Source organism: Microlunatus sp. M237, assembly GCF_056896895.1.
Map to the genome: position 1 here is coordinate 624,207 of NZ_JBXHBL010000002.1, position 55,350 is coordinate 679,556.

Consider the following 55,350-nt stretch of genomic DNA (forward strand, 5'->3'; position numbering starts at 1 on the left):
TGAGGCGGCCAGCGAACACATGAACCTTGTGCAGTGCCTTCTCGCTGTTTAACCGAAGGGCCTCCGGCTCCGACGTCGCGCTGCCAACTTGGTCCCCGCCCTCGGGCTGCGCGACGTTGTCCGCCGCCTTGATTGGCGCGGCCGAGTTGCGTAAGAGTGCTGCCGCTGCTTGAGAGTTTGGATCACCGATACCGAGCATGGCGTCGATGAATTCAAGCATGAGATGTAGGCGGTCGACCGCGGAAGGACTACCTCTCTCGGATAGATACCGAACGATGATCAAGAAGTCGGGCAGGTCGTCAAGTTCCCAATGGACTGTGTTCAGCACACCGCCAGCAATGTTCAACAGCGGCGGCGTCAGTTTGTTGCGGTGACGCTCGTGAGCGGACAAGGGGCTGTTTCCCCGTTGCCGACGTCGTTGGTTCCGGTTCTTCTTCGACACTGCGCGGTCCTGGTGTGAGTTGGGTTGCAAAGCATCGCAGAGGCAGCGGCCATGCCCTAGCTGGCGTGGTGAGGTAGCAACCAGCGTCCCAAACTGAACGCCTTGGCACGGTGGCACGACCCGTAGTCGCAGGTCCGGCTTCGTCTCCCGACAGCACTCCAGCGAGGCAGTTGCCGGATCTGGCTCTTCTGGATCAAGGGGGCCGCTACGCGTGTCCTCGCTTCGCTGCGGGCCGCTGCGAGGCCTACGGCCGGCTCCTCTGTTCTACATCCGGCTCATATCCGCTCTCGCGCTGATCAGCCTGCGCGATCAAGTCCTCCCAGGGCCAACGCACCGTTGAATACCGGCGGTACAACAAAAGCTGACGATCTACTACTCGCACTTTCTCGTCCGCGTACGATAGGACGAGACCCCGCCCATCATCATCTACCTGGAGGGACTCGAACTTCTCAAGCACGGAGCGGAGGTTCCCCTTTTGTATCCGTGACTGCCGGCCATGGGCGATTCGGTAGATAGTATCGATGTGAATTCCGGACAGCAGCTCCGCATCAGTTCCATCGAACACGACCGCCATCGTGTGCCCGTAGATCCCTGTCGAATTCGGATAGGTGCGAATCCCACCAGCCACCTTCTGCGCGAAGGTCTGGTAGGTAGTATTGAGTTCCTCCGCATAGAACAGCGCGGCATCGATAGCATGCTTTGGATCGTTTACTACCTGCAGCTCATCACGCCGCTCTTCAATGCCCGCCCGGTCCAAAGCATCGAGTGTCAAGCGTTGCAGAATTCCTGAGTTGCCATAACTGTCGCCCACCAACTGGCGCGAAACTGGCGCGTCGAACCGTACATTGAGCGCCTTTCCACCTTTATCCAATACTTTGAGAAGGTCGCCTTCAGACCAAACAATGGACTCCTCGCGTACGCGCCCAGTGAGGTCATGATTCAGGTTCAAGAATAGATTCGACTCGCTCCAAACGCCGACAATGACGACGAATAGTCCAAAGTCCCACAATGCCTTAAGGTCAAACGCGAAGAACCGCCGCTGATCAGGGGATAGATAATGAAAATCCTCGATCACTAGACGACGACCAGACTCGATCACTAATTCAGCAATGAACCGGAGATCTTCAATCGGCTGCGTCATCGCCTGAGTAGTTGCCGCACCACCTGCCGAAATTCCGATACCCAGCTTCACTTTGACCTTGCCGATGAGACCAACTCCGACCTCAGTCTCTCCCTCAACTGACCCCGTGAAGCTCACCGAGCTTTCTCTCGATACCTCAAGCCTGACGCCCAGTTCGGCCAGCGCCTCTCGGTAAATATCCAGCACCTTCTTGCCGAGGCGGCATTGAATTACGAGGGCGTCGGGAAGCACGGACTGCCGCAGCCACGTCTTACCAGCCTTCGAGACGCCCTTGATGGCGACATGCGTAGGTCGTCTCAAGTGCTTGGTGACATCGCCATCAAGGTCACCCCGGTCGACGTACGAGTGGACCAGAACGCGATTGGACACGCCAAAGACCTCGTCGGTTCGCAATGCAGCCACGGCAAGATCCTAGCCGCTCATGTTCGCCTGAACCGGGAATACGCATCAGCGACCCCTCCCGGAGGAGGCGCGAACGGGAAGCACTCCGGCGAGGCCGTTAGGCCACAGCCTCTCGACCGACGCCGGGATCCCTCTACCGGTCCTCGGACTCGATCAACCGTAAGTGATGCCTTTATGAAGCAGGACTAAGGCATCCGGGAGACCAGGTTCAGTGAGCGCGGTGATAGTCGAACCGAAGTAATTCATATCAGAAGGCCAGTTGATGGGGTCGATGGAAAGCTGTTGCTGACGACGCCGGAGGTTCTCGGAGGTCGGCGGGCAGGACTGATCGCTGCTTGCTTTCGTCAGGCCATGAAGGAGCGAAGCGCAAGTCTGCGACTAGCCGAGCAATTCGGCCGGAGTTGGATCCAACGAGGCGGAGCATCAGTCTATGCCCCGCATAACCGCAAGGTCCTCGAAGTCGTCCGGCGATCAGCCCGTGCCGAAGGCCTCCCCTGCAGGACGAGCGTCGATAGACAACCCCGTGATCGCAGACCCACCATTGCCTGTCCCTCCGCGCCCCGCCAGGCCAGCGGTCACCTGGCATACCTCCTCTGGCTATGCTCAGCCGGCATGAAGATCATCGGGTACCGGATCGTTCCGACGGCGTTGGACTGGGGGCGCCGGATCGGTGACGTCAACGGCGTAATGCCGGGGAACGAGACCCCGTCCAGTGTGGTGCTCGTCGAGACCGATTCCGACCTCACCGGCGTCGCCATCGGAGACGGGAGCATGATCGATCGGGTCTTTCCGGCGGTCGAGGGCGAGGACCCACGGTCGGTCAGCGCCTTGTATGACCGGATGCTGGCCTGGACGTTCAAGGCGGGCCATGCCGGCTCGGTCCACGGGGCCATCGGAGCGATCGACCTCGCCTTGTGGGACATCAAGGCTAAGGCGGCCGGCGAGCCGCTGTGGCGACTGCTGGGCGGCCGCAATCGCGCTGTCCCGGGGTACGCCTCCGGGCTGGACGCCGGGCTGGACGACGACGAGCTCCACACGCTGTATTCATCGTTCGCGCAGGCCGGCTTCACCGGCGCCAAGCTCAAGGGCGGACGCAACGTCGCCGACGACCTGCGGCGGCTGGAGGTGGTGCGAGATGCCCTGGGCACCGACCATCCCGTTCTCGCGCTCGACGCCAACGAGAGCTGGAATCCCAAGCAGGCCGTGCGCTACGTGGCCGCGCTCGAGCAGCGCATCGACCTGGCGTGGGTGGAGGAGCCGCTCCGACGATGGGACGCCGACGGACTGGCAACGGTGTCGCGGCAGGTCCGCGCCGCGGTCGCTACCGGAGAGAACCTCACTGGCGTCGACCAATACCTGCCGCTGATCAGCGCCCGCGCCGTCGACGTGGTGCAGGCCGGCGGGGGCTGGGGCATCAGCCACTTCCTTCGGGTCGCCGCCCTGGCGGCCGGGCACAACCTGCCGGTCAGCCCGGTCGGCTTCTTCGGCCACCTGGCCCCGGCCGCAGCCGCGGTGCCCAACCACGCGCTCACCGAGGTTCAGGGGTTCACCCTGCCGGCCGGGGTCAGCGCGGACTGGGACATTGACGACGGCCGCATCATCCTGGGCACCGCGCCGGGCAACGGCCTCACCCTGGACGAGTCCGCCGTACGCCTCCCGGCCACAGTCGAGTCGTTGCCAGTGGAAGGCCCGCACGTACGCCCCGCCGACGCCGGCCTGCGGATGACCCTGCACGGCTGACGCGACATCGAGCCAGGCCACCACTCGCAGCCGAGGATCTGCCCCGACTTCGGTTGCTCGTTCGGGCAGGGGTCTGTCTGACTCGGTCACTAGGCAGACGATTTGCTGTCGACGTTCGTGGACATCGTGTGCAGGACGCCGGGCAGCTGCTTCAGCATCGCGGCGGGCAGGTCGCGGACCGTCTCCTCCGCCAGGGTGACCCATAGCTCCCGGATCTGGTCGGCCAGCGCCTTGCCGCTGTCGGTCAGCGCTACGACGGTGGCGCGCTTGTCGACCGGATCGGGGGTCCGCCGGATGTGGCCGGATGCCTCCAGCTTGCGAGTCATCAGCGTGACGCTGGGTGGCTCGCAGCCCAGCGCCCCGCTCAGCTGAGCCTGGATCAGCGGGCCGTTCCGGTCGAGTTCCAGCAGTACGGCCTCTTGACCGGGGTGCAGGCCGAGCGGTGCCAACAGCTGCGCCGCCCGGGCACGGTGGCGCAGGCTCAGCAGGCGGATCCCCTGGTTGAGGGCGTCGGCGTACTCGGGATCCATAACTCTCCTTGACAGCAAGACTCGTTATGCGCATAACATTGTCTCGATCATTATGCGCATAACTAATACTACATAATCAAGGAGTCACATGACGGTGAAGGTCGCAGTCTTCTACTACAGCTCGACGGGCACGGTGCACGCGCTCGCGAAGGCCGTCGCCGAGGGCGCCACCTCGGCCGGGGCGGAGGTGCGACTGCGCCGGGCCGCCGAGCTGGCCCCCGCCGAGACCATCGATCAGAACCCGCTGTGGCGTCAGCATCTCGACATCACCAGCTCGGTGCCGGTGGCCCAGCTCGACGACCTGGCCTGGGCCGACGCGTACGCGTTCGGCACGCCGACCCGGTTCGGGACGCCGGCCGCGCAGCTCAAGCAATTCATCGATCAGGCCGGCGGCCTGTGGCGCGACGGTGTGCTGGCCGACAAGCCGGTGACGGCGTTCACCTCGGCCTACAACCGACACGGCGGCAGCGAGGCCACAATCCTCGCCCTGGGCAACGTCTCCTATCACTGGGGCGCGGTGATCGTGCCGCCCGGCTTCACCGACGCCACGGTCTACGCCGCCGGTGGCAACCCCTACGGCACCGTCGCGACCGGGGGTAGCGGCGCCGACGCGGCGGCCCTCGATGCTGGCCGCTACCAGGGCCAGCGGCTGGCCGACTTCGCCGTCCGGCTGAAGGGCGCTCGCCTCGTCGCGGGCGCTGCCCAGAGTACCTGAGGCGCAGTCCGATGAAGCGGAGGAAGTCATGACCACCACCCGTGCTGACAACCAGGCGGTCAAGGCATACAGCGGCCCGGCCTGGCTGGTTCTCGCGCTGGCCTGCGCCTGCCAGTTCATGGTCATTCTCGACGTGTCGATCGTCAACGTCGCATTGCCCCAGGTGCAGCGGGATCTCGGGTTCACGGACGCGGGACTGGCCTGGGTGGTGAACGGCTACGTCCTGACGTTCGCCGGTTTCATGCTCCTGGGCGGCCGGGCGGCCGACCTGTTGGGTCACCGCCGGATGCTGGTGTCCGGGCTCACCCTGTTCTCGCTGGCCAGCCTGGGTGCGGGCCTGGCGACCAGCGCGGAGCTGCTGGTCGCCGCCCGCGCTGCGCAGGGCCTGGGTGGCGCGATGCTGGCCCCGGCCACCCTGGCCTTGATCAACACCTGCTTCCCGGAGGGGGCGCAGCGTGCCCGGGCGTTCGGAGCGTGGTCCGCTTCCGGTGGTGTCGGCGGCATGGTCGGTGCGGTGGCTGGCGGCCTGCTGACGACCGGGCTGTCCTGGCGGTGGGTGTTCTTGATCAACGTGCCGATCGGGGCGTTGCTGGTCGCTGTGGCGATGACGTCGCTGACCGCGCGGCCCAGCCGCCGCGAACCGCTGGATCTGGCCGGTGCCATCACCGGTACGGCCGGGCTGGCGGCGCTGATCTACGCAGTGATGCAAACCGCCGACCAGGCGTGGGGATCCGCGGGGGTGCTCGTCCCGGTCGGGGGCGGTGTCGTCTTGCTGTTGATCTTCCTGGTGGTGGAGATGCGGTTCGCCGCGGCGCCGATCATGCCGCTGCGGCTGTTCAGCAATCGCAGCGTGGCGGTCAGCAATGCGATGCTCTTCCTGTTCGGTGGCATCGCCATCGCGATGTGGTTCTTCACCTCGCTCTTGATGCAGAACGTGCTCGGCTATCGCGCGCTCGACGCCGGGCTGGGACAGACACCGGCAGCGGTCATGTTCGTCGGGGTGGCGCGGTTCGCCGCCGGCTGGCTGCCGAAGACCGGCGTACGTCTGCTGGTGCTCGCCGGGTGCGGGTGCTTCGTCACGGGGTTCGCCTGGCTCTCACAGGCAGGCGTCGGCAGCCACTACGTGACAAGCATCCTGGGCCCGACGCTGCTCGTGGCGATCGGCATCGGCCTGGTCTTCCCGACGCTGATGGCGTCGGCGACCGCCGACGTCGAGCCGCGCGACGCCGGCATCGTCGGTGGTCTGGCCAACACCGCCAGCCAGGTCGGCGGTTCGGTGGCGCTGGCGGTGTTCGCCACTGCGGGCGCAGCTCGCGCGGCCGCGCACACCCATGGGAATCCCTCCCCCGACGCTCTGGCCTCCGGGTACGAGCTGGTCTTCGCACTGGCCGTCGGAGTCGCCCTGGCGATCGCCGTGATCAGCGTGCTGCTGCCCAAGTCGCAGCGGAGTTGACCCGCAACAACAGGATTGGCGATACGGTCCCGTCTATGGACATGCTGAGTGGCGCAGAGATCGCCGCGGCCGATCTCACCGACTGGCGCAAGCTCGCGCAGGGACTGCATGCGCGCTACTTGATCAATGACTTCAGCACCGGCGCCCGGTTCGTCACCGCGGTGGGCGAGGCTGGCGACGCACTCGGACACCACCCGCGGGTGGCGCTCGGCCAGGGGTACGTCGACTTCAAGCTCGTCAGCGACGACGCCATCTATCGCGAGGGCGACGGCACCGAACACGTCGTCGAATGGGTGACCCAGACCGACCTCGACCTCGCGCGACGAATCACCGAGATCGCCGCCGACCACCAGCTCAGCCCGGACCCGGCCTCGGTCAGCGACTTCGAGCTCGGCCTCGACACAGCCCACTCCGCGACCATCGCCCCGGTCTGGGCAGCCCTGCTCACCGGCAGCGCCGAGTCCCAGGGCCGCGGCTCGCCCAGCGACGAGATCCGCGACGCTTCAGGACGCATACCGAACCTGTGGTTCGGCGACGCCAACGAGGATGAGCCGTCGGGTCAACGGATCCATCTCGAGGTCTATGTGGGACCCGACGTGGTCGAGCAGCGGATCGCCGCCGTCATCGCCGCGGGTGGCACCGTCGTCGATGACAGCGACTCGCCCGCGCTCACCGTGATCGCCGACCAGGACGGCAACAAAGGGATTCTGTGCGCCGACACCTCCGCGGTGAAGAACGACTGAACTCACCCTGCGGATGACCCTGCACGGCTGACGCGACGTCGCACCCGGGGGGCTCATCCTGATCGGCGCGCGGGGGCGACTGGTAGCCTCCAGACGGATCCGCCCCGGGTCACGGCGTGGACTGTTGTTGGGACGCACACAGATGCCAAAGATCGGCGCACTGACTGAGCTGGCTCGCATGATCGCCGCCGGTGGCATCTCACGAGACCCGCTGGATCGGGCGCCGACTCTCGACGATGTCCGCTCCCTTGCCAAGCGTCGACTCCCGAAGATGGCGTTCGACTTCGTCGACGGGGGTGCCGGTGCGGAGGTCACGCTCCGCGCGAACGCCGCCGACCTCGCTCAGATCACGCTTCGTCCTCGCTCGCTCGTCGACGTATCCGAGCAGTCCTTAGCGATTGAGCTCTTAGGGCAGCAGCTGAAGCTGCCGGTGGTCCTGGCGCCATGCGGGCTCGTCCGGGTCATCGGCGGGGACGGCGAGCTGTCCGCCGTACGCGCCGCGGGAAAGGCAGGAGTGACCTACACGATCAGCAGCGCTTCGAGCTGGTCGATCGAGGAGATAGCGGACCAGGCCTCCGGGCCGCTGTGGTTCCAGCTCTATCTGTGGCGCGACCGCGATGTCACCCGCACCTTGGTGCAACGTGCACAGCAGGTCGGTTGCACTGCACTTGTCGTCACCGTCGACGTCGTGGTCAACGGCAAGCGCCCGCGTGATCACCGCAACGGCATGTCCATCCCGCCCCGGGTGACGGCAAGGAATGCGGCCGGAGTCATTCGCCACCCCGCCTGGTTCGCCAGCTTGCTTCGCGGCCCACCGATAGGCTTCCGCAATTTGCAGGGCCTTGCTGAGGGTTCGAGCGCCATGTCACACCAGGATTTCGTCAACACACAGTTGGCCAATCTGAGCGCCACCTGGGAGGACATCGCGTGGCTTCGGCGGGAATGGCGCGGTCCCATCTTCATCAAAGGGATCACCACACCCGATGACGCGCTCATGGCGATACGCAGCGGCGCGGACGGGATCTTCGTCAGCAACCACGGAGGTCGCCAGCTCGACGGTCTGCCCAGCTCGATCAGTACGCTCCCGGCCGTTGTCGACGCGGTCGCGGGCCGACTCGCGATCATCATCGACGGCGGCATCCGCTCGGGTGCCGATGTCGTCAAGGCGGTGGCCATCGGCGCCGATGCGGCCGCCATCGGGCGAAGTTGGGTCTTCGGCGCGGCGGCGGCCGGCGAGCGTGGAGTCGAGCACGTCCTGAACCTGTTCCAGGCCGAGATCCGCGAATGTCTGATGCTGCTGGGTTGCCCGGACGTCACCCGGCTCGATCGGTCGTACGTGAACTATCCGGCGCCGTGGAATGCACTCGGATCGGATGGTCCTTAAGCCCCGGCTCTGAATGCCGACACTGCGTCGCGAGTCGTCGTCTGGATGCGATAGAGGCTGGTGGACGCAGCGACATAGAGGGTCGTTCCGTGCTCACCACCGAAACAGAGGTTGCCCACCTTCTCCGGAACCGGGATCCGCAGGGCCAGCTCGCCCTGACTGGTGAACACCTGCACCGAGTCGAGACTCGAGGTCCAGATATTGCCGTTCACGTCGACGCGGAATCCGTCTGGCAGTCCGGGATCCACCTGGGCGAACAGGCGCCCGTTCTTGGCATGGCGGCCCTCGAACACATCGTAGGCGTGGATCGAGTGCCCGCCGGGACGGGCCGGGTTGGGCTCACCGGGGGGATCGATCGAGGAGTCGGCGACATACAGCGTCCGCTCATCAGGAGAGAACGCGAGACCGTTCGGTTGCTCGATGTCGATCACCACCGGGTCGACCCGGCCGGTCGTCGGGTCGAAGCGGAACACGTACTGGTCCCCGTACTCCAGCTCTCCGGCGTGGCCTTCACCGGGGCGCTGAATGCCGTAGGCGGGATCGCTGAACCAGATGGTGCCGTCCGACTTGACCACGACGTCGTTCGGGGAGTTGAGGCGGGCACCGTTCCACGAGTCCAGCAGCACGCTCACCCGGCCTGCCACATCCCGCTCCAGGGCGCGCGCACCGTGGGAGCACTGGATCACCGACCCATCCAGATCCAGGGTCCGCCCATTGGCGTAGTTGGCGTTCTCGCGATACACCGTCAGCTCGCCGGTCCGCTCACTGAACTCGACGATGCGGTTGGCCGGTATGTCGCTGTAACGAACTGCTTGTCGCTCAGGGATCCATAGCGGGCCCTCGGCCCAGATTGTCCCGCTCGCGACCTTCTCCAGACAAGCGCCGGGAGCCAGCAGTGGAGACGACATCATCTTCCCTTCTCAGCCGTGGGTGTACGGACGGTTCAGCTGACAGTCCGGGTTGAGCTCCACTCCGAATCCCGGTCGGTCCGGCACCGTCATGCGACCGTTGACGGGCACCGGCTCATTGAGGAGCAGAGGGGAGAACATTGGCACGATCGAGGTGGCATCCGGGTGCATCATCAAGAACTCCGAAAACGGGCTGTTATGTCGGGTGATCACGAAGTGGTAGGAGTAGACGCTTGATCCGTGCGGGATGACCAGGGTGGAGTTGGCGTCAGCCAGCGCCGAGATCTTGATCAGTTCGGTGATTCCGCCGCACCAGCCCACATCGGGCTGCCAGATGTCGGCGCACTCCATCTCCAACAACATGCGAAAGCCCCAGCGGGTCGCTTCGTGCTCCCCTGTGGAGACCGCCACGCGACCAGACAGCCGGCGACGAAGCTCCCGGTATCCCCAGTAGTCGTCAGCGGGAAGGGCCTCCTCGATCCAACGGAGCTTCACGTCGCGGCACGCGTCGACCAGCTCAGCCGCGTTGAGCTGATCCAAGGACATCCAGCAGTCGAGCGACAAGAAGAAGTCATCCCCGACGGTGGAGCGGAACTGCTCCAGCTCCTCGACCTGGGCTCGTCGGGCTTCGATCCCGTCCGCCGGAGCCCAGGTCAGCGGCACCTTGCCGCCGATGAAGCCCATCTCCTTGGCAAGGTCTGGTCGGGGACCAGTGGCGTAGAACGTGAGCTGGTCACGGACCGCGCCTCCGAGGAGGGCATAGACCGGCTCTTGGCGCAGGCGGCCAAGCAGGTCATACAGGGCGAGATCAACCCCGCTGATGGCGTTGAGCGCCAGTCCTCGCCGCCCGTAGTAGATGGTTGAGGAGAACATCTGGTCCCAGATGCGCTCGAGGGCATCAACCGGGGAACCCTCGACGAAGCGGGCGAGATGGTTCTCGATGATCCAAGCCGCCGGCTCGCCACCGGTGGTGACGGCAAAGCCCACCACTCCGTTGGATGCCTCCACCTCCACCACTACGGTCCCCAGCACGTTCAGCCCGAACAGGCGGCGATGCGCACGGTATTCGGGATAGCGCGACATCGGGGTCGCGATCGGACCATCGATCCAGTGGTCATCGGGTTGGTCGTGATAGTCCGCACCCCCGCCACGCATCGTGTACGCGCGGATGTGGCGGACGGTCGGAACGCCTCTCATCGCCTGGTTCCTTCCAGTTGTTGATCAAGGCTTTCGGACGAGGGAGCGCCCCAAACGCCTCGGGTGCGCCATCCAGGTCGACACGATAGTGGACGAGGGCAGCAGTGCGTCACCTTGGTCGGCCAGCCGCAGCCTGATGATCACCTGTCCGACGCAGCCTTCCGGGCGACGTCCCGCTGGCAAGCTTGATGTAGCGACTGAGATGGCTGGCTGAGTGGAAACCGCATCGCGCGGCTATGGCTGACACCGGCAGGTCAGAGGTCTTCAGGAGCGCCACCGCATGCCGCAGCCGGACCTGCTGGAGCGCTGCCTGGGGAGAGAGCTGCCGCAGCGTGGCGAAGTGCTGACGAAGACCAGATGGCGACACCCCCACCTGCTGCGCCACCTGGGCGATGGTAAGCCGGGCGGAGTAGCTCTCCTCGAAAATGCGCTCGGCGGCCTGCACGACCCTGTCGGCCGAGCTGGGTGGCTTGCCTGAGTCATGTCGGCGCAGTGTCACGTCGAGAATGCCCAGCCAAGCCGCGACCATGGCGGGACTGTGCTGATCAGCGGAGGATGACTCCCGCAGAATCGCCTCAATGAACCGACCCACGTCGTGTGCCGCGTCGGCGTGGCACGTCGGCGGCCAAGGCTGGTCATCAGGACCGTCCACCAGCAGGTAGTAGTTGGAATAGCCACTCCTCGCTCGTTCCTCGTGCAGCGCGTTCGGACGAAGCACCAGCACGGACCCTGGGGTGACGGCGTAGGTGACGCCGTCGACGATGGAGTCGATCGTGCCGCTCCGGTAGTAAGTGATCTTCCAGCCGGCATGTCGGTGCGGCGGTGCGTGCTGACCACGGCGCGCTGACCACGACCCCACTGACATGAACTCCAGTGGGGATCGGGTCGGCGCTGGATGCACGTTCACGCGGCCAACTGTACGGGTGCAGATAGACATCCAGCTTGAACCACTGGCGATCTGTGCATCTTTGTCAGCGATGGCTGCATTGCCCGACGCGTTCCGCACGATCATGCTTTGTACGTCAGGCCGGACACCCCGAACGATGGAGGAACAGACCGTGCACCATGTGACAGAGCTTGCCGACTGGCTGACCGAACTGAACGTCACGCCGGAGTCGCTGAGCGCGGACCAACGTGACCAACTGGATCGAGACGGGTTCCTCCCGCTGGTCCGGCACATGCCCGACGAACTACTCGAAGCGCTTCGAACCCGAACCGATGAGCTCCTCGTCCAGGAGGGTCCCAGCGCCGGCCACGAGACCCCTCAGAGCGGCGGCGTCGCCGCTTTGGCGAACCTGCTCAACAAGGGGCAGGTCTTCCATCGATGCATGACCGACCCAGCGGTGCTCGCGGCAGCCTGCCAAGTCCTCGGGCCCGACTTCAGGGTCAACTCACTGAACTACCGGGCATCCCTGCCAGGACAGGGACTCCAGGGCCTGCACGCTGACTGGAGTGGAACAGTGCCGGCCGGCGATTTCCACATCCTGAACTCGATGTGGTGCCTCGACGACTTCACCGAGGACAACGGCGCGACACGGGCAGTTCCTGGCTCCCACAACTGGGAGCGGACTCCGGCCGACGACTTGGGCGACCCCACCCTCGATCATCCCGACCAGATCCTGCTCACCGCGCCGGCGGGTTCGGTGATCATCTTCAACGCACACCTGTGGCACGGGGGCACGAGAAACAGGACGGATCAACGCCGCCGGGGCATGACGATGTCGTTCGCACGCCGGAGCGAGCCGCAGCAGCTCGATCAGGCAGCCCACATCCTCAAGGCGGTGTACGACCAGCTATCACCGGCCGAGCGGTATCTGCTCGACGTCTAGCGGCTCGCGAGAAAAGCCTGAACCGCCAGCTCCGTGCAGCAAGACAGTCCGGGATACGGTGAGACATGGCTATCGAGTCGCCGTATCGGATCGTGCCGCTCAGCGCCGCGACCTGGCCCGCCTTCGATGCGATGGTGCTGCGGCACAACGGGATCTTCGGTGGGTGCTGGTGTCTCTACTTCCACCCCGACTGCGCCGAGCGGGGGCAGAGCTTCGAGGGCAACCGCGCCGTGAAGAAGAGGCTGGTCGAGACCGGGCAGGCTCATGCCGCGCTGGTGATGGACGGCGACGAGGCGATCGCGTGGGCTGAGTACGGCACCCCGGCCGAGCTGCCGAACCTCCATCATCGCAAGCAATACGACGCCACCAAGACCGCGGACCCCGACTATCGGATCACCTGCGTCTTCGTCGACAATCGCCATCGGCGACAGGGCATGACGGAGCTGGCGATCACCGGAGCGCTGGAGCTGATCGCCCAGGCCGGCGGCGGAGTGGTCGAGAGCTATCCCCACGACCTGACCAACCAGACCAAGAAGATGTCGTCGTCGTTCCTCTACAACGGCACCCGCCGGCTCTACGAGCGGCTCGGCTTCACCTACGACCGGCCCAAAGGGCTGAAGAACTGCGTCATGGTGAAGACGGTCGAGCCTGCATCATCGTGAGGACGTCCCAACCAATCAGCGGGCCGCGTGGCCCTCTCGAGCCGGCGTGACGTCGTGCGCCGGACTAGGGCGCGGCCATGCCGACAGGCACCCGGCTGCCAACACGGCGACCACAGCGAGCTGGATGAGCGCGCCAGCGACGTCGGCCTGCGGCAGCAGCGCACCCGTCGCATTCCCGGCGAAATGGAGGAGGATCGCAGCCCACACACCTCCGGACAGTCGCTCCGAGACGAACAGATACACCACCGACAGCGGCAGCATCGTCAGCAGATAGACGCCGGCACGGGGCGTGAAGAGCCCCATCGCGTGCTGACCGGTTCCGTCAAGCAGGAACAGCGGGACATGCCACAGCATCCACGCGCTCCCCAGCACGGCAGCGGTGGCGAGCACGCCCAGGCGCCGGCGCAGCCGCGGCTGGACGTAGCCGCGCCAACCGAACTCTTCGGCGAGCGGGCCGGTGACGAGGAAGACGACAATGAAGAGGAGCGGACCGCCGACGCTTGCGACGGTGTCCGCCGCGGTCGAGCCGAAACCGTCGCCTCCGGGCAGGATCAGTGCGCTAACGACGGCGGGGAGCGCCCCGAGGACCAGGGCCGCGGGAACCCACACCCACGGCTGCCGTATCCGCTGCCGCGGCACTTCGCCGCGTCGGAGCACGACCACCGCCACCAGCGCGGCCAACGACGGTCCGCAGGCGCCAAGTGAATACAGCCACATCCCGGGCGGCTTGGTCACATCATCGCCGGCGAACGCTGCTGCGGCCCAGAAGCCACCGCTGATGGCTACGCAGACCACCACGAAGAGGAGCAGCTGCCCGCGGAGCGTCGCCACGGGCGGTCTACCCAGGGTCTTGGTGGTCGTCATGGCGGGAGCATAGGGCCCGAAAGCGCCGCGCACAGGTCCATTTTCGGCAGGCAGGAAGTCGAGCACCGTTAGGGCGAACGACGTGCGCAGCAGGAAGGGCCGTCCTCGCTAGACGGTGGTGTAGCCGCCGTCGACGAGGTAATACGCGCCGGTGATGAAGGATGCCTCCTCCGACAGCAGGAAGCTCACCAGGTGTGCGACCTCCTCGGCTCGACCGAGGCGGCCGAGCGGATGCCGCTGGATCAGCGCGGCATGAAACTCCTCGGGCAGGCCCGCGAGCAGGGGTGTGTCGATATACCCAGGACCCACACAGTTGATCCGCAGGCCCTCGGGGCCGTACTCCGCTGCAGCATTGCGCGTGATGCCCACGACGCCGTGCTTGGCCGCGGTGTACGCGCCGTTGCCGATCGCGGCGACCATGCCGTGGATGGAAGCCATGTTGACGATGGCGCAGCGCTCCGGTCCCGCCGACAGCATCGCGGGAATCTGATAGCGCATCCCATAGAGCACACCGTTGAGATTGATGTCGATGACGCGATCCCAGGCCTCGAGGTCTGTCTCGCCGACGGGCGCCGGCGGTCCCCCAATGCCCGCGTTGTTCACCGCCAGATGCAGGCCCCCGTAGGTATCGACGGCATGGCGCACGACCTTCTCCGAATCCGATGCCTGCGCTGTGTCCTGCCGGAAGGCCGACGCCGTGCCGCCTGCACTCGTGATCTCCTGCGTCACGCGCTCGGCACCATCGAGGTTGATATCGCTGACGACCACCCTCGCACCCTTGGCCGCCAGCTCCTTGCTGATCGCCTCGCCCAGACCGGAGCCCCCGCCGGTGACGATCGCTACCCTGCCGTCAAAGTCCGCCATTAGATTGCCTCTCGGTACGTCCGTTGCTGAGGCATCTCAGTCTTGCGTACTCGACCCGGCAGCGGAAGGCATGAAGAAAGGCGTTAGTTCAACCGTCTCGATTTTTGTACTCTCTTGATCTCCGGTTTGCCACCCAGCCGGTGATGTCAGCGACTATGAGTCGCAGCCGTACCCGTCACCATCACGGTCGAGGTCGTATGGATCAGAACCGGTCACGCTAACGGGCCCGTCGACGTACTCCGGGCCGTTGCCGGACCCACCGGAGCAGTCGTAGTCAGACGCCGGGGGCAGGCATGGGTCGTAGCCGGGCGTACAGCCGCTGCCGGAGCTCTCCTCTTCTTCCCTTTGCTCCGCAGCCTTCTCCTCGGCGGCCTTCTCGCGAGCGGCCTGCTCCCTGGCCGCCTTAGCGTCGGCCGCCTTCCTCTTGGCCGCCTTGGCCTTCGCCGCTTTCACCTTTTCTGCCCTGGCCTTGGCCGCTTGCTCCTTGGCCGCACGCTCCTTGGCCGCTTGCTCCTTGGCCGCACGCTCCTTGGCCAATTTGTCTCGCGCCGCTTTCTCCCGCGCCGCTTTCTCCTGAGCTGCCTTCGCCTTGGCCGCTTGCGTCGCGGACGCTTCGGCGCTCGCGGAGGGGTCTGCGCTCGGCGCTGCTGGCGCGGCAACTGAGGACTCCACTGACGGAGCGGGTCCGGCCGTGGTCGACCCACCGTCCAGCGCGACCAGCACCACGCCCAGTCCGAACAGAGCGACGAGCAGCGCGAGCGGTGTGACGAGCAGGAGAGTGGCGAGCTTGTGCCGCTCGAACCAGCTGCGTGGAGGATCTTCCTCGCGCCAGAACTGCCAGCCACGCGGGACCGGGCCCCATTCCGGATTCGGCTCCCATCCCTCGGGTGGGGTCCAGCCGTGTGGGGTGGAGGGCCAGTTCGGCGGCGGGACAAAGCGCTTAGTCACTGGAGGCTCCCCGAGGTGCTGACGAAGGGCTGATCTGCGAACCAGACCGCCTCCGCCGAACACTAGGGAACCGACAGTGTGACAATGTCCTGCGCTAGACACCGTTATCCAACCGAAGCCGATGCCGGATCAGCTGCTCACCACGCTGAGGACCGTAAGGAAAACAAAACCGCCCGACCTCATCGAGGTCAGGCGGGAAAGATAGGTGCGGGCGAGAGTGCTCGGGGGTTCACCCCCGCCCGCATGTGAATAACATAGCCTCGCTTGATCGATGATGGGAAGCCCTGAGCGCGTCCTATTTAGGACATGACCGCTTCTTGACACCTCCAAGACAACCTCCCGACTCACCCCGTAAGGTTCCCGTTAGCGATACGCCCTAGGGCGTGTTGGGGGGTCGCTACGATCGGGGGATCGCGGCCTTTTGCTAAGCGGGGATCTCGGGCGGGGGCCGTTCGAGATCCCCCGCAGCGCATGAGGCCCCAGAAGGACGAGACATGGCACCAGCACCAGCCAGCGTCGAGGACTACATCCGGGCATGCCCGGAGACGGTCCAGAACATCCTCACTGAGCTGCGCAACCGGCTGCATGCCGTGTTGCCCGACGCCGGCGAGAAGATCAGTTATGCCATCCCGACCCTGACGGTCGCGGGTCGGCCAGTCATCCACTTCGCCGCCTGGAAGAACCACATCTCGCTCTATCCGGTGCCCGAGGGCGACGACGACCTCAGTCGCGACCTCGCCCCGTACGTCACCGGCAAGGGCACCGCCAAGTTTCCCCTCCGCGCTCCGATCCCGTTCGACCTGATCGAACGCGTGGCGATCCGCCTGGCCGCTGACCGCGCCGCTCCCCCATCCGCTTGACTAGCCTTCGCAACCGTCTGCGAAGGAGCACCGCATGCCCATCGACCCCTACGTCTTCGAACGCCTGGCGCTGATCGAGGGCGCGACGTCCCACGCCGAGGTGGACGCCGATCCGGTTCAGGCGGCGAACTACGCCGAATACACCCGCGACCCGGCGCCGTACGAGATCCCCGAGCTGGAGATCACCGACCGCACCATCGACGGCCCGCACGGACCCATCCCGATCCGGGTCTACCGGCTCGCGTGCTCGACCGCCGAACCGCGCGCCGGCCTGCTCTGGGCCCACGGCGGGGGCTTCCGGGGCGGCACGCTGGACTGGCCCGAGGGCCACGTGGTCAGCGCTGAGCTCGCCGCGCGGGCCAACGCGGTCGTCGTCTCGGTCGACTACCGGCTGGCCAACGAGGGCATCCACTATCCGATCCCCCTCGACGACGTGGTCACCGCCTGGACCTGGTTCTGCTCCGCCACCGCCGAGCTCGGCACCGATCCGGATCGGCTCGCGCTCGGCGGCGCCAGCGCGGGCGGCAACCTGGCCCTGGCCACCACCCTGCGGGCCCGAGACGAGCAGCTCGGCCTCCCCGCCGCGACCCTGCTCGCCTATCCGGTGGTGCACTTCCCCGTCCCGCCGTTGGATGACGAGGTCCACGCCGAGATGCGCCAGGTGCCGCCGATGCTGCGGTTCTTCCCGCAGACCAATGAGGACATGTTCGGCAACTACGTCGGCCGGATCACCGATCTGCCCGGCTACGTCACGCCGGGCCACCTCGACCTGGCCGGCGCGCCACCGACCCATATCGTGATCAGCGAGTATGACGACCTCCGCCCGTCGGCCGAGCTGCTGGCCCGTCAGCTGGCCAGCCAGTACGTCCCGGTCACCAGCTATCTCGCCGCCGGGATGCTGCACGGCCACCTCAACCGCACCCCGGCCCTGGAGCAGACCGACCGCTCGCTCGACTACTTCGCCGCGGTGCTGATGGACCTCAAGCCCGCCCCGTGGGCGAAGGACTGATCATGGCCAGCTACACAGTGAACGCGGCGGCGGTCGACAAGGCCCGCAGCCTGATCGAGTCCCGGCAATACGTCCTGGACAGCGACTGGGGTGAGGTGCAACCCCGCGCCGACGGCGACAACGCCTTTCTCGACACGCATTCCTGGGACGAGTACGCCGCCTGGCACCTCGGCCTGACCACCGGCGCCAACGACCACACCAAGGCGCGTTACGCATTCGGCTACGGCGACTACCGCCGGGTCCACCGCAGCGGCCTGATCGCCTGTCTCTACCGATCCGCGGAATGGCGGCACAAGGCGGTCGAGCAGGCGGCGTACGAGCTGCTGCAGGCACTCGACGCCCGCGCCGGCATCCGCTGAGACCGCTTAGGATCAGGGGACGATCTCCTGCTCCTTCCCCGGTGCTGGAACCAGCTCTCGTGAACAGGACCACCCCGATGCCCGACGACGCAAGCCTGCCCGTGATCGCCGACACCGCCCGCCGCCGGGCCATGGTCGACAACGCCATCTACGTCGACGGCCGCCGCACCACCAGCCCGGACAACCTGGAGGACACCTACGAACTGCTGCGCGACCAGCAGGGCACCGCGTGGATCGGGCTGTATCGCCCCGACGAGGACGAGATCAACTCGGTCGCCGGCGAGTTCGGGCTGCACCAGCTCGCGGTGGACGACGCCATCGCCGCCCACCAGCGACCCAAGCTGGAACGCTACGAGGGCATCCTGTTCGTGGTGCTGCGACCCGCGCGCTACATCGACGAGGACGAGCGGGTCGAGTTCGGCGAGCTGCACGTCTTCGTCGGCAAGAACTTCGTCATCACCATCCGCCACGCCGAGTCGCCCGACCTGGCCAAGGTGCGCCGTCGCCTCGAGGCCACCCCGGCGCTGCTCTGCCTGGGCCCGGAAGCCATCCTCTACGCGATCCTCGACCAGGTCGTCGACGAGTACGGCCCCGTCGCCAACGGGCTGGAGAACGATATCGACGAGATCGAGGACCAGCTGTTCAGCGGCGATCCCTCGGTGTCGCGCCGGATCTATGAGCTGCTGCGTGAGGTGATCCAGTTCCAGCGGACCACCCGACCGCTGGTGGGCATGCTGGCCGGTCTCGAGGGCGGCTTCGCCAAGTATGAGGTGGACGACGAGCTGCAGCGCAACCTGCGCGACGTGCAGGACCACGTGCTCCGGATCGTCGACCGGGCCGACGCCTTCCGCGCCCTGCTGCAGAACGCGCTGACCGTGCACGCCACCCTGGTCGGACAGCAGCAGAACGAGGAGATGCGGCGCCTCACCCAGACCAGCCTGACCCAGGGCGAGGAGGTCAAGCGGATCTCCGCCTGGGCGGCGATCCTGTTTGCCCCGACCCTGGTGGGCGGCGTGTACGGGATGAACTTCGACCACATGCCCGAGCTGCACTGGAGGTACGGCTACCCGCTCGCCCTGCTGGCCATGCTGGGCACCGGCCTGGTCCTCTATCTCGTCTTCCGCCGTCGACGTTGGATCTAGGCCGTCTCATCTCGACGGGTCCCGGAGTCAGCCGATCGTCCCGGTGATGTCGATCACCACATGCACGCTCTGGTTGGAATACACCTTGATCTGGCGCCCACTGGAGATCCCGACCAAGATCATGTTCGCTATGGCGCTCCCTGCGTTGTAGTTCAGGGTGCTCGCTGTCGGCGCGGCCGCACTGCCCGGATAGACCCGAAGGAAGCCACCCGCAGCAGCCGAGGTCGCCGTCACGTTCAGCACCACGCCCGACGTGCCGGGCGGCACCCAGGCCGACGACAACGTGATGGTCCGGGTGCTGTTCGCGGCCAGCTTGCCGCCGGAGACGCGTGAGTCGTACGCCCTGACCGGTGCCGGGAGGAGACCCAACGCACCGGCTCCTTGACTGAACCCGACCCGAGCGCCGTTGACCTGGACGGTGCCGCTCCCGGTGGTGTCGAGACCGAGGCTGATCTTGGTGCCGAGCGGGTACGGTCCGTACGACGCCGAGGGCACGACGGAGCGGCGCGTGGCCATCCCACCGGAGGAGATCGCGGTGTCGGCGAGGGTGTTGAACAAGGTGCCGGTGCCCGCCGCCCACAGCCGACCCAGCGCGGACACGGGGCTACCGCTGCTGTTGTAGACATACCACTCGATGTCGCGGACCAGGGCGCCCGCCGGGATGTCGACGGTGGCCCACAGGTAGGGCGACGATCCGCTCGAGTAGGCGCCGTACCCCCCGTACACCCGGCTGGCCGTGCCGCCTTCGGGCTGGAAGTCCAGCCACGAGAGATGCCGGTAGGTGTAGCCCGAGATGGCCGGTGAGGCTGAGGTGGCGGTCACCGGGCTGGCGTTCTGCTCGACGACCGCCTGCCCCGACCCGGCCTTCTCGTCGATCTTCGGCTCGGCGGGCTCGGCGTGGGCAGGCAGCCCGCCGGCCGCAGCCGAGGCGATCAGCGCCGCGGCACCCGCCCCCAGCATCAGCCCTCGTCGCGGCACGCTCGGGCCGGACCCGGCCCCGTTCTCACTCGTACGCTCGCTATTGGTCATGACTACCCCCGGGTCACCGACGTACCCGTCGAGAGGGTGCAGGTGACCAGGTGCCCCTACGGGATCACAGTGGGCTCCGGTCCCGGTGCTACGGATGCCCCCGGACACGGGTGTCTACTGCCTCGAACCCTAGAGCAGGTCGGTCGGGAAAGCGCCGGCCACGGCCCATTGTTCTAGCTACGTCCGGGGCGCCGGCCACGCCGGTGCTATCGCCGCCCGGCCGGCGGGTCGCCGGAGCTCTCAGGCGGCGTCCCGGGCTGCGACGAACGCCTCGATGGCCCGGTCCAGATCGGCCCGGCTGTGCGCCGCCGACATCTGGGTCCGGATCCGGGCCTTGCCGCGAGGCACCACCGGGAAGGAGAACGCCCGGACGTAGATGCCGTCGGCCAGCAGACGGTCGGCCATGGCACCGGCCTTGACCGCGTCGCCGATCATCACCGGGACGATGGGGTGGTCGGAAGCGGGGATGTCGAAGCCGTGCCGATTCATCTCGGCCCGGAAATACGCCGTGTTCTCCCGCAGCTGGGCCAGCAGGTCGGTGGAGCCACGCAGCAACTCGAAGGTGGCGATCGCCGCCGCGGCGATCGAGGGCGCCAGCGAGTTGGAGAACAGGTACGGCCGGGACCGCTGTCGCAGCATTTCCACGATCTCTGCCCGGGCTGCGGTGTAGCCGCCGGAGGCTCCACCCAGAGCCTTGCCCAGCGTGCCGGTGACGATGTCGACCCGGTCCTGCACCCCGAACAGCTCCGGCGTGCCGGCGCCGGTCTCCCCCACGAAGCCGACGGCGTGCGAGTCGTCCACCATGACCAGGGCGTCGTAGCGCTCGGCCAGGGCGACGATCTCGTCCAGCGGGGCCACATAGCCGTCCATCGAGAAGACGCCGTCGGTGGCGATCATCCGGAACCGGGCGTCGGACGCGGCCTGCAGCTGGGCCTCGAGGTCGGCCATGTCGCGGTTGCGATAGCGGAACCGGCGGGCCTTGCACAGCCGGACGCCGTCGATGATGCTGGCGTGGTTGAGCTCATCGGAGATGATCGCGTCCTCCGGACCCAGCAGGGTCTCGAAGAGCCCCGCGTTGGCGTCGAAGCAGGAGCCGTAGAGGATCGTGTCCTCGGTGTGCAGGAAGTCCGAGATCTGGCTCTCCAGCTCCTTGTGGATCTCCGCAGTCCCGCAGATGAACCGCACCGAGGCCATCCCGAAGCCCCACCGGTCCAGCGCGTCCTGCGCGGCCTTGATCATCACCGGGTGGTCGGCCAGCCCGAGATAGTTGTTGGCGCACAGGTTGAGCACCGTCTCGTCGCCGACGCCGATCTGCGCCGACTGCGGGGTGGTGATCACCGACTCCGACTTGTAGAGCCCTTCCGCCTTCAGCTGGCTGAGCTCGGCGCTCAGCTGGTCCTTCATCGTGGTGTACATATCCAGTGCCCTCCGGCGTCTTTCGTCAGTCGTCCCAGGTCATGATCACCTTGCCGCTGTGCCCACTACGGGTGGCGGCGAAGGCCGAGGCGTGCTCGGAATAGTGGAAGCGGTGGGTGATCACGCCAGAGATGTCCAGACCGCTCTGCAGCAGCACCGACATGGCATACCAGGTCTCGAACATCTCCCGGCCGTAGATGCCCTTGATCGTGATCATCTTCAGCACCACGCTGGCGAAGTCGATGCTGATCTCGCTGGACGGCAGCCCGAGCATCGCGATCCGTCCGCCATGGGTGAGCTGGGCGATCATGTCCCGCAGGGCGGCCGGGCTGCCCGACATCTCAAGCCCGACGTCGAACCCCTCCCGCATCCCCAGCTCGCGTTGCGCATCAGCCAATGACTCCGAGCTGATGTCGACGGCGCGCGTCACCCCGAGCGACTCGGCCAGCGCCAGCCGGTCACGGCTCACGTCGGTGATCACCACGTGCCGCGCGCCGGCGTGCTTGGCGACCATCGCGGCCATGATCCCGATCGGGCCGGCGCCGGTCACCAGCACGTCATCGCCGAGCGCGGGAAACGCCAGCGCGGTGTGCACGGCATTTCCGAACGGGTCGAAGATCGCTGCCACATCAACCGAGATCGGCTCGCGGTGCACCCAGACGTTGCCGGCCGGAATCGCTATGTATTCAGCGAAAGCGCCGTCCAGGTGGACCCCGATCCCCTGGGTGTGGATGCACAGGTGACGACGTCCGGCGCGGCAGTTGCGACACCGGCCGCAGGTCAGATGCCCTTCGCCGCTGACCAGGTCACCGACGGCCACATCGGTCACCGTCTCGCCGACGGCCACCACCTCGCCGGCGAACTCGTGTCCCACCGTGATCGGCGCAGCGACATTCTTCTGGGCCCACGCATCCCAGGCCTCGATGTGCAGATCGGTGCCGCAGATTCCGGTCGCCTTCACCTTGACCAACACGTCCGCCGGACCCATCCGGGGCACTGGTACCTCGACCAGCTCCAAGCCCGGACGTGCCTCTGCCTTCACCAGCGCCATCACGGCCACCACCCTAAACGGTGTTAGGCGTCCTCCTCGCCAAGCGGGCACACTGGACAGGTGAGCATCAGTGTGTTCGACCTGTTCAGCATCGGAATCGGGCCGTCCAGCTCGCACACCGTCGGACCGATGCGGGCAGCTGCCCGGTTCGCCGCGGACGTCGCCACCTCGGGCGAATTGGACCGGGTGACCCGCGTCCAGTCCGAGCTGTTCGGCTCACTCGGCGCCACCGGGCACGGACACGGCAGCTATCACGCCGTGCTCTGGGGCCTGGAGGGCGGCGACCCGGAGACCGTCGACACCCGCACCGCCCCGCAGCGAGCCGCCGAGATCTGCGCTACCGGCCGGCTGCTGCTCGCCGGCATCCATCCGGTGGCGTTCGACCGCGACGCCGACCTGGTGCTGCACCGCCGGAGGTCGCTGCACTTCCACCCCAACGGCATGACCTTCACCGCGTACGCCGGCCAGACCGCGGTGCCGGAGCGCACCTACTACTCCATCGGCGGCGGGTTCGTCCTCGACGACGACGGCAGTGGCCGCCCGCTGCTGCGACCCGACCCCACGCCCGTGCCGTACCCCTTCCGCACCGGCGACGAGCTGCTCGAGCACTGCACCGCCACCGGCCTCCCGATCAGCCAGGTGATGCTGGCCAACGAGTCCGCCCGCCGGCCCGAGGCGGAGGTCCGCGCCGGGCTGCTCCGCATCTGGTCGGTGATGGCGGAGTGCGTGACCAACGGCTGCCGCACCACCGGCGTGCTACCCGGCGGGCTGAAGGTCCGCCGCCGCGCCGCCGAGCTGAACGCCAGGCTGCTGACCGACGCCGGCCGCTTCCGCAACGAGATCGACCCGCTGGCCGCGATGGACTGGGTCACCCTGTGGGCGCTGGCGGTCAACGAGGAGAACGCCTCCGGCGGCAGGGTCGTCACCGCCCCGACCAACGGCGCCGCGGGCATCATCCCGGCCGTGCTGCACTACGCGGTCCGCTTCGTCCCCGGCACCGACGATGACGCGATCGTGCGGTTCCTGCTGGTGGCCGGTGCGCTGGGCGCCATCTATCAACAGACCGCTTCCATCTCCGGCGCCGAGGTCGGCTGCCAGGGCGAGGTCGGCACCGCCTGCTCGATGGCCGCCGGTGCCCTGGCGGAGATCTTCGGCGGCACCCCGGAGCAGGTCGAGAACGCCGCCGAGATCGGGATGGAGCACCACCTCGGGCTGACCTGCGACCCGGTCGGCGGGCTGGTCCAGATCCCCTGCATCGAACGGAACGCCGTCGGGTCGGTCAAGGCGATCACCGCTGCCCGGCTGGCCCTGTATGGCGACGGACGGCACACCGTCAGCCTGGACAAGGTGATCAAGACGATGATGGAGACCGGGGCCGACATGAAGGTGAAATACAAGGAGACCTCCCGCGGCGGCCTCGCCGTCAACATCGTCGAGTGCTGAACCACGGCTGAATCCGAGACCCGTAACGTGTTCGTAGGGTGGCTGGTGTAGGAATCCGGTCATGAGACGGACCGTCACCGCGCACCTCGACATCGCCCTCACCGGCCCAGCCAAGCTCGTCTACGCCGTCACAGCGGCGACCGGAGCGCCACTGGCGAGCGAGTCGCTCGAGGTGCTCGTCGACGGCACCCCGCAGCAGCCCACCGAGCTGCTGGACGCGCACGGCACCCGGCTGCACCAGCTCGTGGTCGACGGCGGGCCGGTGGTCCTCGACTACCGCGCCGAGGTCGACGGCCAGGCGCCGCCGGCGCCGCTCAGCGATCTCGACATGATCACCTACCTCCGACCCAGCCGCTACTGCGAGTCCGACACGCTCGGCCCGACTGCGAGCAGCGAGTTCTCGGGGTTGGCGGGACAGGCGCTGCTGCACGCGGTCAGCGAGTGGGTCGAGGCCAAGCTGGTCTACGTCACCGGATCCAGCCTGCCGACGGACGGCGCGGTACGTACGCTGCTGGCCCGCCAGGGCGTCTGCCGCGACTTCGCCCACCTGGCCATCGCCTTGCTGCGGGCCCTCAACGTCCCCGCCCGGATGGCCGCGGTGTACGCCCCCGGCCTCAGCCCGATGGAGTTCCACGCCGTGGCCGAGGCCTTCGTCGACGGCTCCTGGTATGTCGTGGACGCCACCCGGCTGGCGCCCCGGCAGAGCCTGCTGCGGGTGGCCACCGGCCGCGACGCCGCCGATACCGCGTTCTTGACCAACTTCTGGGCCAGCGCCCAGCTCCGCGAGCTCGAGGTCACCGCCACGGTGGACGACTTCAGTTTCGACGACGGCAGCCAGCTGGTGCAGCTGCGCTGACGCCGCGCTCTCGGCCGGCCCGGCACCGGCCGACGACTCTCAGTGAACTCTTTGGCCCAGACGTTCTGTCTGTCGCAGATCGTGGCTCTATAGTGTGGGTGCACGGTCCCCGAACAAGGAAGTCAGCGACCGAAGCCTGGTTGAGCTGACACTTCGTTCCCGGGCTGTGTATTCCATCGGGACTCCCGATGGACTGTTTTCCACTACGGATCGTCGGGCACGTACCTGCCCGTGGAAAGGATGTGTGGCATGGCCACCGTTTCATTCAACGACGCAACTCGCGTCTACCCGGGTGCAGATCACCCCTCCGTTGACAAGCTGAGCCTGGACATCGCCGACGGCGAGTTCATGGTTCTCGTCGGCCCCTCCGGCTGCGGCAAGTCGACCTCCCTGCGGATGCTGGCCGGCCTCGAAGAGGTCAACCAGGGCACCATCCACATCGGCGACCGCGACGTCACCGACCTGCCACCCAAGGACCGTGACATCGCCATGGTCTTCCAGAACTACGCGCTGTATCCCCACATGACCGTGGGCGACAACATGGGCTTCGCGCTGAAGATGGCGAACGTGCCCAAGGCCGAGCGTCAGCAGCGAGTGATGGAGGCCGCCAAGCTCCTCGGCCTGGAGGACTTCCTCAACCGCAAGCCGAAGGCGCTCTCCGGTGGTCAGCGTCAGCGCGTCGCCATGGGCCGCGCCATCGTCCGTCAGCCGCAGGTCTTCTTGATGGACGAGCCGCTGTCGAACCTCGACGCCAAGCTCCGCGTCTCCACCCGCACCCAGATCGCCGCGCTGCAGACCCGGCTCGGTGTCACCACCGTCTACGTGACCCACGACCAGGTCGAGGCCATGACGATGGGTGACCGGGTTGCGGTCATGAAGGACGGCGTGCTGATGCAGGTCGACAGCCCGCTGGGTCTCTACGACAACCCGAAGAACCTGTTCGTCGCCGGCTTCATCGGTTCGCCGGCCATGAACCTGATCGAGGGCACCGTCGTCGACGGTGGCATCCAGGTCGGCGACTACACCGTGCCGGTCCCCCGCGAGTGGCTGACCAAGGCCGCCGGCGAGGACAAGCTCACCCTCGGCATCCGGCCGGAGAACTTCGCGATCGCGGACAACGGCGAGGGCATCGGCCTCGACGTGGCCGTGGTCGAGGAGCTCGGCGCCGACGCCTACCTCTACGGCACCCTGGCGGGCCTGGGCGAGGACGAGCGTCTCAACGCGCAGCAGATCGTGGCTCGTATCTCGTCGCGTCGTCCTCCGAGCCGCGGCACCACCGTGCGCCTGACCGGCGACCCGGAGCACTTCCACCTGTTCTCGACCAAGACCGGCGACCGTCTCTCCTGAGCCGCGACCCGGCCCGGGGCAACCCGGGACCCTGACCGACCAGCAGGCCCCCGCTTCCGAGCGGGGGCCTGTTGCGTTGTGGGCTCAGAGCAGGTCGAGCAAGAACCGCGGCCCGACCACAGCGGCGCCAACCGCACCGACCCGGCTTCTCAGCTCATGGTCCGCGGTCACCACCACCACCGACCGGGGACCGGGCGTACGCTCCGCCGCCAGCGCGACGATGGTGTCGTCGCCCGACCCGGGCGCCGCGACGACCTCGACAGCGGGCACCCCGGACACGTCGCGGGCCGCCCCTTCGGTCACCAGCACGACACTCGGGAACCGCCGGGCCAGACCGGTCCCGGTCGGGTCCACCGGACCGAGGCCCGGCACCGGGATACCCGCCTCGACCATCGCCGCCAGCTCGTCGCGCAGCCGACGTACGGCACCTGAGCGGTCACGCCACCACCCGTCGGGTCGGCTGCCGATGGTGTTGGCCGCGTCCACCACCAGCACCGGAGCCGGACCCACCCGCCGCAGCGCCGGCCAGCTGGCGGCGAAGCCCGGATGCAGCGGCAGCTCCGCCAGCCGATCAGGAGCCACCCAGCGCACCGCGTCGCTCTCGGTCCCGCGGGGCGCCGGCTGCAGCCCGGTCAGAGCGGAGGCGACCACGGTGGAATAGGACCAGCCGCCGTGGTCGTCGAGATAGGTCCCCTCCACCCGGACCTGGTCGGGCTCGAGGGTGGACTCCTCGCCGGCTTCTCGCAGGGCGGCGGTCACCGCGCTCTCGGACTGCTCCCGGGCTCCGCCGAGCACCCCCCAGGTGCCGCCGTGGTGACTCCAGTGCACCCGCAGCTGCAGCAGGACATCGGCATCGATCGCCGCGCTCGAGCGGAGCAGCAGACCTGCCGCGCCGTACAGACCCCAGTGGCGATGGCCGAGACCGCAGGTGGTCCAACCGTCGCCACTCCTCATCACCCGCTCGATGCTATGCCTCGGCGCGCTAGCGTAGGGCGGCCAGTTCACGAAGGAGACCGCAGACCGTGCCGATGGAGCACCTGATCCGACCCACCACCCTTGACGACGCCGAGGCGTACGTCCGTTGCCACGTGGAGTGTCTGGCGGAGACGTACGCCGAGATCATGCCGCCGGAGTTCGCCGACCAGCACCGCGCCAATGTCGAGGCGACCATCCGCTCGACCCGCGAGGCCTGGCTCGCCGCGGAGCGGGAGCAGCCGCGCCGGACCCGCACCTGGGTGGCGGTGGACACGAGCGGTGAGGTGGTCGGCGTGGCCCGGTCCGGGCCGGGTCCGCAGCCCTGGGAGCTCGAGATGGGGGCGCCGCCGACCGCGATGACGTTTCAGCTGCACCACATCTACACCCGGGCGCGCACCCACGGCAGCGGACTCGGCCAGCGGCTGCTGGACGCCGCGCTGGAGGGTCGCGACGCCTATCTGTGGATCCTGCACGGCAACGACCGGGCGGCGCGGTTCTACGCCCGTAACGGCTTCATGGCCGACGGCGGACAGCTGAACTGCGGCCCCAGCTGGTTCTTCCGACCGATGTCCCGGCTGGCCCGGGTGACTGCGGCGGCGTGACGCGAGCGGTCAGGCTCAGGCCGACACCGATCCCAGCACGCCGTCCAGCACCTCGATCAGCCGCTGCCGCAACGGCGCGGCCCGGACGCTGAACTCCTTCTGCGCCGCCGCGTACGCCGCTCGGCCCTCCGGCGTCTCGATCGGCACCGGCTCGAAACCGAGGGCGGTCAGGTCGTACGGGCTGGCGCGCATGTCCAGCTCACGGATCTCCCGGGCCAGCGCGAACGTGTCGGCGACCAGGTCCGAGGGCACCAGCGGGGACAGCTTGTAGGCCCACTTGTAGAGGTCCATGTTGGCGTGCAGGCAGCCGGGCTGCTCCAGCTCCGCCTGGTCGGCCCGCGACGGCTGCAGCAGGTTGAGCTGGCGGGCCGGTGGGGTGAAGAAGCGGAAGGCGTCGAAGTGGCCACAGCGGACGCCCCGCTCCTCCACCACCGCAGCCACCCGCTCCGGCGCAAACCGCAGCGGCCAGTCCGGGTGCCGTCGCTCGGTCTCCTGCTGGCGATAGACCATGGCCCACTCGTGCAGCCCGAAGCAGCCGAAGAACCCCGGCCGGTCCGCGGTGCGGGTCAGCAGCTCGTGCACCCAGCGGATCGTCGCGCCGCGGACCGCGCACACCGCCGCCACGTCGACGGTCACGCCCTCCTCGGTACGGACGTAGTCCCGCCACTCCAGCCACTCGGCGGCGCCCTCTCCCTGCAGCACCACCCCGGCCCCGGGATGCCAGCGGCGCAGCTGGTAGGGCCGCTGGTTGTAGTACTCGAAGAGGAAGTCCTCCACCGGGTGCTCGATGCCACGACTGCGGCGCGCCCGATGGGAGGCCAGCCAGCCGTCGACCCGGGTGGTGTGGATATCGCGGAGCTCGGTCCAGGTCGGCTCGTCGAGGAGACGGGCCCGACCCGCGACCGGGAGGCTAAGGGCGCCGGCAGTCACCGGCCCACCCTAGACCGCCGACAGCGTGGCCAGGTCCTCGGCGGAGAGCTCCACCGCACCGGCGGCCATGTTCTGCTTCAGGTGCGCCAAGGACGAGGTGCCCGGGATCAGCAGCACGTTGTCGGCCCGGGCCAGCAGCCAGGCCAGGCCCACCTGGGCCGGGGTGCAGCCGAGCCGCTGGGCCACGGACAGCACGGGACCCTGCTCATTCACCCGTGGCATGCCGGGGAAGGCTGATCCGAGCGGGAAGAACGGCACGTAGGCGACCCCCGCCTCGGTGCACCGGTCGAGCACCGCGGCGTCGCCCTGGGCGACCAGGCTGAACGCGTTCTGAACGCAGACGAGGTCGGCCACGTCGATCGCGGTCTCCACCTGCTCCAGCGTCGCGTTGGAGATCCCGACGCCGGCGATCTTGCCCTCTTCCCGCAGCGCCACCAGCTCGGCCAGCTGGTCGGCGAGCTGGTCGGCCAGTGATGCCGCCTCGGTGGCCGCTGAGGGGTCGCCGGCGTCCGGCAGCCGCAGGTTGACAGCGCCGAGCTGCTCGACGTCGAGGGCGCGAAGGTTGTCCTCCACCCCCGCCCGCAGGTCTTCGGGGCGCAGCGCCGTCACCCAGCCGCCGGCGTCGTCGCGCACCGCCCCGACCTTGGAGACCAGCACCAGGTCGTCCGGATAGGGGTGCAGTGCGGCGCGGATCAGCTCGTTGGCCACGTCGGGGCCGTAGTACTGCGCGGTGTCGATGTGGTTGGCCCCCAGCTCGACGGCTCGGCGGAGCACGGCGAGTGCCTCGTCGCGGTCCCGCGGCGGGCCCATCACGCCCGGACCACACAGCTGCATGGCGCCGAACCCGACCCGAGAGACGGGGCGGCCGGCCAGAGAGAACTCAGACGTTGCCATGTGTTGACGCTACTCCCCATCCCGGACCGACATGACAAACTGGATCGGTGCCCAGGTTCTTGTCAGCGAAGCCGGATTCCCGACTGATCACCCTGCCCTGGGGGACCCCGCTGGAGGACTGGCCGGAGTCGACCCTGGTCGCGCTGCCCCGCGGTATCTCGCGGCACGTGGTGCGCTTCGTCCGGGTCGGCTCCGACATCTACGCGGTGAAGGAGGTGCTCGAGCATCTCGCCCTGCACGAATACCGGCTGCTGCGGGATCTCGCTCGACTGGACGTCCCCTCGGTCGACCCCGTCGGTGTGGTCACCAACCGGGTCGACGCCAACGGCGAGCCGCTGGACCCCGCGCTGCTGACCAAGCACCTGCAGTTCTCACTGCCCTATCGCTCGCTGTTCAGCCGGGGCGTACGCCAAGACACCGTCAACCGGCTGGTCGACGCCATGGTGGTGCTGCTCGCCCGGCTGCACCTGACCGGGTTCCTGTGGGGTGACGTGTCGCTGTCCAACACCTTGTTCCGGCGCGACGCCGGCGCGTTCGCGGCGTATCTGGTGGACGCCGAGACCGGCGAGCTGCATGACGAGCTGACCACCGGGCAGCGTGAGCACGACCTGACCATCGCCCGCACCAACCTCTTCGGCGAGTTCTCCGACCTGGAGGCGGGCGGTCTGCTGGACGAGGCGCTGGACCCACTCATCCTGGTGGAGACGATCGAGAACCGCTACCGCGAGCTCTGGTCGGAGCTGACCGGGGTGGAGGAGTTCGACGGCAGCGAGATGCACCGGATCGAGAGCCGCGTCCGCCGGTTGAACGCCCTCGGCTTCGACGTGGCCGAACTCGACATCACCACCGACTTCGCCGGCTCGACCATCCGCATCCAGCCCAAGGTCGTCGACGCCGGTCACCACTCCCGCCGGCTGATCCGGCTGACCGGGCTGGACACCGAGGAGAATCAGGCACGCCGGCTGCTGAACGACCTGGACAGCTTCCGCGCCCGGACCGACCAGCAGAACGCCGACGAGTCGATCGTGGCCCACCAGTGGCTGACGACGCAGTTCGAGCCGGTCATCAACGCCGTACCGCCGGATCTGAGCGCCAAGCGGGAGCCGGCCGAGCTCTATCACGAGGTGCTGGAGCACCGCTGGTTCATGTCGGAGCGGGCCGGCTCCGAGGTGCCGATGCTGGAGGCCGCCGACGGCTATATGAAGACGGTGCTCAAGCAGCTGCCCGACGAGGCGGTCACGGTCACCGGGATGGAAGGCCCCAACCGGCTGTCCAACCCCTACGACCCGTCCCAGGGCTATGCCGACGACGCCGACGACAAGCCGTACGACCCGTGGGAGGACGGCGAGTCCGACGCCGACGATGCGCCGTCATCGGCCTATCTCGACATCGACGCGCTCCGCCGGGCCAAGTCCGCCCAGAGCAGCTAGACAGCTCCGGCTGCGGGTCCGGCTTGGGTCCGGCTGTGGGCCCGGTCGTGCCGGGCACCTCAGCGCGGGGGCATCCGCAGCGCGCCGTCGAGGCGGACCACCTCGCCGTTGAGCAAGGGGTTGGCGATCAGCTGGTCGACCAGCAGGGCGTACTCCGCCGGTCGGCCCAGCCGGGCGGGGTGCGGCACCAACGCCTCGAGGCTGCTCCGGGTGTCGCCGGGCAGGCCGGCCATCATCGGCGTCTCCATCACGCCCGGGGCGATGGTCATCACCCGGATCGCGTGCCCGGCGAGGTCGCGGGCCGCGGTCAGGGTCAGCGCCACGATCCCACCCTTGCTCGCGGCGTACGCGGCCTGGCCGACCTGGCCGTCGTACGCAGCCACGCTGGCCGTCATCACCACCAGACCACGGTCGCCGTCCAGCGGTTCGTTGCCGGCCATTGCCTCGGCGGCCAGCCGGAGCACGTTGAAGGTGCCCACCAGGTTGATGTCGACCACCGCCTGGAAAGCCGCCAGGTCGAGGACGCCGCGCCGGCCGAGGATCCGGCCCGGCGTCGCCACCCCGGCGCAGCTCACCACCACCCGGAGGGTCCCGCGCCTGGTGGCCAGCGCCACCGCCGCGCTGACCTGGTCGGGGTCACGGACGTCGGCGGGTGCGAACGCCACCCGGTCCCCTCGCTCGGCGGCGCGGGCCGCACCGGCCGAGCCGGGCAGGTCGACGATGACCACCTGCGCCCCGGCGGCCAGGGCAGCGTCGACGGTGGCGGCGCCGAGCCCGGAGGCTCCGCCGGTGACCAGGACGACGTCGGACGCGGACAGCTGCACGGTTCTCCTTCAGGGGGTGCGGAGCAGCTGGCGGGCGATCACCAGCCGCTGGATCTGGTTGGTGCCCTCGAAGATCTGGGTCACCTTGGCCTCGCGCAGATAGCGCTCGGCCGGGAAGTCGGTGGTGTAGCCGTAGCCGCCGAGCACCTGCACCGCGTCGGTGGTCACCTTCATGGCAGCGTCGGTGGCCACCAGCTTGGCCACGGCCGCGTCGCGGGTGAACGGTCGGCCGGCGTCGCGTCGTCGGGCCGCCATCAGATAGCTGGCCCGGGCACTGTCCACCGCGGCCGCCATCTCGGCCAGCAGGAACTGCAGCCCCTGGAACTCGGCCAGGGTCCGCCCGAACTGGGTCCGTTGCCCGGCGTAGGCCACGGCGCAGTCCAGCGCCGCCTGGGCCAGCCCGGTGGCGCAGGCGGCGATTCCCAGCCGACCCGCGTCGAGCGCCGACAGGGCGATCGTCATCCCGTCGCCCTCGGCCCCGATGCGTCGCTCCGCAGTGACGGCGGCGGCGTCGAGATAGAGCGCCGTGGTGACCGAGGCGGTCATTCCCATCTTCTTCTCCGGCGCTCCGAAGGAGAGCCCGGGGGCGTCACCGGGCAGGACGAACGCGGAGATGCCCTCGGTCCGGGCGTCACTGGTCCGGGCGAAGATCGTGTAGAAGTCCGCGTGCGAGCCGTGGGTGGTCCAGGCCTTGGCGCCGGACAGCAGATAGCCCTCGTCGGTGGGAGTGGCCCTCGTGGTGATACCGGTGATGTCCGAGCCCGCTTGGGCCTCGGAGAGAGCGAAGGCGCCGAGGGTGTCACCGTCGACCATCCCCGGCAGCAGCGCCGCGCGTTGCTCGGCGGTGCCGAACCTCGCCAGCACCGTGCAGCTCATCACGTGCACCGAGAGTCCGACGCCGACGCTCATCCAGGCGGTCGCGACCTCCTCGAGCGCCTGCAGGTAGACCTCGTACGGCTGGCCGAGACCGCCGTACTGCTCCGGGAACGACATCCCCATCAGGCCGGCCTCGCCGAGCAGGGCGTAGACGTCGCGGGGGAAGGTGCCGGACTCTTCGGTGGCCGCGGCGCGCGGCAGCAGCTCCGACTGGGCGATCTCCCGAACGAGGGCAACGAGCTCGGCGGCCTCCGCGCTCGGCAGCAGTCGGTCGACGGCCATCGGTCCCCCTCGTCGGGTTCGGCGCCTTTGCCGCAGGAAAGCGGTACGGATCAGAGTACGCTAGTACCGCCATGGTAGTCGCTGCTCCCGACCGTTCGTTGACCCGACGCCAGTCCGACCTGCTGGACGAGCTGGTGGACCTTGTGCTGGCACAGGGATTCAGCCACCTCACCCTCGACGACCTGGCCGGCAGCCTCGGCTGTTCGAAGCGCACCTTGTATGCGTTGGCCGACAGCAAGGAGCAGCTGGCCACCGCGGCGGTCCAGCACTTCTTCCGCCGGGCCACCGCGCAGGTGGAGGCAGCGATCGGTCGCACCCGCTCGCCGGCACGGCGGGTGACCCGCTATCTCGAGGCAGTTGCTGAGGCCTTGCGACCGGCGTCGCGCGAGTTCCACCGCGACGTGGCGGCCTTCGCCCCCGCGCGGGAGATCTATGAGACCAATACGGCCGCGGCGGCCCGGCGTGTTCGCGGCCTGCTGGACGAGGGCACCCGGTCCGGGGCCTTCCGGACAGTCCCCACGGCGTTCGTCGCCGAAGTGGTGACCGCCACCATGCGCAGGATCACCGCCGGGGAGGTGCAGGAAGCCACCGGACTCACCGATGCCGAAGCCTATCGAGAGTTGGCGCGACTAGTCGTCGCTGCAGTCAGCCGCTAAGGCTCTCGGGGAATAGGCTTCGACAATGGACGAAGATCTGCACTCCCTGGGCGAGGACCTGGTGACCACCGCGGCGCGGATGGTGCGCTGGACCTCGACCACCGGCTGGGGGATGAGTCTGGCCTCGGCCAGGATCTTGGCACGGCTGTCCGACAACGGCCCGTCGCGGATCAGCGACCTGGCGGTGCTGGAGCGGTGCTCGCAGCCCACCATCACCAACCACGTGAAGCGGCTGGAGGCCCAGCTGCTGGTCAGCCGGACCACCGACCCCACCGACGCGCGGGCCTGGATGATCGAGCTGACCGAAGACGGCCTCGACCAGCTGCGGGCGATGCGGCAAGCGGTCGGGACCAACGTCGAGCCCTATCTGGCCACCATGTCGAAGCGCGACCACAAGGCGCTGCGCGAGGGCATCGAGGCGATGCGGCGGCTGATGGCCCAGGCGAAGGAGCCGGCCCGCGCGTCGGCCCCCGATAGGCTGCCGCAGTGACTTTCCGGCTTTACGACACCGCAACCCGCTCCACCCGTGACTTCGTCCCGATCGTGCCTGGTCAGGTGTCGATCTATCACTGCGGGCTCACCGTCCAGTCCGCACCGCACCTGGGCCACATCCGCAAGGAGGTCGTCTTCGACGTCCTGCGCCGCTGGCTGACCCGGTCCGGCTTTGCGGTGACGGTGATCGCCAACGTCACCGACATCGACGACAAGATCTTGATCAAGTCCGCCGAGGCCGGGGTGCCGTGGTTCGCCCACGCCTACCGCTTCGAGCGGGAGCTGCACGACGCCTACGCCGCACTCGGCTGCGAGCCGCCGACGTACGAACCGCGCGCGACCGGGCACGTGCCGGAGATGCACGAGCTGATCACCGTCCTGATCGAGCGTGGCCACGCCTACCCTGCCGAAGACGGCTCCGGCGATGTCTATTTCGACGTACGCTCCTGGCCCAGCTATGGATCGCTGTCCGGGCAGAAGATCGACGAGATGGAAGCTGCTGCCGACGCCGACCCACGCGGCAAGCGCGACCCGCGCGACTTCGCCCTCTGGAAAGGCCACAAGCCGGCCGAGCCGCTCACGGCGTCCTGGCCGAGCCCGTGGGGCCGTGGCCGCCCGGGCTGGCACCTGGAGTGCTCGGCCATGGCCGGGAAGTATCTCGGCGACGAGTTCGACATCCACGGCGGCGGCATCGACCTGCGGTTCCCACACCACGAGAACGAGCTGGCTCAGTCCACCGCCGCCGGGCAGCGCTTCGCCCGCTACTGGATGCACAACGCCTGGGTGACGGCGGCCGGGGAGAAGATGAGCAAGTCGCTCGGCAACGGGGCGCTGGTGTCTGAGGTCACCAAGGCGTACCCGCCCCGGGCGGTCCGCTTCTATCTGGCGCAGCCGCACTACCGTTCGGCGATCGAGTTCTCCGACGCGTCATTGACCGAGGCCGCCGCCGCCCTCGCCCGGATCGACTCCTTCGTCGACCGCGCCCGTGAGGTGGTCGGCTCGGCCGAGCCCACCCTGCCGGACGAATTCGTGGCGGCCATGGACGACGACCTCGGTACGCCGACCGCGGTGGCCACCATCTATGCGGCCGTCCGGGACGGCAACGTCGCCCTGGACGCCGGTGATCTGGAGAGCGCGGCTCGTCACCTGGGGGCCGTGTCGGGCATGCTGGACGTGTTCGGTCTCGACGCCGCCTCCCCGGTCTGGCAGACGCGGAACGACGATGCGGGACTGCGCGAGGTGGTCGACGGACTCGTCGGCGCCCTGCTCGAGCAACGGGGTGCGGCCCGCGCCCGTAAGGACTTCGATGCCGCCGACGGCATCCGCGACTCGCTGGCCGCGCTGGGTGTGGAGATCTCCGACACCCCGCGTGGACCACGCTGGTCACTGAACACCGCAGCAGCTGCGGGTCAAGGAGAGTAAGAGATGCCAGGCAACAGCCAACGCAAGGGCGCCATCCGCCGCAAGGGCAAGGGCAACACCGCCGGTTCCGGTGGCCGGGTCCGTCGCGGCCTGGAAGGACGCGGCCCCACGCCCAAGGCCGAGGACCGGCCGTACCACAAGGCGCACAAGGCCAAGGCGTTCGCCGAGCGCAGTGAGCGTCGCGGCGAGCGCGACCGGCCCGGTGGCTCGCGCACCGGTCGCCCCGGCACCGGACCGGAGTGGGTGGCCGGGCGCAACCCGGTGCTGGAGGCGATGCAGGCCGAGATCCCGGTCAAGGCGGCGTACATCGCCGAGGGGGCGGAGCGGGACGATCGGCTGCGGGAGATCCTCAAGCTGGCCGCGGCGCGCGGCAACGCGCTGCTCGAGGTGACCCGGGTCGAGCTCGACCGGATGACCGGTGGGGCGGTGCATCAGGGAGTGGCGCTGCAGCTGCCCGAGTTCACCTACGCCCACCCGGACGACCTGATGAACGCCGCGTTCGACGCCGACGGAGAGCCGCTGATCGTGGCGCTCGACTCCATCACCGACCCGCGCAACCTGGGTGCCATCGTCCGTTCGGCGGCCGCCTTCGGCGCCAACGGCGTCCTCATCCCGGAGCGCCGCTCCGCCGGCATGACCGCCGCTGCGTGGAAGACCTCCGCCGGCGCCGCGGCCCGGATCCCGATCGCCCGGGCCACCAACCTCAACCGGGCGCTGCGGGCGTACGCCGACGCCGGGTTCGCCCTGGTGGGTCTGGACGGCGAGGCCGAGACCGACATCGCCGGGCTGCCGCAGGCGTCCGGGCCGATGGTGCTGATCGTGGGCAGCGAGGGCGACGGCCTGTCGCGGCTGGTCCGCGAGGCGTGCGACGTGCTGGTGTCGATCCCGATCGACGGCCAGGTCGAGTCGTTGAACGCCGGTGTGGCCACCGGCATCGCGCTGTACGAGATCTCCCGCTCGCGGCCCTGACCGGGGCACGCCCCCACCGGGGCGTGTCTCACCGGGCGAGGGGGCGTCGGGAAACAGCGATAGATTGGCGCGGTACGTCCGCTCCGCCCGACGCCCACAGGAGTACTTTTCGTGACCGACACCCTCCCCTCCACCTCCGCGATGAACTCGACCGCGTCCGAGGCCTACCGTGCCGCGCTCGCCGTGATCGAGTCGGTCGAGCCCCGGATCGCCGAGGCGACCCGCGCCGAGCTCGCCGACCAGCGCAGCTCGCTGAAGCTGATCGCCTCCGAGAACTACGCCTCCCCGGCCGTCCTGCTGACCATGGGGACGTGGTTCAGCGACAAATACGCCGAGGGCACCGTCGGGCACCGGTTCTACGCCGGCTGCCAGAACGTCGACACCGTGGAGTCGCTGGCCGCCGAGCACGCCCGTGAGCTGTTCGGCGCCGAGTACGCCTACGCCCAGCCGCACTCCGGTATCGACGCCAACCTGGTCGCGTTCTGGGCCATCCTGGCCAACCGGGTCGAGCTGCCCGCCCTGGCCGAGCACGGCGCGAAGGGCGTCAACGACCTCTCCGAGGACGACTGGGAGGCGCTGCGCAAGAAGTTCGGCAACCAGCGCGCCCTGGGCATGTCGCTGGACGCCGGCGGCCACCTGACGCACGGGTTCCGTCCCAACATCTCCGGCAAGATGTTCGCCCAGCGCTCCTACGGCACCGACCCCGAGAGCCAGCTGCTCGACTACGACGCCCTGCGGGCCACCGCCAAGGAGTTCAAGCCGCTGGTGCTGATCGCCGGCTACTCGGCGTATCCGCGCCGGGTGAACTTCGCCAAGATGCGTGAGATCGCCGACGAGGTGGGCGCCACCTTGATGGTGGACATGGCGCACTTCGCCGGTCTGGTCGCGGGCAAGGTCTTCACCGGCGAGGAGGACCCGGTCCCCTACGCAGACATCGTCACCACCACCACCCACAAGTCGTTGCGCGGTCCGCGTGGCGGTCTGGTGCTGGCCACCAAGGAATATGCCGACTCGGTCGACCGCGGCTGCCCGATGGTTCTCGGCGGCCCGCTGTCCCACGTGATGGCGGCCAAGGCCGTGGCGCTGGCCGAGGCCCGCACCGCGGAGTTCCAGACGTACGCCCAGAACGTGGCCGACAACGCCAAGTCACTGGCCGACGGCTTCCTGCGCCGCGGAGCCAAGCTGGTCACCGGTGGCACCGACAACCACCTGGTGCTGCTCGACGTCACCTCCTTCGGCCTCACCGGCCGGCAGGCGGAGTCCGCGCTGCTGGACGCCGGCATCGTCACCAACCGCAACTCGGTGCCCAACGACCCGAACGGCGCCTGGTACACCTCTGGCGTCCGCTTCGGCACCCCGGCGCTGACCACCCGCGGCTTCGGCGCCGACGAGTTCGACCAGGTCGCCGAGCTGACCGTCAACGTGCTCCGCAACACCACCCCGACCACCACGGCGGCGGGCGCTCCCGGCAAGGCCAAGTACCTTCTGGCCGATGGTGTGGTCGAGGCGACCAAGGCCGCGTCGGCCGAGCTGTTGGACAAGTATCCGCTCTACCCCGGCCTCACCCTCTGACGAAGCTTGGTTCCCGGCTGGAGTGGAAAGGTGTGACTTCGAGTGCGCTCGAAGATGGATGATGGCCCGGTGACCGATGTCGTACGGGAGCCGGGCCTGTCCATCGCCGAAGCGGCGCAGCGCAGCGGATTGACCACCCACACCCTGCGCTACTACGAACGCGACGGCCTGCTGCTCGATGCTGTGGACCGGGCCCCGTCGGGGCACCGCCGCTACACCGAGCAGGACCTGAACTGGATCGCCATGGTCACCCGGCTGCGCTCGACCGGGATGCCGATCCGGCTGATCCGGGCGTACGCCGAGCTCTGCCGGGCCGGCAGCGGCAACGAGATCGCGCGACTCGACCTGCTGCGCGCCCACCGCGACCGGGTGATGGCCCAGCTGGCCGAGGTCGCCGACCACCTCGGGGCGATCAACCGCAAGATCGGTGTCTACGAGGACCGGCTGACCCGCGAGTCCTAGGTCAGGTTTGACTTCGAGTGCACTCCACGGCGGAGGCTGAAGCCATGACTGATTTCACTATGCCCACCCGTACCCTCGGCTCCCCCGCCCTCGGCAGTGACCTCGTGGTCTCCAGCCTCGGCCTCGGCTGCATGGGGATGTCGGAGTTCTACGGCAGCACCGACGAGGCGGAGGCGACCGCGGTGATCAACCGCGCCCTCGACCTCGGTGTCACGCTGCTCGACACCGCCGACATGTACGGCCCCTTCACGAACGAGCGACTGGTCGGCTCCGCCATCGCCGGTCGCCGCGACGAGGTCGTCCTCGCGACGAAGTTCGGTAACGTCCGCGACCCCGACGACCCGACCAAGCGCCGGATCGACGGCAGGCCCGAGTACGTCCGTTCCGCCTGCGACGCCAGCCTGCAGCGCCTCGGCGTCGACCACATCGACCTCTACTACCAGCACCGCGTCGACCGAGGTGTCCCGATCGAGGAGACCGTCGGCGCCATGGCCGAGCTGGTCACCGCCGGCAAGGTACGGCGGCTGGGGCTCAGCGAGGCGTCCGCCGACACCATCCGCCGCGCGCACGCGGTGCACCCCATCACCGCGCTGCAGACCGAATACTCGCTGTGGACCCGCCATCTCGAGGACGAGATCCTCGGGGTGATCCGTGGCCTGGGCATCGGTCTGGTGCCGTACTCCCCGCTCGGCCGTGGGTTTCTCACCGGCGCCGTCACGTCGACCGACGTGCTGGAGCCGGGCGACTTCCGCCGGGGCAACCCCCGCTTCGCCGGCGACGCACTGGCGGCCAACCTGGCGCTGGTCGACGCCGTCCGCGCGCTGGCGGAGCAGAAGGGGATCACCGCGGGCCAGCTGGCCTTGGCCTGGGTCCTGGCACAGGGCGACGACGTGGTGCCGATCCCGGGCACCAAGCGGCTGGCCTATCTGGAGGAGAACGTCGCCGCCGCCACCGTTGCTCTGACCGATCAGGATCTGGCGGCCATCACCGCTGCGTTTCCGATCGACGCCGTGGTGGGCGAGCGATACCCGAACCTGTCCAGCATCGACCGCTGAGCCGTTCTCCTGCTGGCCGTTCTCCCGCTGACCACACCAGCGCGACAGCCTCAGCGGGAGAAGAGGGTCCCCGACACCGTGGTGATGAAGTTGCGCAGCGAGTCCGGCAGGTCTCGCAGGTGCCAGTTGTCGGGCCCGTGATACCAGCTGAGGTCCGCACTGTCGGCCTCTGTATCGGTGTCCGTGGCCACGATCGCGTCCAGCCAGCGGTCGGCGCCGCCGAGCACCACGGCGTACGGCAGGACCTCGGACAGCTCGCGGAGCTCCTGACCCGGGGGCATCTGGTCGGTCGGGTGGGTCAGCAGGTCGGAACGGAGCGCACCCAGCCCGGCCAGGAGCGCGGCGCCCTTGGGTGTCCGCGATGGCATCTCCTGCGCCACCACGATCAGACCCAGGCCCAGCACCAACAAGGCCAACCCGACCAGGCCGAAGGTGGTGAACGCGGCCAGCAGCATGGTCACCACGACGGCCAGGATCAGCGCCAACACCGCACCGCGGGCGTAGCGGTTGCGGATGGCGTCGGGCCGTCGCTCATACCAGCCGTTGCTGACCATCTCGTCATACAACCGGTCCTGCACCTCACCGATGGAGGCGTTCACCCGCGGCGCCACCTCCGACACCTTGACCTCGGAGCCCTCGGGCGCGATGCCATCGAGCAGCGCCAGCTCGAACGGGCGCAGATCCGACGTGGCGGCGCCGGCGGGGCGGGACAGCAGCCAGTCGGCCTGGGCGAACTCGCTGGCTCGTGGCAGCTCGGTGATGTGCAGGTGGCCACGCACCGACAGGTCGAGCAGGGTGGCCGTGACGTCGATCGGGTCGACTCGCTCGTCGATCACCGTGCCGATGTGGCCGGGACGGATCTCGCTGACCACCCGGAACTCGCTCTGTCCTGCCGCAACCGGGACGAAATCCCCCGCCCGGGTGATCTGGCCCTGGGCGCTGGCGTCCGAACCGGCCCGGCGGTGCAGCGCCCACAGGCCCAGCCCACCCAGCACCAGCAGTCCGAGGGCGATGGCCAGCGGCAGCGGGTCGGCGGAGAAGGCGCGGCCGACCGTCCAGCGATAGTCGATCTGCTCGTTGGCCGGCATAGCCCCACTCGGGAAGCCGATGTCGATAGCCACGACCTCGCCTTCGCCGCGCGGACCGTCGGAGAACGTCGGGACCTGGGAGTTCTCCATCCCGGCAGCAGCGAAGTCGCACGGCGCGATGGAGTTCGGGGTTCCGGCGGTGCACCGGATGTAGCTGAACGGGACCGGGATCCGCACGGTGGCGAGGAACTCGGCCACCTCGACGTTCAGCCCTTGCAGGATCCGCCAGCGGAGCGCGGTGCCGCCTCCGTCGAGGTTGATCACGGCGCCCTTGACCGTGTAGCTGATGGTGACCTCGGTGGCACCGCCGGTCGTCACCGCGACCGTGGTGAAGTCGCCGTCCTGGGTCACCTCGGGGGTGGCCGCCTTTCCGCCGACGGTGGCGGTGATGTCGGAGAGCTCGAAGACGTACTGCCGGTCGCCGATCGCATTCTCCCGGGTCTCGAACTTCTGCGACAGCGTGGCCGGCGCGGCGCCCGAGAGGGTGACGGTCTGGTTGACCTTCAGTGACCCGTCCAGCGACAGGCTGCCCTCGGCCACCACGGCGGACGCCGTTCCCTCGGCCGCGGCCGGGACGGCGAACGGCCCCGCCAACAGCGAGACCACGCCGATCAGCAGGGCGAGCAGCAGCCCGGCCACGCCGCGGCGTGATCGCGATCGAAGCGACGGGGTCGAAGAGAAAGTTGCGTCCACAGCACAACTCTCCCATCCGGGGAGCGGCGCAGGCGACCGAACACGCAAATGCGACGCCGTCGACAGTTAGGCTGATGAGGTGAGTACGCAGCCGTGGGGCAACCAGCCACCTCAGTGGGGTCAGGCCGGCGCCGGGTCGACCCGACCGGGAGCGGCACCGGTGTACGGTCGCCAGACTGCCCCGGGGGCGAATCCGTGGGGCCAGCCGCAGGGGCAATGGCCACCGCCCGGCCACTACCAGCCGTACGCGCCCGGGCAGCAGCCTCCCGGCCAGTTCCCGCCCCCGCAGCGACCCCAACGCCGCAACCCGATGCGTACCCTGCTGCTGGCGCTGGTCGCCCTCAGCGCGATCGCTCTGGTGGGACTGGTCGCGATCAATCTGACGACCAGCTCCTCCGAGGTCGCCTACCAGAACGACGACTACCAGGTGCCGGCCCCTGACAAGAACCCCCCGGAGCTGCCGACACCGACGTCGTACGAGGAGGCCGAGCAGATCATCACCGAGAACGCCTTCTACGACCAGACCGCCCCGATCCCCGTGCGCTGCACCGCCGGTCCCATCGACGTGGCCACCGCCGATGACACCGCGCTGGAGAACCACTTCAACAGCCTGATGGAGTGCCTGGTAAGGGTCTGGCAGCCCCCGGTCGACGCGGCGGGCTACATCATCGTCCGGCCGACCGTGACCATCTACGGTGAGAAGGTGACCACCCGCTGCGGTGACGCCGGGGTCAACGCCTTCTATTGTGCTGCCGACCAGCAGGTGTACTTCTCCAACCGCCTGGCTGACGACGTGCCCATCGTCAAGACAGACCGCTGGGCTGCCGACGTGGTGATGGCCCACGAGTTCGGGCACGCGCTCCAAGCCCGGACCGCGATTCTCATCTCGGCCAAGGCCCTCGCCCAGCAGTCCGAAGACAAGGAGACCGAGCTGGAGATGAGCCGCCGGCTCGAGGTACAGGCCGACTGCTTCTCCGGCATGTTCATGCGTGCGGTGTCGCTGTCACTGGGCATCCAGCAGAACGACCTGCAAGGCATCGAGGATGTCTACCGCGCCGTCGGGGACGACACGTTGAGCGGAAAGTCCAACGTGAACGGTGACCATGGGCTGGCCGCCAGCCGGGTCCGCTGGGGCACCACCGGGCTGGGCACCAGTGACGTCGGCCTGTGCAACACCTTCACCGCTGCCAAGAGCACGGTGCGCTGACACCGCTGCGCCTCGGGTCCGGAGCGGCGACGGCCAAGGGCCGCTGAGGGCTCAGCAGCCACGAGCGGGTGGGCGGACGGCCGGGTCAGGACCCGTCGGCGGGGCCGGTGGCTGCCGTGAGCAGGCAGGTGGCCAGGGCGGCGATCCCCTCGCCGCGACCTGTCAGACCGAGGCCGTCGGTGGTGGTGGCGGAGACGGTGACCGGGGCGCCGACGGCATCGCTGAGCAGCGCCTCCGCCTCGGCCCGGCGTGGTCCCAGCTTGGGGCGGTTGCCCACCACCTGCACCGCCACGTTGCCGATCTCGAAGCCCGCCGCACGGACCCGACGCGCCGTCTCGACCAGAAAGGCGACGCCGCTGGCGCCGGACCACTCAGGTTCGCTGGTGCCGTAGTTGCTGCCGAGATCACCCAGCCCCGCTGCGCTGAGCAGGGCATCGCAGGCGGCGTGGGCGGCGACGTCTCCGTCGGAGTGACCTTCCGGACCGACCGGCTCGTCCTCGAACAGCACGCCGGCCACTCGCATCACGCGTCCGGGCGCCAAACGATGAACATCCACACCGATACCGGTGCGGATGTTCATCGATGAGGTTCTAGCGGGCCCGGACGACTCAGGAGGCAAGGACCTCGTCCAGCAGGATCTCCGCCTTGTCCTCGGCAACGCGCTCAGCCAGGGCCAGCTCGGAAACCAGGATCTGGCGCGCCTTGGCCAGCATCCGCTTCTCGCCGGCTGACAGCCCGCGCTCACGCTCACGGCGCCACAGGTCACGCACGACCTCGGCCACCTTCATGACATTTCCGGAATGCAGCTTCTCCAGGTTCGCCTTGTAACGACGAGACCAGTTGGTTGGCTCTTCGGTATGGGGCGCACGGAGCACGCCGAACACACGCTCGAGACCGTCGGCGTCCACGACATCGCGAACCCCCACCAGGTCCAGGTTGCACGCTGGCACCCGGACGATCAGGTCTGTCTGGCCAACAATCCTTAGGACGAGGTAGAGCCTGTCCTCACCCTTGATCTGACGGGTTTCGATGTCCTCGATCACGGCGGCCCCATGATTGGGGTAAACCACCGTTTCTCCGACTGTAAAGGTCATGTTGTTTTGTACCCCTTTCCCGGTCTTAGTTTAACACGCGACTAGGTCGCCTCTGGCGGCGTTTGCGCTAGCCAGAGGGCAAATCCGGTCAAGCGATGGGGTTGACAACCCCGCGTACCATGTGCCTGCGACGGACGCTGAGGCGCCCGACGCGGCACCGCGGAGGGCTGGCGCTGCGCGATCTGAACGGGTGCGGATAGGCTGCATACCTGCACCAATCCCGCACCTCAGGAGTCGAGAATCGTGGCCTTCCTCTCGCGCCGGGCCCAGCCCGGGCGCCTTCGCACCGCTCGTTGGCGCGTCGCCCTCTTGCTCGTCGTGGGCTTGCTGCTGGGCACCTCCGGGTGCGGTTTCGACATGCAGACGATGAAGCCGTACGACCCGGCCGACGGGCAGAACCAGGATGTCGGCCAGGTCAAGATCCGCAACCTGATGATCCTCAGCCGCGCCGACGGGACGGGTTTCCTGTCCGGTGGTCTCAGCTCCGGCGATCGGGACGCGCTGATCGCGGTGCAGGGCGCGCCCATGAAGGCCGACAACACCCCCGGCACGCCACTGACGGTGGTCTTCCCCGACCCGGTCAGCCTCGGCAACGACCTGCTGGTGGTTCTGACCGAGCGGCCGGTGATCACCGTGGCATCGCCGGACCTCAAGCTGGGCCTTGAGGCAACGCTGGTGCTCACCTTCGCCAACGCCGGCGACGTGTCCGTGGTGGTCCCGGTGGTCGACGCCAACCAACCCGCCTACTCCTCGGTGACGCCGCCGCCGCCGGTCGTCACGCCGCCCGGCTGAGACGCGCCAGTCGCGGGTGACGCAGGCTCCCCCGCACCGCGGGCGCCGCAAGATCCCAGCGCCGCGGGCGCCGTAGCTTTGTGCCCTCAGGCGCCGTAGGTGATGTCGTCGCTGAACAGGCCGCTGACCGACTCGCCGCAGTTGGTCCGGCGGACGGCTTCGGCGAAGAGCGGAGCCACCGAGCGGGTGACGATGTTCGGCAGCTGCTTCTCCGGTGGCAGCGGCACGGTGTTGGTGGTGACGATTTCAGCGATGTCGGGTTCCTGTTTCAGCCGCTCGATGGCGGGGCCGGTGAACAGGCCGTGCGTACAGGCCAGCGAGATCTGCCCGACCTCCGACTCGCGCAGCTTGCGCAGCAGCTCGATGATCGACCCCGCGGTGGCGATCTCGTCGTCCAGCACGATCACGTCGCGGCCGTGGACGTCACCGACGATCCGGTCGATCACCACGGTGTCGTCGGCCAGCCGTTGCTTGGAGCCGGCCGCCACCGGCAGCTGGAGGATCCGGGCGAACTCCGTGGCCACCTTGGCGTTGCCGAGGTCCGGCGAGACCACGACGGTGTTGGTCAGGTCCCGGCCGCGGAAGTGCTGGGCCAGCTCGACGATCGCACTCAGGTGATCCACCGGGACGGTGAAGAACCCGTGCACCTGGGGTGAGTGCAGCGCCATGGTCAGCACCCGGGTCGCCCCCGCGGTGGCGATCATGTCGGCGACCAGCCGCCCGCCGATCGAGATCCGGGGCGCGTCCTTCTTGTCCGACCGGGCGTATGCGAAGTGTGGGATGACAGCGGTGATGTGCGCCGCAGAGGCACCGCGGGCGGCGTCCAGCATGGAGAGCAGCTCGAACAGGTTCTCCTGTACCGGCGGCACCAGGGGCTGGACGACGTAGACGTCGCGCTGGCGGCAGTTGGCGCGCAGCTGCACCTGCAGGCAGTCGTTGCTGAAGCGGGTCGTCCGCGACGGCGACAGTCCGATCCCGAGGATCTGGCACATCTCCTCGGCGAACGCTTGGTGGGCTGATCCTGAGAAGACGGTGATGTCGCCGGTCACCCGTTCACGATAGCCGTCGGCGGCGCCCGGGTGGACCCACGACTTCTGGGGATGGGACGACCTGGATCCGCCCCCGCGGCGATCAGCCCTCGAACTTGTAGCCCAGGCCCCGTACGGTGACCAGATACTGCGGGTTGGCGGGGTCCGGCTCGATCTTTGTTCGCAGCCGCTTCACGTGCACGTCGAGGGTCTTGGTGTCGCCCACATAGTCGGCGCCCCAGATCCGGTCGATCAGCTGACCGCGGGTCATCACCCGGCCGGCGTTGCGGAGCAGCATCTCGAGCAGCTCGAACTCCTTGAGCGCGAGCTTGACCCGCTGCCCGTGTACCGACACCTCGTGTCGCTCGATGTCCATCCGGACCCCGGCCGACTCGACCACGTCGGGGACCAGCTCGACGTCTTGGCCGCGCCGCAGCACGGCGCGGATCCGAGCCACCAGCTCGCGGTGGCTGAACGGCTTGGTGACATAGTCGTCGGCCCCGAGCTCGAGCCCCACCACCTTGTCCACCTCCGAGTCACGGGCCGTCACCATGATCACCGGCACCGGACCACGCAGCCGCAGCTGCCGGCACACCTCGGTCCCGGGCAACCCGGGCATCATCAGGTCCAGCAACACGATGTCGGCCCCGACCCGGTCATACTCCGCGAGCCCTTGGGCCCCGTCTGCGGCCTCGACCACGTCGAAACCTTCCCGTCGCAACATGTACGAGAGTGCCTCGCGGTAGGACTCCTCGTCCTCGACAACTAGTACGCGGGTCATCTGGTGATCTCCTGGGACTGGGATGCGATGGCCGCGGGTTTCGCGGCGGCATCATCGGTGGACTCGTCGGCCCGGTGCAGGTGGGCAGGGAGAGTGATGGTGAAGGTGGAGCCGCGGCCGGGCTGGCTCCACACATTGACGGTGCCGCCGTGCGCGGCGGTGATGTGCTTGACGATGGACAGCCCGAGGCCGGTGCCGCCGTTGGCCCGGCTGCGGGCGTAGTCGACCCGATAGAAGCGCTCGAAGATTCGCTCCAGGTCCGCGGCCGGGATGCCGACGCCGTTGTCGGACACCGTGATCACCACGTAGTCGTCGTCGCTGCGCGCCTGGACGTCGGCCGCGACCACGACCCTGGCGCCCGGCTCGGAGTAGATGACGGCGTTCTCGACCAGGTTGCCGACCGCCACACTGAGCTGGCGGGCGTTGCCCAGCACCTGGCAGCCCTGTCGTCCGGCGATGGCGAGCGAGACCTGGTTGCTCTCCGCGTCCACCCGGCACCGGTCCACGGCGTCGGAGATGACCTCGTCGATGTCGACCTCCTCGGCCGCGGCCAGCGGGTCGTCGGCCTGCAGCCGGGAGAGGTCGATGATCTGGGCCACCAGGTCGCTGAGCCGGGCCGACTCGATCCCCATCCGCGAGGCGAAGCGGCGTACGGCCGGCGGGTCGTCGGCGGCGTCCTCCACGGCTTCGGCCAACAGCGAGATGGCCCCGATCGGGGTCTTCAGCTCGTGGCTGACGTTGGCCACGAAGTCGCGTCGGGTGTCCTCGACCCGCCGGGCGGCCGTCCGGTCCTCGGCCAGCACCAGGATGAGGTCATCAGCCAGCGGTGCCACCCGAGCGGACAGAAAGGTGCTGGAGGCGCCGGCGCGCTTGATCTCCACGTCGGCGGAGCGGATGTCGTTGTCCTCGCGGACGGCGCGGACCAGGTCGAGCAGCTCCGGTACGGCGACGCGGCTGCCGCGGGCGATGCCGAGCGTCCTCGCCTGGTCGCTGGCCTGCAGCACCTCATCGTGCGGCCCGACCACGACCGCCGACGAGCGCAGCACGCCGAGCACCTCCGAGACGCTCTGGGGAACCACCGGTTCGACGATGGAGAAGTCGGGCTCCGGCTCGGCGGGCGGCCGACGGAGCACGCTCCACGTGATCAGGGCGCTCAGCAGGCCTCCGGCCACGAACGCCACGATCGCCATCGCGGTCGGGTTCACAGAGCCGATACTAGGGCTCCATCTCCGCGTCACTGACCGTCTGCGGGGCTGCGGACCCGTTTCCGGGCGAGCGTTTGCCTGGTGTTCACCTCGGGTTCATGGTCCCCATGTCCGGCCGTTTCGCGCAGGCATAGGGTTGTCGGTGGACACCTGTCCTACACGAGGGGATCTTTCTGATGCGTGACTCCTATCGGGAGCAACTCGACGACATCCTGGCCGACCTGGTCCAGATGTCCGAGGTCGTCTCGGCGGCCGTGCGAACCGCCACGACGGCGTTGCTCGAAGCCGACATCACCCTCGCCGAGCAGGTGATCGGCGACGACGAGAAGCTCGATGCCACCCAGGCCGATGTCGAGGCGCGCGCCTTCAACCTGCTCGCCCGGCAGGCACCGGTGGCCGGTGAGCTGCGGACGCTGGTCGCCACCTTGCGGATGGTGACCGAGCTGGAGCGGATGGGCGACCTGTCGGCGCACATCGCCAAGATCGCCCGCCTCCGTTACCCGGAGACAGCCGTACCGGAGAGCCTGCGGCCCAACTTCATCCGGATGGGCGACGTGGCCGAGAAGATGGTCGTCACCGCCGGCCAGACCCTGAACGACCGCAACCTGCAGAACGCCCAGGAGCTCCGCGCCCGAGACGAAGAGATGGACGAGCTGCGGCGGACGCAGTTCCGCGTCCTGCTCAGCGAGGACTGGGAGTACGGCGTCGAGGCGGCGGTGGACGTGGCCCTGCTGGGCCGCTACTACGAGCGGATCGCCGACCACGCCGCCTCGATGGCGCGCCGCATCATTTACGTGGTGACCGGCCAGTTCCCGGAGGACGCCGTCTGGCCCCAGCCGTAACCACGGCTGTCGGCACCCGGCGCCGGCGACACGGCGCGGGTGAGTGTCCCGGTGACGGCCGAGCGGAGACGGCCCCCTCCTGAGGGGTATCGATGTCTGAGGGCCGTCTCCGACTGCCCGCGCTGGAGCCGCTCGAACTACTTCTTGCCCTGGTTCTTGACGGCCTCGATGGAGGCCTTCGCCGCCTCGGGGTCGAGGTAGCGCCCGCCGGTGGTGACCGGCTTGAGGTCGTCGTCGAGCTCATACAGCAGCGGAATGCCGGTCGGGATGTTGAGGCCGACGACCTCGGCGTCACCCATCTGGTCGAGGTGCTTGACGATGGCGCGCAGCGAGTTGCCGTGCGCTGCCACCAGCACCACCTTGTCGGCGCGGAGGTCGGGCACTATCGAGTCGTACCAGTACGGCAGCGCCCGCTCGAGCACATCCTTGAGGCACTCGGTGCGCGGCCGGGCCTCGGTCGGCAAGGTGGCGTAGCGCGGGTCGTCGAAGTTCGAGTATTTGTCGTCGAGGGCGATCGGCGGCGGCGGGGTGTCGTAGGAACGACGCCAGATCATGAACTGCTCCTCGCCGAACTCGGCCAGTGTCTCGGCCTTGTCCTTGCCCTGCAGCGCTCCGTAGTGGCGCTCGTTCAACCGCCACGACCGCTTGGTGTCGATCCAGTGCCGGTCGCACGCGTTCAGCGAGATCTGCGCGGTCCGGATGGCTCGGCGCAGCAGCGACGTGTGCAGCACGTCCGGCAGCAGTCCCGCCTCGGCCAGCAGCTCTCCTCCGCGCTGCGCCTCGGCAGCCCCCTTCTCGTTGAGGTCGACGTCGACCCACCCGGTGAACAGGTTCTTGGCGTTCCATTCGCTCTCGCCATGACGCAGCAGGATCAAGGTAGAAGTCATGACGGCAGCCTAGTGCTGCCGGCTCAACCCCGGCTGGGGAGTCCTGCGGACGTGGACGCAACAATGGCGCCATGAGTGACAAGACTCGACCTATGGCCGTGGTGACCGGAGCCAGCAGCGGGATCGGCGCCGCGACCGCCCGGCGGCTCGCCGCCGACGGCTTCGAGGTGGTGTGCGCCGCCCGGCGGGCGGACCGGATCGAGGCCCTCGCCGCCGAGATCGACGGCGTGGCCGCCACCTGCGACGTCACCGACCCCGCCGACGTCACGGCTCTCGCCACGCTGGTCGGTGAGCGCTGCACCCTGCTGGTCAACAACGCCGGCGGCGCCCTCGGACTGGAGCCGGTGGCCGAGGCCGACCTGGAGGCCTGGCGGCAGATGTATGCGACCAACGTGCTCGGCGCTGCCGCCGTGACGAAGGCGTTGCTGCCGAGCCTGGTGGCCAACGAGGGCCAAGTGGTGTTCCTCACCTCGGTCGCCGCTGACGGTGGGTACGAGGGTGGGGCGGGCTACTGCGGGGCCAAGGCGGCCGAACGGGCGGTCGCCCAGGCGATGCGACTCGAGCTGGTGGATCAGCCGGTGCGGATCGCGGAGATCTCCCCCGGGATGGTGCGGACCGACGAGTTCTCGCTGACCCGCTTCGGCGGCGACCAGGAGCGCGCCGACCGGGTGTATGCCGGCGTGGCCGAGCCGTTGCTGGCCGAGGACATCGCCGACTGCATCTCCTGGGTGGCCAGCCGGCCCCGGCACGTCAACATCGACCGGCTGACCGTACGTCCCCGCGCGCAGGCGGCGCAGCACAAGGTGCACCGAGAGCCCTGAGTCGGCGCCGGTGGTGTCGCGGGTTCGTTCGCCGCCGGTATCGTCAGGCTCATGCCTCGATCCATCGCCACCAACGCCGCCGTCGGCCGCGACGAGCTCCTCGACTTCGTCCGTCCCCGGCACCACATGCTGCTGGTCACCGCCCGCAGCGACGGCCGTCCGCAGATCTCGCCGGTCTCCGGTGGCGTCGACTCCCAGGGCCGGATCGTGATCTCGTCCTACCCCGGCCGGGCCAAGACCCGTAACGCCGAACGCAACCCGCAGGTCTCGGTCTGCGTGCTGTCCGATGACTTCGGCGACGCCTGGGTGCAGGTCGACGGCGACGCCGAGGTGCTGCACATGCCCGAGGCCGCCGACGGGCTGGTGGACTACTTCCGCTGCATCTCCGGCGAGCACCCCGACTGGGACGAATATCGCCAGGCCATGGTGGTGCAGGACAAGTCACTGATCCGGATCACGCCGACCCGGTGGGGACCGATCGCCACCGGCGGCTTCCCGGCCGACGTGGCCGCCCGACTGGACGGCTGAGCCTCACTCCGCGTCGTCGGTCAGCTGGTCCGAGCGGGCGCCCGGGTCGAGGTGACTGAAGGCAGCCAGGTTGGCCGTGGACTCGCCCCGGGAGCGACGCCAGACCCACTCCCGTCTGATGCTCTCGGCGAAGCCCAGCTCGAGGATCGGGTTGAACGCTGAGTCTGCGGTCGTCGCCACCGACCCCAGCAGCCGGTCCACCTCGGTGGGGGTCACCGACTCGAGCGCTACCCGGCCGGTGAGATGGATGTCGCCGAGGGCGTCGACGCAGAAGGCGACGCCGTAGAGCTTGAGATTGCGCTCCAGCAGCCAGCGGTACGCCGCGGCGTGGTTCTCGTCCGGGTTGCGGGCGACGAAGGCCCTCAACTGCAGGGCGTGCTCCCCGACCTCCAGGGTGCAGTCGGTGCTGAGCTTGGCAGTGCCCGGCAGCGTGACGGTGAACAGACCCGGTTCGCGCTCGGTGGACGGCAGGCCGAGGTCGGCCACCACCGCCCGGATGGTCGCCATGGCTGCTGCTCGGCGGTCCTGCACGAGGCGCAGCCTAGTCGCGGTCTCACCATCGTGGTGATGGTGCGGACCGCGCCGGCAAGGGGCATATCGTGTCCCGGTCATCGCTGAGCCGCGCCTCGCGCAGCCGTTTCGTGGGGAGCCACCATGTCTCGTTCTCGTCTTGTCCTCGCCGCCGCCCTGAGCGGCCTGGCCCTGATCGGGGGTGCCTGCGCGCCCGTCGACGAGGCCGCTACCCCCGCCACCAGTGGCACCCCGGCGGCCGACGCCTGCACACCCGAGCAGCTCGAGGTCGTCACCGCGGGCACGTTCACCGTCGGCACCGACAAGCCGGCGTACGAACCGTGGTTCTCCGACGACGACCCGAGCAATGGCAAGGGCTATGAGTCCGCGGTGACCTACGCGGTGGCTGAGAAGCTCGGCTTCCCGCGCGACAAGGTCACCTGGATCACCGTGCCGTTCACCAACGCGTACGCCCCCGGCGAGAAGAAGTTCGACATCGACGTCAACCAGGTCTCCATCACCGAGGAGCGCCGCAAGGCCGTGGACTTCTCCTCCGGGTACTACGACGTGGCCCAGGCCGTCGTGACCACCAAGGGGTCCAGCATCGCCGGCGCCACCACCATCGCCGCGCTGAAAGACGCCAAGCTGGGCGCTCAGGTCGGCACCACGTCGTACACCGTGATCACCGACCAGATCCAGTCCACCCAGGCTGCGGCGGCGTACGACACCAACGACCTCGCCGTCCAGGCGCTGCAGAACGGGCAGCTCGACGGCATCGTTGTCGATCTGCCGACCGCGTTCTACATGGCCGCAGCCCAGCTGGACAACGGCGCCATCGTCGGCCAGCTGCCTGCCGGTTCGGCCAAGGCCGACCAGTTCGGGTTCGTGCTCGGCAAGGGCAGCCCGTTGACCGGCTGCGTGACTCAGGCTGTCGACGCGCTCCGCGCCGACGGCACGCTGGCCGACCTCGAGAAGCAGTGGCTGTCCGACGCCGGCGCGGCCGTCCTCTCGTGACCCGACGGTGAGCACCCTGGAGCCCGGGCCTGAGGTGATCTGGACTCCGTCCCCCCTGCAGGTCGAGCGTGATCGTTTTCGCCGGGCCCGATCGGCCCGTTCGGTCACCATCGCGGCGGTGAGCACGGTGGCGATCGTGACGACGCTGATCTTGGTGATCACCGGTACGCCCGGCTGGCCACGGGTGCGGGAGACGTTCTTCTCCCCGGAGAAAGCGTGGTCGGCGCTGCCGGCGGTGGCCACCGGACTGTGGCTGAACCTCCGGGTGATGATGGTCTGCGGTGTGCTGATCGCCGTGTTCGGCCTGCTGATCGCGATCTTGCGGACGCTGCGTGGACCGGTGTTCTTCCCGTTGCGGGTGTTCGCCGCGGCCTACACCGACGTGTTCCGCGGGCTGCCGCTGCTATTGGTGATCTTCCTGCTCGGTTTCGGGATGCCGGCGTTGCGGCTGCAGGGCCTGCCCACCGAACCGGTGTTCTGGGGCGCGGCGGCACTGGTGCTGACATACACCGCCTATGTGGCGGAGGTGTTCCGGGCCGGCATCGAGTCGGTACATCCGTCCCAACGCGCCGCGGCCCGGTCGCTGGGCCTGAGCTATCCGCAGTCGATGCGATTCGTGGTGCTGCCGCAGGCTGTGCGCCGGGTGGTGCCACCGCTGCTCAACGACCTGGTCAGCCTGCAGAAGGACTCCGGACTGATCGCCGTCCTCGGCGTGATCGACGCCATCCGTGCGGCGCAGATCGAGACCGCTCGTGACTTCAACTTCACCCCGTACATGGTGGCCGGGCTGCTCTTCGTCCTGCTGACCATCCCGCTGGCCCGGTTCACCGACTGGGTGGCCCGGCGGCAGGGTTGGTACGGCCCGGTGGGCGGCACGACATGACCGCCTCGGACACGGTGCTCAGCGCCCGCGGACTGCGCAAGTCGTTCGGGAGCAACCTGGTGCTGAACGGTCTGGACCTGGAGGTCCAGACCGGCCAGTGCGTGGTGCTGATCGGGGGATCCGGTTCCGGCAAGTCCACCCTGCTGCGCTGCCTCAACCTGCTGGAGACGATCGACGACGGGCAGATCCTGCTGAACGGCGAGGACATCAGTGACCCCCGGGTCAATGCCGACACGGTCCGGTCCCGGGTCGGGATCGTGTTCCAGGCCTTCAACCTGTTCCCGCATCTGAGCGTGCTGGACAACATCACCCTGGCACCGGTGCGGGTCCACGGCGTACCGCGGGCGCAGGCGCGCAGTGAGGCGATGGCCATGCTGGAGCGCGTCGGGCTGGCCGACAAGGCCCGGATGAAGCCGGACTCGTTGTCCGGCGGACAGCAGCAGCGCGCGGCCATCGCCCGAGCTCTGGTCAACCAACCGACGGTGATGCTGCTGGACGAGGTCACCTCCGCGCTCGATCCGGAACTGGTCTGGGAAGTCCTGTCCCTGCTGCGCGATCTGCGGGCTGACGGCATGACCATGGTGCTGGCCACCCATGAGATGGCCTTCGCCCGGCAGGTGGCCGACACGGTGTGCTTCCTCGACGGCGGTCGGGTGCTCGAGCAAGGACCGCCGGCCCAGATCTTCGATGCGCCGCAGCAGGCGCGTACGCGGCGGTTCCTGTCCCGGTTGAGCTTCGACGCGGACGAGCCCGAGGCCTGACTCCGGGCGCTGATCCGGTCGGAGCCGCCGAGCGCGCCCCGCCTGCCCAGAATCGAAGCCCGCCATTCTGGCCGGTTGGGTGACCATGACCGGCCTTGCTGCGCCTACTGGGCGCCCAGTCACGGGCATTCTGCTGCGTTCGACATCGGCCAATCTAACCGGCAACCCCACGCCCATAGTCCCCACCGCCATTAATGTTCTATGGACAATGGTGTGCGACACACACTATCGTTGCCTACATGACGGAAGAGTTCGAGACCCATCTGCAGGAGCTGCGGCGAGGCACGGCCGTACTCGCCTGCCTGCAGCTGTTGCGAACGCCCGGTTACGGCTACAGCCTGCTCAAGAGTCTTGAAGAGCGCGGCTTCGCCACTGACGCCAACACCCTCTACCCGTTGCTGCGTCGCCTCGAGAAACAGGGGTTTCTCACCAGCGAGTGGAACACCGACGAAACTCGCCCGCGCAAGTTCTACCGCACCTCAACCGCGGGCCACCGTCTCGCCGACACTCTCACCCGGGAATGGCTTGCCATCACCGCCGCGATCACCTCCCTCACCCACGACACACCTGACCAGGAAGAGCAGTGACCATGTCTGCCACCACGCTGACAGAGCAATACATCGTCGCCACGATTAGCAGCCTCCCTCCCCCCGCGCAGGACGACGTCCGGACGGAGCTGCAGACCTCGATCGCCGACGCCATCGATGGTCGCGTCGAGCAGGGCGAGGAATACGAAGCCGCCGAACGCGCAGTACTGACGGAGCTGGGCGACCCCGCGGCGCTCGCGGCGGGGTATGCGGACCGCCCGTTGCACCTCATCGGCCCGCGGCACTACCTCACCTGGCAGCGGCTGCTGAAGCTGCTGCTCACGATCGTTCCGGCCTGCGTGATCGGAGCAGTTGCGCTCGGACTGTCACTGTCGGGGGCGCCACTCGACCAAATCGTCGGACAGACAGCCGTCGCCGGACTGACGGTTGTCGTGCAACTGTGCTTCTGGGTGACGCTGGTCTTTGCCATCATCGACCGCACAGGCGCTGACGTCGGCGCTCGGTGGGACGTCGAGCACCTCCCCGAGCCGCGGCCGACAGGAACGGGCCGGGCTGACCTCATCGCAGCGCTGATCCTGCTCCCCGTGTCGGCTGCTGCGATCCTGTGGGACCAGCTCATCGGCTTCGTACGCTGGAGCGGTGAGTCGCTCGCGATCCTGAACCCCGATGCGTGGGAGTGGACGGTCGCGGCGCCACTGGTGCTCATCGGTTTGGAACTCGGGTTCGCTGTGGCCCTGTACGTACGCGGCCGGTGGAACACCACCCTGGCGGTGGTCCAGACCGGGCTAGCCATATTGTTCGTCAGCCTGGTCCTGACCTTGCTGGGGAACAAGCAGCTGATCAACCCCGCATTCCTCGACGCCGCCCTGAATGTCGGAGTTGATCACGACGCG

General features: G+C 68.4%; 58 protein-coding genes (2 of these 58 running past the window's edge). 33 read left to right on the forward strand and 25 right to left on the reverse strand.

Annotation, left to right across the window (positions count from 1 at the left end; translation table 11 throughout):
• Together AC1XX3_RS09150 and AC1XX3_RS09155 are read right to left on the reverse strand one after the other, a co-directional pair.
• Window positions 1-442, reverse strand: the 5' end (the start) of a protein-coding gene (locus AC1XX3_RS09150) for a DUF5677 domain-containing protein (protein ID WP_483320777.1). It extends 1,361 nt beyond the left edge of the window; only the first 442 of its 1,803 coding nucleotides appear in the window; its start codon is at window positions 440-442; its stop codon lies beyond the left edge, outside the window.
• A gap of 244 nt (window positions 443-686) precedes the next feature.
• On the reverse strand, window positions 687-1,985 hold the full coding sequence (locus tag AC1XX3_RS09155) for a hypothetical protein (RefSeq protein WP_483320778.1): 1,299 nt from the start codon (window positions 1,983-1,985) through the stop codon (window positions 687-689).
• 612 nt (window positions 1,986-2,597) lie between these two features.
• On the opposite strand from AC1XX3_RS09155, the gene AC1XX3_RS09160 reads away from it, so the two are divergent.
• The gene (locus AC1XX3_RS09160; RefSeq protein ID WP_483320779.1) at window positions 2,598-3,725 is read left to right on the forward strand and encodes a mandelate racemase/muconate lactonizing enzyme family protein; all 1,128 of its coding nucleotides are present in this window, start codon (window positions 2,598-2,600) and stop codon (window positions 3,723-3,725) included.
• 89 nt (window positions 3,726-3,814) lie between these two features.
• Here the strand turns inward: AC1XX3_RS09160 and AC1XX3_RS09165 are convergent, their stop codons facing one another.
• Complete coding sequence (locus AC1XX3_RS09165) at window positions 3,815-4,255, reverse strand: MarR family winged helix-turn-helix transcriptional regulator (protein ID WP_483320780.1); 441 nt, start codon at window positions 4,253-4,255, stop codon at window positions 3,815-3,817.
• An 88-nt stretch (window positions 4,256-4,343) separates the two neighbouring features.
• On the opposite strand from AC1XX3_RS09165, the gene wrbA reads away from it, so the two are divergent.
• The 4 genes from wrbA to AC1XX3_RS09185 all read left to right on the forward strand — a co-directional run bounded on the left by wrbA (window position 4,344) and on the right by AC1XX3_RS09185 (window position 8,550).
• Entirely contained in the window at window positions 4,344-4,970 is a 627-nt protein-coding gene (gene wrbA / locus AC1XX3_RS09170; RefSeq protein WP_483320781.1) for an NAD(P)H:quinone oxidoreductase, read from the forward strand.
• A 28-nt stretch (window positions 4,971-4,998) separates the two neighbouring features.
• Window positions 4,999-6,423: an MFS transporter gene (locus tag AC1XX3_RS09175; protein WP_483320782.1), complete on the forward strand. Its 1,425-nt coding sequence runs from the start codon at window positions 4,999-5,001 to the stop codon at window positions 6,421-6,423.
• Window positions 6,424-6,458: 35 nt separating this feature from the next.
• The gene (locus tag AC1XX3_RS09180) at window positions 6,459-7,166 is read left to right on the forward strand and encodes a VOC family protein (RefSeq protein ID WP_483320783.1); all 708 of its coding nucleotides are present in this window, start codon (window positions 6,459-6,461) and stop codon (window positions 7,164-7,166) included.
• A 142-nt stretch (window positions 7,167-7,308) separates the two neighbouring features.
• A complete protein-coding gene (locus AC1XX3_RS09185; protein WP_483320784.1) occupies window positions 7,309-8,550 on the forward strand; it encodes an alpha-hydroxy acid oxidase in 1,242 nt (413 codons plus the stop codon).
• Here AC1XX3_RS09185 and AC1XX3_RS09190 read toward each other — a convergent pair.
• The 3 genes from AC1XX3_RS09190 to AC1XX3_RS09200 all read right to left on the reverse strand — a co-directional run bounded on the left by AC1XX3_RS09190 (window position 8,547) and on the right by AC1XX3_RS09200 (window position 11,667).
• Window positions 8,547-9,461 (reverse strand): SMP-30/gluconolactonase/LRE family protein, encoded by a 915-nt coding sequence (locus AC1XX3_RS09190; protein ID WP_483320785.1) that lies wholly within the window; start codon window positions 9,459-9,461, stop codon window positions 8,547-8,549. The two genes, AC1XX3_RS09185 and AC1XX3_RS09190, sit on opposite strands and share 4 nt — an antisense overlap.
• A gap of 9 nt (window positions 9,462-9,470) precedes the next feature.
• Window positions 9,471-10,655 carry an L-rhamnonate dehydratase gene (gene rhmD / locus AC1XX3_RS09195; RefSeq protein ID WP_483320786.1) on the reverse strand — a complete coding sequence of 395 codons (1,185 nt, stop codon included), beginning with the start codon at window positions 10,653-10,655 and terminating at the stop codon, window positions 9,471-9,473.
• Between the two features lie 109 nt (window positions 10,656-10,764).
• Entirely contained in the window at window positions 10,765-11,667 is a 903-nt protein-coding gene (locus AC1XX3_RS09200) for a helix-turn-helix transcriptional regulator (RefSeq protein WP_483320787.1), read from the reverse strand.
• A gap of 46 nt (window positions 11,668-11,713) precedes the next feature.
• Here AC1XX3_RS09200 and AC1XX3_RS09205 point away from each other — a divergent pair, with 46 nt between their 5' ends.
• Together AC1XX3_RS09205 and AC1XX3_RS09210 are read left to right on the forward strand one after the other, a co-directional pair.
• On the forward strand, window positions 11,714-12,484 hold the full coding sequence (locus AC1XX3_RS09205) for a phytanoyl-CoA dioxygenase family protein (RefSeq protein ID WP_483320788.1): 771 nt from the start codon (window positions 11,714-11,716) through the stop codon (window positions 12,482-12,484).
• A 65-nt stretch (window positions 12,485-12,549) separates the two neighbouring features.
• Window positions 12,550-13,146 carry a GNAT family N-acetyltransferase gene (locus AC1XX3_RS09210; RefSeq protein ID WP_483320789.1) on the forward strand — a complete coding sequence of 199 codons (597 nt, stop codon included), beginning with the start codon at window positions 12,550-12,552 and terminating at the stop codon, window positions 13,144-13,146.
• Window positions 13,147-13,161: 15 nt separating this feature from the next.
• Here AC1XX3_RS09210 and AC1XX3_RS09215 read toward each other — a convergent pair whose 3' ends face one another.
• From AC1XX3_RS09215 to AC1XX3_RS09225, 3 genes are all read right to left on the reverse strand, one after another.
• Window positions 13,162-14,010 carry a CPBP family intramembrane glutamic endopeptidase gene (locus tag AC1XX3_RS09215; RefSeq protein ID WP_483320790.1) on the reverse strand — a complete coding sequence of 283 codons (849 nt, stop codon included), beginning with the start codon at window positions 14,008-14,010 and terminating at the stop codon, window positions 13,162-13,164.
• Window positions 14,011-14,118: 108 nt separating this feature from the next.
• Window positions 14,119-14,874: an SDR family NAD(P)-dependent oxidoreductase gene (locus AC1XX3_RS09220; RefSeq protein ID WP_483320791.1), complete on the reverse strand. Its 756-nt coding sequence runs from the start codon at window positions 14,872-14,874 to the stop codon at window positions 14,119-14,121.
• Window positions 14,875-15,027: 153 nt separating this feature from the next.
• Window positions 15,028-15,822: a hypothetical protein gene (locus AC1XX3_RS09225; RefSeq protein WP_483320792.1), complete on the reverse strand. Its 795-nt coding sequence runs from the start codon at window positions 15,820-15,822 to the stop codon at window positions 15,028-15,030.
• A gap of 494 nt (window positions 15,823-16,316) precedes the next feature.
• Between AC1XX3_RS09225 and AC1XX3_RS09230 the strand changes: the two genes are divergently transcribed.
• From AC1XX3_RS09230 to AC1XX3_RS09245, 4 genes are all read left to right on the forward strand, one after another.
• Window positions 16,317-16,682, forward strand: coding sequence for an iron chaperone (locus AC1XX3_RS09230; RefSeq protein ID WP_483320793.1), 366 nt, complete (start codon window positions 16,317-16,319; stop codon window positions 16,680-16,682).
• Window positions 16,683-16,716: 34 nt separating this feature from the next.
• The gene (locus AC1XX3_RS09235; RefSeq protein ID WP_483320794.1) at window positions 16,717-17,691 is read left to right on the forward strand and encodes an alpha/beta hydrolase; all 975 of its coding nucleotides are present in this window, start codon (window positions 16,717-16,719) and stop codon (window positions 17,689-17,691) included.
• 2 nt (window positions 17,692-17,693) lie between these two features.
• The gene (locus AC1XX3_RS09240) at window positions 17,694-18,050 is read left to right on the forward strand and encodes a hypothetical protein (RefSeq protein ID WP_483320795.1); all 357 of its coding nucleotides are present in this window, start codon (window positions 17,694-17,696) and stop codon (window positions 18,048-18,050) included.
• Window positions 18,051-18,127: 77 nt separating this feature from the next.
• A complete protein-coding gene (locus AC1XX3_RS09245) occupies window positions 18,128-19,192 on the forward strand; it encodes a magnesium and cobalt transport protein CorA (protein ID WP_483320796.1) in 1,065 nt (354 codons plus the stop codon).
• 27 nt (window positions 19,193-19,219) lie between these two features.
• Here the strand turns inward: AC1XX3_RS09245 and AC1XX3_RS09250 are convergent, their stop codons facing one another.
• The 3 genes from AC1XX3_RS09250 to tdh form a co-directional block, all read right to left on the reverse strand.
• Entirely contained in the window at window positions 19,220-20,221 is a 1,002-nt protein-coding gene (locus AC1XX3_RS09250) for a hypothetical protein (protein ID WP_483320797.1), read from the reverse strand.
• 240 nt (window positions 20,222-20,461) lie between these two features.
• Window positions 20,462-21,625 (reverse strand): glycine C-acetyltransferase, encoded by a 1,164-nt coding sequence (locus AC1XX3_RS09255; protein WP_483321173.1) that lies wholly within the window; start codon window positions 21,623-21,625, stop codon window positions 20,462-20,464.
• A gap of 37 nt (window positions 21,626-21,662) precedes the next feature.
• The gene (tdh, locus tag AC1XX3_RS09260; RefSeq protein ID WP_483320798.1) at window positions 21,663-22,691 is read right to left on the reverse strand and encodes an L-threonine 3-dehydrogenase; all 1,029 of its coding nucleotides are present in this window, start codon (window positions 22,689-22,691) and stop codon (window positions 21,663-21,665) included.
• A 57-nt stretch (window positions 22,692-22,748) separates the two neighbouring features.
• Here tdh and AC1XX3_RS09265 point away from each other — a divergent pair, with 57 nt between their 5' ends.
• From AC1XX3_RS09265 to AC1XX3_RS09275, 3 genes are all read left to right on the forward strand, one after another.
• Entirely contained in the window at window positions 22,749-24,131 is a 1,383-nt protein-coding gene (locus AC1XX3_RS09265) for an L-serine ammonia-lyase (RefSeq protein ID WP_483320799.1), read from the forward strand.
• 61 nt (window positions 24,132-24,192) lie between these two features.
• The gene (locus AC1XX3_RS09270; protein ID WP_483320800.1) at window positions 24,193-24,987 is read left to right on the forward strand and encodes a transglutaminase-like domain-containing protein; all 795 of its coding nucleotides are present in this window, start codon (window positions 24,193-24,195) and stop codon (window positions 24,985-24,987) included.
• 249 nt (window positions 24,988-25,236) lie between these two features.
• The gene (locus AC1XX3_RS09275; protein WP_483320801.1) at window positions 25,237-26,334 is read left to right on the forward strand and encodes an ABC transporter ATP-binding protein; all 1,098 of its coding nucleotides are present in this window, start codon (window positions 25,237-25,239) and stop codon (window positions 26,332-26,334) included.
• Between the two features lie 84 nt (window positions 26,335-26,418).
• Here the strand turns inward: AC1XX3_RS09275 and AC1XX3_RS09280 are convergent, their stop codons facing one another.
• Complete coding sequence (locus AC1XX3_RS09280; protein ID WP_483320802.1) at window positions 26,419-27,288, reverse strand: NUDIX hydrolase; 870 nt, start codon at window positions 27,286-27,288, stop codon at window positions 26,419-26,421.
• 74 nt (window positions 27,289-27,362) lie between these two features.
• On the opposite strand from AC1XX3_RS09280, the gene AC1XX3_RS09285 reads away from it, so the two are divergent.
• Entirely contained in the window at window positions 27,363-27,911 is a 549-nt protein-coding gene (locus AC1XX3_RS09285) for a GNAT family N-acetyltransferase (RefSeq protein WP_483320803.1), read from the forward strand.
• A 15-nt stretch (window positions 27,912-27,926) separates the two neighbouring features.
• Here AC1XX3_RS09285 and AC1XX3_RS09290 read toward each other — a convergent pair whose 3' ends face one another.
• Together AC1XX3_RS09290 and AC1XX3_RS09295 are read right to left on the reverse strand one after the other, a co-directional pair.
• Window positions 27,927-28,841 (reverse strand): 3-methyladenine DNA glycosylase, encoded by a 915-nt coding sequence (locus tag AC1XX3_RS09290; RefSeq protein WP_483320804.1) that lies wholly within the window; start codon window positions 28,839-28,841, stop codon window positions 27,927-27,929.
• 9 nt (window positions 28,842-28,850) lie between these two features.
• Window positions 28,851-29,735, reverse strand: coding sequence for an oxidoreductase (locus tag AC1XX3_RS09295; protein WP_483320805.1), 885 nt, complete (start codon window positions 29,733-29,735; stop codon window positions 28,851-28,853).
• Between the two features lie 47 nt (window positions 29,736-29,782).
• On the opposite strand from AC1XX3_RS09295, the gene AC1XX3_RS09300 reads away from it, so the two are divergent.
• Window positions 29,783-31,165, forward strand: a complete 1,383-nt coding sequence (locus AC1XX3_RS09300) for a DUF4032 domain-containing protein (protein WP_483320806.1) — start codon at window positions 29,783-29,785, stop codon at window positions 31,163-31,165.
• A 59-nt stretch (window positions 31,166-31,224) separates the two neighbouring features.
• Here the strand turns inward: AC1XX3_RS09300 and AC1XX3_RS09305 are convergent, their stop codons facing one another.
• Window positions 31,225-31,989, reverse strand: coding sequence for an SDR family NAD(P)-dependent oxidoreductase (locus AC1XX3_RS09305; protein WP_483320807.1), 765 nt, complete (start codon window positions 31,987-31,989; stop codon window positions 31,225-31,227).
• Window positions 31,990-31,998: 9 nt separating this feature from the next.
• Window positions 31,999-33,147, reverse strand: a complete 1,149-nt coding sequence (locus AC1XX3_RS09310) for an acyl-CoA dehydrogenase family protein (RefSeq protein WP_483320808.1) — start codon at window positions 33,145-33,147, stop codon at window positions 31,999-32,001.
• Window positions 33,148-33,218: 71 nt separating this feature from the next.
• On the opposite strand from AC1XX3_RS09310, the gene AC1XX3_RS09315 reads away from it, so the two are divergent.
• From AC1XX3_RS09315 to AC1XX3_RS09345, 7 genes are all read left to right on the forward strand, one after another.
• Window positions 33,219-33,803: a TetR/AcrR family transcriptional regulator gene (locus AC1XX3_RS09315; RefSeq protein ID WP_483320809.1), complete on the forward strand. Its 585-nt coding sequence runs from the start codon at window positions 33,219-33,221 to the stop codon at window positions 33,801-33,803.
• A 25-nt stretch (window positions 33,804-33,828) separates the two neighbouring features.
• Entirely contained in the window at window positions 33,829-34,293 is a 465-nt protein-coding gene (locus AC1XX3_RS09320; RefSeq protein WP_483320810.1) for a MarR family winged helix-turn-helix transcriptional regulator, read from the forward strand.
• Window positions 34,290-35,717 (forward strand): cysteine--tRNA ligase, encoded by a 1,428-nt coding sequence (gene cysS / locus AC1XX3_RS09325; RefSeq protein WP_483320811.1) that lies wholly within the window; start codon window positions 34,290-34,292, stop codon window positions 35,715-35,717. Before AC1XX3_RS09320 ends, cysS begins: the two co-directional genes overlap by 4 nt.
• 3 nt (window positions 35,718-35,720) lie before the next feature.
• Complete coding sequence (gene rlmB / locus AC1XX3_RS09330; RefSeq protein ID WP_483320812.1) at window positions 35,721-36,686, forward strand: 23S rRNA (guanosine(2251)-2'-O)-methyltransferase RlmB; 966 nt, start codon at window positions 35,721-35,723, stop codon at window positions 36,684-36,686.
• Between the two features lie 141 nt (window positions 36,687-36,827).
• Window positions 36,828-38,258 (forward strand): glycine hydroxymethyltransferase, encoded by a 1,431-nt coding sequence (locus AC1XX3_RS09335; protein WP_483321174.1) that lies wholly within the window; start codon window positions 36,828-36,830, stop codon window positions 38,256-38,258.
• Between the two features lie 69 nt (window positions 38,259-38,327).
• On the forward strand, window positions 38,328-38,720 hold the full coding sequence (locus AC1XX3_RS09340; protein WP_483320813.1) for a MerR family transcriptional regulator: 393 nt from the start codon (window positions 38,328-38,330) through the stop codon (window positions 38,718-38,720).
• 44 nt (window positions 38,721-38,764) lie between these two features.
• The gene (locus AC1XX3_RS09345; protein WP_483320814.1) at window positions 38,765-39,775 is read left to right on the forward strand and encodes an aldo/keto reductase; all 1,011 of its coding nucleotides are present in this window, start codon (window positions 38,765-38,767) and stop codon (window positions 39,773-39,775) included.
• Window positions 39,776-39,825: 50 nt separating this feature from the next.
• Here the strand turns inward: AC1XX3_RS09345 and AC1XX3_RS09350 are convergent, their stop codons facing one another.
• A complete protein-coding gene (locus AC1XX3_RS09350) occupies window positions 39,826-41,556 on the reverse strand; it encodes a DUF2207 family protein (RefSeq protein WP_483320815.1) in 1,731 nt (576 codons plus the stop codon).
• Between the two features lie 79 nt (window positions 41,557-41,635).
• On the opposite strand from AC1XX3_RS09350, the gene AC1XX3_RS09355 reads away from it, so the two are divergent.
• Window positions 41,636-42,763, forward strand: a complete 1,128-nt coding sequence (locus tag AC1XX3_RS09355) for a neutral zinc metallopeptidase (RefSeq protein WP_483320816.1) — start codon at window positions 41,636-41,638, stop codon at window positions 42,761-42,763.
• An 85-nt stretch (window positions 42,764-42,848) separates the two neighbouring features.
• Here the strand turns inward: AC1XX3_RS09355 and ispF are convergent, their stop codons facing one another.
• Together ispF and AC1XX3_RS09365 are read right to left on the reverse strand one after the other, a co-directional pair.
• Window positions 42,849-43,343: a 2-C-methyl-D-erythritol 2,4-cyclodiphosphate synthase gene (gene ispF, locus AC1XX3_RS09360; protein WP_483320817.1), complete on the reverse strand. Its 495-nt coding sequence runs from the start codon at window positions 43,341-43,343 to the stop codon at window positions 42,849-42,851.
• A 28-nt stretch (window positions 43,344-43,371) separates the two neighbouring features.
• Window positions 43,372-43,857: a CarD family transcriptional regulator gene (locus AC1XX3_RS09365; protein ID WP_483320818.1), complete on the reverse strand. Its 486-nt coding sequence runs from the start codon at window positions 43,855-43,857 to the stop codon at window positions 43,372-43,374.
• 243 nt (window positions 43,858-44,100) lie between these two features.
• Between AC1XX3_RS09365 and AC1XX3_RS09370 the strand changes: the two genes are divergently transcribed.
• Window positions 44,101-44,649, forward strand: a complete 549-nt coding sequence (locus tag AC1XX3_RS09370) for a hypothetical protein (protein ID WP_483320819.1) — start codon at window positions 44,101-44,103, stop codon at window positions 44,647-44,649.
• Window positions 44,650-44,735: 86 nt separating this feature from the next.
• Here the strand turns inward: AC1XX3_RS09370 and AC1XX3_RS09375 are convergent, their stop codons facing one another.
• The 3 genes from AC1XX3_RS09375 to AC1XX3_RS09385 form a co-directional block, all read right to left on the reverse strand.
• The gene (locus AC1XX3_RS09375) at window positions 44,736-45,698 is read right to left on the reverse strand and encodes a ribose-phosphate diphosphokinase (RefSeq protein WP_483320820.1); all 963 of its coding nucleotides are present in this window, start codon (window positions 45,696-45,698) and stop codon (window positions 44,736-44,738) included.
• Between the two features lie 82 nt (window positions 45,699-45,780).
• Window positions 45,781-46,458 carry a response regulator gene (locus AC1XX3_RS09380; RefSeq protein WP_483320821.1) on the reverse strand — a complete coding sequence of 226 codons (678 nt, stop codon included), beginning with the start codon at window positions 46,456-46,458 and terminating at the stop codon, window positions 45,781-45,783.
• Entirely contained in the window at window positions 46,455-47,648 is a 1,194-nt protein-coding gene (locus AC1XX3_RS09385; protein ID WP_483321175.1) for a sensor histidine kinase, read from the reverse strand. The genes AC1XX3_RS09380 and AC1XX3_RS09385 overlap by 4 nt, the downstream gene beginning before the upstream one ends.
• 191 nt (window positions 47,649-47,839) lie before the next feature.
• Here AC1XX3_RS09385 and phoU point away from each other — a divergent pair, with 191 nt between their 5' ends.
• Window positions 47,840-48,505 (forward strand): phosphate signaling complex protein PhoU, encoded by a 666-nt coding sequence (gene phoU, locus AC1XX3_RS09390; RefSeq protein WP_483320822.1) that lies wholly within the window; start codon window positions 47,840-47,842, stop codon window positions 48,503-48,505.
• 137 nt (window positions 48,506-48,642) lie between these two features.
• Here the strand turns inward: phoU and AC1XX3_RS09395 are convergent, their stop codons facing one another.
• Window positions 48,643-49,392 (reverse strand): phosphoglyceromutase, encoded by a 750-nt coding sequence (locus tag AC1XX3_RS09395; RefSeq protein ID WP_483320823.1) that lies wholly within the window; start codon window positions 49,390-49,392, stop codon window positions 48,643-48,645.
• Between the two features lie 71 nt (window positions 49,393-49,463).
• Between AC1XX3_RS09395 and AC1XX3_RS09400 the strand changes: the two genes are divergently transcribed.
• Entirely contained in the window at window positions 49,464-50,213 is a 750-nt protein-coding gene (locus AC1XX3_RS09400; protein ID WP_483320824.1) for an SDR family NAD(P)-dependent oxidoreductase, read from the forward strand.
• A 51-nt stretch (window positions 50,214-50,264) separates the two neighbouring features.
• Window positions 50,265-50,741 carry a PPOX class F420-dependent oxidoreductase gene (locus AC1XX3_RS09405; protein ID WP_483320825.1) on the forward strand — a complete coding sequence of 159 codons (477 nt, stop codon included), beginning with the start codon at window positions 50,265-50,267 and terminating at the stop codon, window positions 50,739-50,741.
• Between the two features lie 3 nt (window positions 50,742-50,744).
• On the opposite strand, the gene AC1XX3_RS09410 is transcribed toward AC1XX3_RS09405, so the two are convergent.
• The gene (locus AC1XX3_RS09410; protein WP_483320826.1) at window positions 50,745-51,272 is read right to left on the reverse strand and encodes a type III secretion system chaperone family protein; all 528 of its coding nucleotides are present in this window, start codon (window positions 51,270-51,272) and stop codon (window positions 50,745-50,747) included.
• Window positions 51,273-51,395: 123 nt separating this feature from the next.
• Here AC1XX3_RS09410 and AC1XX3_RS09415 point away from each other — a divergent pair, with 123 nt between their 5' ends.
• From AC1XX3_RS09415 to AC1XX3_RS09435, 5 genes are all read left to right on the forward strand, one after another.
• A complete protein-coding gene (locus AC1XX3_RS09415) occupies window positions 51,396-52,265 on the forward strand; it encodes an ABC transporter substrate-binding protein (protein WP_483320827.1) in 870 nt (289 codons plus the stop codon).
• 7 nt (window positions 52,266-52,272) lie between these two features.
• Entirely contained in the window at window positions 52,273-53,148 is an 876-nt protein-coding gene (locus tag AC1XX3_RS09420; protein ID WP_483320828.1) for an amino acid ABC transporter permease, read from the forward strand.
• On the forward strand, window positions 53,145-53,909 hold the full coding sequence (locus tag AC1XX3_RS09425) for an amino acid ABC transporter ATP-binding protein (protein ID WP_483320829.1): 765 nt from the start codon (window positions 53,145-53,147) through the stop codon (window positions 53,907-53,909). The genes AC1XX3_RS09420 and AC1XX3_RS09425 overlap by 4 nt, the downstream gene beginning before the upstream one ends.
• A 239-nt stretch (window positions 53,910-54,148) precedes the next feature.
• Window positions 54,149-54,496, forward strand: a complete 348-nt coding sequence (locus tag AC1XX3_RS09430) for a PadR family transcriptional regulator (protein WP_483320830.1) — start codon at window positions 54,149-54,151, stop codon at window positions 54,494-54,496.
• A gap of 2 nt (window positions 54,497-54,498) precedes the next feature.
• Window positions 54,499-55,350: the 5' portion of a permease prefix domain 1-containing protein gene (locus AC1XX3_RS09435; RefSeq protein WP_483320831.1), read on the forward strand. It continues 99 nt past the right edge of the window; 852 of the gene's 951 nt are visible here — the first part of the coding sequence; its start codon is at window positions 54,499-54,501; its stop codon lies off the right edge, out of view.

Coding starts and splice junctions, on each gene's coding strand:
- AC1XX3_RS09190 (WP_483320785.1), bottom strand. CDS start 9,461: ATGATGTCGTCTCCACTGCTGGCTCCCGGCGCTTGTCTGGAGAAGGTC.
- AC1XX3_RS09365 (WP_483320818.1), bottom strand. CDS start 43,857: ATGACCTTTACAGTCGGAGAAACGGTGGTTTACCCCAATCATGGGGCC.
- AC1XX3_RS09180 (WP_483320783.1), top strand. CDS start 6,459: ATGGACATGCTGAGTGGCGCAGAGATCGCCGCGGCCGATCTCACCGAC.
- AC1XX3_RS09230 (WP_483320793.1), top strand. CDS start 16,317: ATGGCACCAGCACCAGCCAGCGTCGAGGACTACATCCGGGCATGCCCG.
- wrbA (WP_483320781.1), top strand. CDS start 4,344: ATGACGGTGAAGGTCGCAGTCTTCTACTACAGCTCGACGGGCACGGTG.
- AC1XX3_RS09165 (WP_483320780.1), bottom strand. CDS start 4,255: ATGGATCCCGAGTACGCCGACGCCCTCAACCAGGGGATCCGCCTGCTG.
- AC1XX3_RS09275 (WP_483320801.1), top strand. CDS start 25,237: ATGGCCACCGTTTCATTCAACGACGCAACTCGCGTCTACCCGGGTGCA.
- AC1XX3_RS09220 (WP_483320791.1), bottom strand. CDS start 14,874: ATGGCGGACTTTGACGGCAGGGTAGCGATCGTCACCGGCGGGGGCTCC.
- AC1XX3_RS09345 (WP_483320814.1), top strand. CDS start 38,765: ATGACTGATTTCACTATGCCCACCCGTACCCTCGGCTCCCCCGCCCTC.
- AC1XX3_RS09335 (WP_483321174.1), top strand. CDS start 36,828: ATGAACTCGACCGCGTCCGAGGCCTACCGTGCCGCGCTCGCCGTGATC.
- AC1XX3_RS09430 (WP_483320830.1), top strand. CDS start 54,149: ATGACGGAAGAGTTCGAGACCCATCTGCAGGAGCTGCGGCGAGGCACG.
- AC1XX3_RS09270 (WP_483320800.1), top strand. CDS start 24,193: ATGAGACGGACCGTCACCGCGCACCTCGACATCGCCCTCACCGGCCCA.
- AC1XX3_RS09245 (WP_483320796.1), top strand. CDS start 18,128: ATGCCCGACGACGCAAGCCTGCCCGTGATCGCCGACACCGCCCGCCGC.
- AC1XX3_RS09395 (WP_483320823.1), bottom strand. CDS start 49,392: ATGACTTCTACCTTGATCCTGCTGCGTCATGGCGAGAGCGAATGGAAC.
- AC1XX3_RS09250 (WP_483320797.1), bottom strand. CDS start 20,221: ATGACCAATAGCGAGCGTACGAGTGAGAACGGGGCCGGGTCCGGCCCG.
- AC1XX3_RS09415 (WP_483320827.1), top strand. CDS start 51,396: ATGTCTCGTTCTCGTCTTGTCCTCGCCGCCGCCCTGAGCGGCCTGGCC.
- AC1XX3_RS09160 (WP_483320779.1), top strand. CDS start 2,598: ATGAAGATCATCGGGTACCGGATCGTTCCGACGGCGTTGGACTGGGGG.
- AC1XX3_RS09210 (WP_483320789.1), top strand. CDS start 12,550: ATGGCTATCGAGTCGCCGTATCGGATCGTGCCGCTCAGCGCCGCGACC.
- AC1XX3_RS09385 (WP_483321175.1), bottom strand. CDS start 47,648: ATGGCGATCGTGGCGTTCGTGGCCGGAGGCCTGCTGAGCGCCCTGATC.
- AC1XX3_RS09315 (WP_483320809.1), top strand. CDS start 33,219: ATGGTAGTCGCTGCTCCCGACCGTTCGTTGACCCGACGCCAGTCCGAC.
- AC1XX3_RS09320 (WP_483320810.1), top strand. CDS start 33,829: ATGGACGAAGATCTGCACTCCCTGGGCGAGGACCTGGTGACCACCGCG.
- AC1XX3_RS09285 (WP_483320803.1), top strand. CDS start 27,363: ATGGAGCACCTGATCCGACCCACCACCCTTGACGACGCCGAGGCGTAC.
- AC1XX3_RS09235 (WP_483320794.1), top strand. CDS start 16,717: ATGCCCATCGACCCCTACGTCTTCGAACGCCTGGCGCTGATCGAGGGC.
- rhmD (WP_483320786.1), bottom strand. CDS start 10,655: ATGAGAGGCGTTCCGACCGTCCGCCACATCCGCGCGTACACGATGCGT.
- AC1XX3_RS09380 (WP_483320821.1), bottom strand. CDS start 46,458: ATGACCCGCGTACTAGTTGTCGAGGACGAGGAGTCCTACCGCGAGGCA.
- AC1XX3_RS09175 (WP_483320782.1), top strand. CDS start 4,999: ATGACCACCACCCGTGCTGACAACCAGGCGGTCAAGGCATACAGCGGC.
- AC1XX3_RS09200 (WP_483320787.1), bottom strand. CDS start 11,667: ATGATCGTGCGGAACGCGTCGGGCAATGCAGCCATCGCTGACAAAGAT.
- ispF (WP_483320817.1), bottom strand. CDS start 43,343: ATGAACATCCGCACCGGTATCGGTGTGGATGTTCATCGTTTGGCGCCC.
- AC1XX3_RS09185 (WP_483320784.1), top strand. CDS start 7,309: ATGCCAAAGATCGGCGCACTGACTGAGCTGGCTCGCATGATCGCCGCC.
- AC1XX3_RS09280 (WP_483320802.1), bottom strand. CDS start 27,288: ATGAGGAGTGGCGACGGTTGGACCACCTGCGGTCTCGGCCATCGCCAC.
- phoU (WP_483320822.1), top strand. CDS start 47,840: ATGCGTGACTCCTATCGGGAGCAACTCGACGACATCCTGGCCGACCTG.
- AC1XX3_RS09310 (WP_483320808.1), bottom strand. CDS start 33,147: ATGGCCGTCGACCGACTGCTGCCGAGCGCGGAGGCCGCCGAGCTCGTT.
- AC1XX3_RS09405 (WP_483320825.1), top strand. CDS start 50,265: ATGCCTCGATCCATCGCCACCAACGCCGCCGTCGGCCGCGACGAGCTC.
- rlmB (WP_483320812.1), top strand. CDS start 35,721: ATGCCAGGCAACAGCCAACGCAAGGGCGCCATCCGCCGCAAGGGCAAG.
- AC1XX3_RS09255 (WP_483321173.1), bottom strand. CDS start 21,625: ATGAAGGACCAGCTGAGCGCCGAGCTCAGCCAGCTGAAGGCGGAAGGG.
- AC1XX3_RS09425 (WP_483320829.1), top strand. CDS start 53,145: ATGACCGCCTCGGACACGGTGCTCAGCGCCCGCGGACTGCGCAAGTCG.
- AC1XX3_RS09400 (WP_483320824.1), top strand. CDS start 49,464: ATGAGTGACAAGACTCGACCTATGGCCGTGGTGACCGGAGCCAGCAGC.
- AC1XX3_RS09215 (WP_483320790.1), bottom strand. CDS start 14,010: ATGACGACCACCAAGACCCTGGGTAGACCGCCCGTGGCGACGCTCCGC.
- AC1XX3_RS09295 (WP_483320805.1), bottom strand. CDS start 29,735: ATGGCAACGTCTGAGTTCTCTCTGGCCGGCCGCCCCGTCTCTCGGGTC.
- AC1XX3_RS09240 (WP_483320795.1), top strand. CDS start 17,694: ATGGCCAGCTACACAGTGAACGCGGCGGCGGTCGACAAGGCCCGCAGC.